Origin of the sequence: Streptomyces viridochromogenes (assembly GCF_001270495.1) — a bacterium.
Lineage (GTDB): Bacteria > Actinomycetota > Actinomycetes > Streptomycetales > Streptomycetaceae > Streptomyces > Streptomyces viridochromogenes_A.
In genome coordinates this window covers 167,933-210,730 of record NZ_LGUR01000106.1, presented here as the reverse complement: position 1 = coordinate 210,730, position 42,798 = coordinate 167,933, and the positions used below count along the sequence as shown (strand labels likewise).

The following is a 42,798-nucleotide window of genomic DNA, read 5'->3' as shown; positions in this document are numbered from 1 at the left end:
GTGGCGGCTTCCAAGGTCTCGTGCAGTGCCTCGGGCGGGGCCACGGTCACCGGGCCGGTGACGAAGGGGCCGAGGGCCTCCAGCACATCCTCTCTGCGGTCGTCGGAGAGCAGGTTGATCCTGGCCGCCTCACGGTCGTACCAGGCGATGTTCCGCCCGTCCGCGGCGCAGACGTAGAGCCGTTCCTGGCCGTGCCGCCAGGTCGGTATGACGCGCAGTCCGCTCATGCACCATCACCCCACTGACCATGGGAACAGGCGGGGTGCTGCGGGGGCAAGAACCCGGTTACCTTTGAGAGGAGTTGGGCAGACCGCCCTGGGGGTGGTTGGGGAGGCGCCGTTGCGTACCCGCAGGAAGCAACCCGACGTACCGGCTCCGGACAGCCCGTGGAGCGAGATCGTGCCCGGCCTGTGGATGGGCGGGCACGAGTTCCGGGGGCAGTCGGGGCAACTGGAGTTCGCGGTCGTACGGGACGAGTTCGATCTCGTACAGACGCTGCTGCGGCTGCCCGGACACGGGCCGGATCCCGGTGTCCGGCACCATGTGTGGCCGATCCCCGACGGGCCGCTGGACGGGACCCAGCTGGCCGGGGTGATACGGCTGGCGGACGCCGCGTGCGAGGCGCTGGACGAGGGCCGCAGGGTCCTCGTCCGCTGTTATCACGGGTACAACCGCTCGGGACTCGTCATCGCCCACGCCCTGATCCGCCGGAACCACTCCGCCGAACAGGCGATCCGGCTGATACGCTCCCGCCGCTCTCCGTGGGCCCTGCACAACGAGCTGTTCGTCGACTACCTCCGAGCCGGCCTGTCGACCGCCCGGCTCCTTGAGGAACTCGCCGAGTAACCGGTTCGCCCGTCCGCCCACCGGGTGCGCAAAAAGGACTTCCGTCCGAATAGTGTGTACGGGCCGACACCCACCCCGAGCCCAGCCCCAGCCCCAGCCCCAGCCCCAGGAGAACCGTGCCCCGCAGCCGCCCCGCGCGCATCGTCGCGCTCGTCGCCCTGCTGCTGGCGGCCGCCACGGCCTGCGGTGACGCCGGGGACCTCAAGGGCGCGGGCCCGACCGAGACCGCGGTCAGCCCGGACAAGCTCTGGCCGAACCTGACGCCGGCGTCCCGCCCCGCCTATGAGATCGGCGAGGTGAACCGCGAGGTCGTGAAGGGCGTCACCGTCCCCGGGAGCGACCTCCGCAACGTGAACCCGGTGGCGGTCGTGGGCAAGGAGATCGCCAAGAGCCCGGGGGACTACGAGGGCGACGACGCCCCGTACCGCGACACCGGCCGGCTGATGGCCGACTGCGGCAAGGGTGCCGGGCACGGGAAGTGCCCGGTGCTGCGGCCCTACCTGCGGGACCTGACCGGCGACGGACAGCCCGAGCTGACCCTGGGCTTCCGGCTGATGCCCGGCAAGACGACCGCCGTGCGCGTCTACACCGTCGAGAAGCACCGGCTCGTACAGGTGATGAGCTGGGACGACGCCGTCAGCAGCGTCGAGCTGGCCGGGCGGTCGGTGATCATACGCTCACCCTCCGAGGTGGCCGGCTACGAGTACCGGCTCCAGTGGACCTGGGACGCGGACCAGAAGGCGATGCTGCTCACGCACGACGAGATGCTGCGCACCGGGCCGCACAAGAAGGAGACGCCCCACCCCACCCCCTCGCCTTCGGCCTCGCACTCAGCATCCCGTTCGGCCTCCCCCTCGGCGAGCACGCCATGAGGCCCTGGCTCCCCCGGTGGGCCGGCACGCTCGCCGTGAAGGCCGCCGTCTTCATCACGGTGATGTGCTGTGCGCTCGCCGTGATGCTCGGCATCCTGGTGCACGTCTCGGTGACCAACCAGACCGTCGGCCAGGCCCGCGACCTCGCGCTGTCCCGGCTGGAGGACGCGACGGCGGCGTTCGAGGCCGGGGACGCCCTCCAGCACGGCGTCGCCCTCGACCCACCGGAGCTGCCCGAGTCCCTGCGGGAACTGGCCGTCGCCGGGGAGCGGGGCACGATGGTCGCCGAGTACCGGGGGCGCCCCACGATGTGGGCGGCGGGCCCCGCCGACGGCGAGCGAGCCCTGGCGGTCGAGGTCGACTACTCGCAGCAGGCCCGCACCATCGAGGGGCTCGACCGGGCGATCGTGTGGTCGTCGGCGCTGGCGATCGGGGCGACGGTCCTGGTGGGCGCGTTCGCGGTGACCCGGGTGACGCGCCGGCTGCACGCCACGGCCCGGGTGGCCCGGCGGATCAGCGGGGGCGACCTGGACGCGCGGGTCGACGATCCCCGTACGAAGGATCCGACCCGGCCGCAGGACGAGGTGGCCGCGGTGGCCGCCGCCCTCGACTCCATGGCGTCGTCGTTGCAGAGCAAGCTGCTCGCCGAGCAGCGCTTCACGGCGGACGTCGCGCACGAGCTGCGTACGCCGTTGACCGGGCTGCACGCGGCGGCCGAGTTGCTGCCGCCGGGGCGGCCCACGGAGTTGGTGCAGGACCGGGTGGCCGCGTTGCGCACGCTGACCGAGGACCTGCTGGAGATCTCGCGGCTGGACAGCGGGCGGGAGCGCTCGGAGGTGGCCAGCGAGCCGCTGGGGGCGTTGGCCGAGCGGGTGGTGCGGGCGTCCGGGACGCAGACCGAGGTCGTCGTCGTGCGGGACGCGGTGGTGGACACCGACCGGCGGCGGCTGGAACGGGTGCTGGGGAACCTCGTGGCGAACGCGCACAAGCACGGGCGGGGGCCGGTGTCTCTGACGGTGGACGGGCCGGTGGTCACCGTGCGGGATCACGGCGTGGGCTATCCGGAGTATCTGGTCGCCCATGGGCCGCAGCGGTTCCGTACGGAGGGTGGGGCCAAGGGGCACGGGCTGGGGCTGACCATCGCGCTGGGGCAGGCGGAGGTGTTGGGGGCTCGGCTGACGTTCGACAACGCGGCGGACGGCGGTGCCGTCGCCACGCTGACGCTCCGCTAGGGAGAACGAGGACCAGGAGCTCGGGGCGGCCGGTTGTTAGTCGGCTGCAAAACCGTGGGGCGCACTACATCAAGGTCTTCGGGCACAAGCCACGCTGACGCTGAGCCATAAGGCACACAAGACGGACTAATTGGGTAAGTTCCGGACATGACCAAGGCCGGAACCACCCTGGTGGCAGCGGACACCCCCGCTCCCGCCGTACGTCTCCCCCGGCGCCGTGGCATCGAACTGGCCCTCATCGTCGTGGCCGTCCTGCTCTCCGTGTACGGCTACTGCGCGGTCGGCCTCGCCAAGCACGGCACCGTCCCGCCCGGCGCCGCCGGCTACGGCGCCGGGCTCGGCGTACTCGCGTTGGTCGCCCATCTGGCGGTGCGCCTGCGCGCCCCCTGCGCGGACCCGCTGCTGCTGCCGATCGGGGTGCTGCTCAACGGCCTCGGCCTGGTCCTGATCTACCGGCTCGACCTGGAGACACCCAACGACCTGGCGGCACCCGCCCAACTCGTCTGGTCCACGCTGGGCGTGGCGCTGTTCATCCTGGTCGTCCTCCTGCTGCGCGACCATCGCGTCCTCCAGCGCTACTCCTACGTCTGTGTCGTCGCCGCGCTCGCCCTCCTCACCCTGCCGATCTTCTTCCCTTCCGTGAACGGCGCCCGCATCTGGATCCGGATCGCCGGATTCTCCATCCAGCCCGGCGAGTTCGCGAAGGTGCTGCTCGCGGTGTTCTTCGCGGCGTATCTGGCCGCCAACCGCAGTGCGCTGGCGTACACGGGCCGTCGTGTCCTCGGGATCGAGCGACTGCAACTGCCCACCGGCCGCGTCCTCGGCCCGATCGTCGCCATCTGGCTGCTGAGCGTGGGCGTCCTGATCCTCGAACGCGACCTCGGCACCTCCCTCCTGTTCTTCGGCCTGTTCGTGGTCCTTCTCTACGTCGCCACCGGCCGCACCGGCTGGATCGCGCTCGGCCTGCTGCTCGCCGCGCTCGGCGCGGTGGCCGTCGGGCAGTTGGAGCCGCATGTGCACGGCAGGGTCGAGGACTGGCAGCACCCGTTCGCGTCGATCGAGGCGGGCGAGGGCCCCAACCAGCTGTCCCAGTCGCTGTTCGCCTTCGCGGCGGGCGGCATGCTCGGCACGGGACTGGGCCGCGGCCACTCGATCCTGATCGGCTTCGCCGCCAAGTCGGACTTCATCCTGGCGACGGCCGGGGAGGAGCTGGGCCTGGCCGGCCTGTCCGCGATCTTCCTGCTCTACGGCCTGCTGGTGGAGCGCGGCTACCGGGCCGGGCTCGCCCTGCGCGACCCCTTCGGCCGACTGCTCGCCGTCGGGCTCGCCTCGATCGTGGCGCTCCAGGTGTTCGTGATCGCGGGCGGGGTGACCGGCCTGATCCCGCTGACCGGCATGGCGATGCCGTTCCTGGCACAAGGAGGCTCGTCGGTGGTCACCAACTGGGCGATCGTTGCGCTGCTGATCCGGGTGAGCGACAAGGCGCGCAGCAGACTCGGCGTACCCAAGGGCGAGGAGGCGGCCCGATGACCCGGCACATCCGGCACGCCGCCTTCTTCTGCGCCCTGCTGCTGGTCGCGCTGCTCGTGAACGCCACCCGCATCCAGGTCTTCGAGGCCCCGTCCTACGACGACAACATCGCCAACCGGCGCACCACGATCTCCCGTTACGGACAGCCGCGCGGCGACATCCTGGTCGACGGCGCCCCGGTCACCGGATCCCGCGACACCCGAGAGCCCCTCCGCTACGAACGGACGTACACCAACGGCCCGATGTACGCCCCCGTCACCGGCTTCGCCTCGCAGGTGTACGGCACGACCCTCCTGGAGCACACGGAGGACGGTGTCCTGTCGGGCACGGACCCCCTGCTCTCGCCCTTCCCCCTCTGGAACGGCAGCGTCCGCGACCGGTATCCCAGCGGCGACGTGGCCACCACCCTCCGCGCGGCCGCGCAGCGGGCGGCGTACGAGGGCCTCGCGGGCCGCAAGGGCGCGGTGGCGGCCGTCGAGCCGGCGACGGGCCGGATCCTGGCCCTGGTGTCCGCCCCGTCGTACGACCCGTCCGTCCTGTCCGGGAACCGCTCGGCGGTGGCCCGGTCCTGGGCGACGCTGAACCGCGACCCGGACAAGCCGATGCTCAACCGGGCGGTGCGCAAGACGTATCCGCCTGGTTCGACCTTCAAGGTGCTGACGGCGGCCGCGGCCCTGGACTCGGGCGTGGTCGAGGACCTGGACAAGCCGACCGACTCCCCCGCCCCCTACACCCTGCCGGGCACGAGGACCTCCCTCACGAACGAGTCCGAGGGCTGCAAGGACGCCCCGCTGCGGAAAGCGTTCGAGTGGTCGTGCAACACGGTGTTCGCCAAGCTGGGGGTCAAGGTCGGCGTGGACCGGATGGCGGCGACAGCGGAAGCCTTCGGCTTCAACGACGCGAACCTCAAGATCCCGTACTCGGTCGCCGAGAGCACCTTCGACACCACGGTGGACAAGGCACAGCTCGCCCTGTCGTCGATCGGCCAGTACAACACCCGCGCCACACCGCTCCAGATGGCGATGGTCGCGGCGGCCGTGGCGAACGGCGGCCAGGTGCGCTCGCCGTACCTGGTGGAGCGCACGACCCGGGCGGGCGGCTCCACGGTGTCGACGGGCGGTTCACGCCCGGCACGGCAGGCCATGCGCCCGTCGACCGCCGTACTCCTCAAGGAACTCATGGCGGACGTGGTGCGGGAGGGGACCGGCACGAACGCCTGGATTCCCGGCGCGACGGTCGGCGGCAAGACCGGCACGGCCCAGCACGGCCTCGGCAACTCCGGGACGCCGTACGCCTGGTTCGTCTCCTGGGCGAAGGGCGACACCGATCTGGAGCCCAAGGTCGCCGTCGCCGTGGTGGTGGAGGACGCGGACGCGGACCGGGGCGAGATCAGCGGCGGCGGGGACGCGGCCCCGATCGCGCGGGCGGTCATGGAAGCGGTGCTGAACTCCCCCTCGAAGAACAGCCGTTGAAGCGCCACAGGGGCCCAAGCGCTGAGATACCCCTTGGGCCTCTCGTCCGTCCCGACCTGTCGTTCGGTCCATGACGACGACATCAGCCGCCGCGGAAGCCGCCTACGAACTCGCCCAGGTCAACATCGCCCGCCTCAAGGCCCCCTTGGACTCCCCGTAGTTGAAGGACTTCGTCGACAACCTCGACCCGGTGAACGCCGACGCCGAGGCCGCCGACGGCTTCGTCTGGCGCCTGAAGGGCGACTCCGGCGACGCGACCGACGTGAGCGTCTTCGGTGACGAGTGGCTGATCATCAACATGACGGTATGGCGCGACACCGACACGCTGACCGCGTGCATGTACCAGGGCCGCCACCGCGAGATGCTGGCCCGCCGCCGGGTGGGGGTCCCCCCACGCCCTTAAGGCAGTGGGGGAGGTTCGAGCGGGTGCAGGAGGCGATGACGACCCTGTGGTGGGTCCCCAAGGGCCACCGCCCGACGGTCGCGGAGGCCGAGTCCCGCCTTCTCCACCTCCGCACGAACGGCCCGACCCCGTACGCCTTCACCCTGCGCACGTCGTTCCCGCCGCAGGGGGCGGAGCCGGTGCTCGGCGAGGTCCCGGACGGGCTGGGCTGCTCGGCCTAGGGCTCGTCCGCCCCCGCCGCGATCGCCTCCCCCACCTCGGCGACCCGTTCCCGCTCCTCCGCCGCGAACCGCTCCGCGTCCAGCTTCTCGGCGATCTCCTCGTCCTGCGCCATCAGCAAATCCAGATTGGAGTCCCCCATCTCGAAAACACCCATGTCCACATAGGCCCGCTGAAGGCGCGTGCCCCACAGCCCGATGTCCTTCACGCAGGGGACGATGCGGGAAAAGAGCAGCCGCCGGAACAACTGCAAGAACTCCGACCGCTCACTGATCTGCTCCGCCTCGGCCTTCGGAATGCCGAAGTTCTCCAGAACCTCGACACCCCGCAGCCGGTCCCGCATCAGATAGCAGCCCTCGATGACGAACTCCTCACGCTCGCGGAGTTCGGCGTCGCTCAACTGCTTGTAGTAATCCCTCAGCGCCATACGCCCGAAGGCCACATGCCGCGCCTCGTCCTGCATCACATATGCCAGGATCTGCTTGGGCAGGGGCTTGTCGGTGGTGTCCCGGATCATGCCGAAGGCGGCCAGCGCGAGCCCTTCGATCAGCACCTGCATACCGAGATACGGCATGTCCCACCGGCTGTCCCGCAGGGTGTCCCCCAACAGGGACTGGAGATTGTCGTTGATCGGATAGACCATCCCGATCTTCTCGTGCAGAAAGCGGCCATAGATCTCGGCGTGCCGCGCCTCGTCCATCGTCTGGGTCGCCGAATAGAACTTCGCGTCCATGTCGGGCACCGACTCCACGATCCGCGCCGCGCAGATCATCGCGCCCTGCTCACCGTGCAGAAACTGGCTGAACTGCCAGGAGGCGTAGTGCTTCCGCAGCTCGCCCTTCTCCCGCTCGCTCATCTTCGCCCAGTAGGACGTCCCGTACAGGGCCATCGCCTCTTCCGGCGTACCGAGCGCGTCGTACGGATCGACCTCCACGTCCCAGTCGATCCGCAGCTGCCCGTCCCACTGCTTGTCCTTGCCCTTCTGGTACAGGGCCAGAAGCCGCTCGCGGCCGTCGTGGTACTCCCAGCTGAAACGGGCCGCGCCGGCCGCCGGCACCTGCCACTGAGGGTCTCCGGGGTCCTTGGCGTACAGGTCGTATGTCGGCATGCCCCGCAGGCTCACACGCGGTAGACGAGGGGTCAACAAGTCCTGCGCGAGGGATTGACGGGCTTGCTGACAAGCAGTCTCATAAGACCCCGGAAGACGTACCCCCGGTAACAGAGGTGAGGACCGATGACGACCCTGACGGAAGCCGACGCGCTCGACGGGCTGCGTGACGCACTCGGCCTGCTCAAGGACCGCGAACAGGTGGCAGAACGCCTCCTCGCCTCTTCCGCCAAGCACTCCTTCGACCCCGACAGGGAACTGGACTGGGACGCGCCCTTCGAGGAGGGCAAGTGGTTCTGGCCCCCGGAGCTGGTCTCGCTCTACGACACGCCCCTCTGGAAGCGCATGAGCGAGGAACAGCGCATCCTGCTCTCCCAGCACGAGGCCGCCGCGCTCGCCTCCCTGGGCATCTGGTTCGAGATCATCCTCATGCAGCTCCTGGTCCGCCACATCTACGACAAGTCAGCGACCAGCGCCCACGTCCGCTACGCCCTCACCGAGATCGAGGACGAGTGCCGCCACTCCAAGATGTTCGCCCGCCTGATCTCCCACGGTGACACCCCCTGGTACCCCGTGAGCCGCGCACACCAGAACCTCGGCCGCCTCTTCAAGACGATCTCCACGACCCCCGGCTCCTTCACCGCCACCCTCCTCGGCGAGGAGATCCTCGACTGGATGCAGCGCCTGACCTTCCCGGACGAGCGAATACAGCCCCTGATCCGCGGCGTCACCCGCATCCACGTCGTCGAGGAGGCCCGCCACGTCCGGTACGCCCGCGAGGAGCTGCGCCGCCAGATGGTGACGGCCCCGAAGTGGTCCCAGGAGTTCACCCGGGTCACGTCGGGCGAGTTCGCCCGCGTCTTCTCCGTGGCCTTCGTGAACCCCGAGGTCTACACGAACGTCGGCCTCGACAAGCGGGAGGCCATGGCCCAGGTGAAGGCGAGCGGGCATCGACGGGAGGTCATGCAGACCGGGGCGAAGAAGCTGACGGACTTCCTGGACGACATCGGCGTACTGCGCGGGGTGGGCCGGCGCCTGTGGAGGTCGTCGGGTCTGTTGGCGTGAGTGGGGCCGCGCCCCGCGCCTGACAGCCGACGGCACCGCAGCTCCCCAAGGGGCGCGGGGAAGTGCGCGACCAGCCACGTCGGATCCGCAACCGCCGATCACCAGCACCCCTCACGGCGACTAGGCTTCATCCCATGACCGCCGCTCCGGCCTACCGCCGCCTCAGCGTCGAGGAGCGTCGCAGTCAGCTCCTCGACGCCGCGCTGAGACTGTTCGCACACCGCGCCCCCGAGGACGTGTCCCTGGACGACGTGGCAGAGGCAGCCGGAGTCTCCCGCCCCCTGGTGTACCGCTACTTCCCCGGCGGCAAGCAACAGCTCTACGAGGCCGCCCTCCGCTCGGCCGCCGAAGAGCTCCAGCACTGCTTCGACGAACCCCGCGAGGGCCCCCTCCTCCCCCGCCTCTCCCGCGCCCTCGACCGCTACCTCACCTTCGTCGGTGAACACGACACCGGCTTCAGCGCCCTCCTCCAGGGCGGCAGCGTCGTGGAGACGTCCCGCACCACCGCCATAGTGGACGGCGTACGCCGAGCCGCGGCCGAGCACATCCTCAGTCACCTGCGGGTCACCGATCCCGGCCTCCACCTCCGTATGACCGTGCGCATGTGGATCACCGCGGTCGAGGCGGCCTCCCTCATCTGGCTCGACGAGGGCAAGCAGCCGCCCGTGGAGGAACTACGGGACTGGCTGGTCGACCAGTTCGCAGCCGCACTCGCCGTCACCGCGAAGCGGGATCCCCAGACCGCCGCCCTGTCCGAGCAGCTCGCGGCGGATGACTGACACTGGTGCCGTGAAGAGCGAAGACACCCCTTTCGAGGGCGGCCCCATGGACGGCCGCGTCCTGCCCGTGCTCCTGGGCATGACAGGCCACCCGCCCAAGACGTACCGCATCCCCGTGCCCGACCCGCACGGCGGGCCGCCCACGGTCCTCGTCTACCGCCGCGTCCCGCGCACACCGGGCACCCGCGTGGGCCTCTCCCACCGCTGGAAGTACGAGTACGCCCCCGAGGGCGAGCCGAGCCGCCGACTGAACTGGCCGTGGTCCAAGCCAGACACCACGCCGCAGGGCAAGCCACACGACACGAACGAGTGACGGGGCTCCGCCACCCCGCGCACACCTGCCGAGCGAACAGGCCGTCCGCGGCTAAAGCTCGCGGTGCGGAGCAGAAATCCTCTCCGCACCGGAGGTGATGGCATGTCAGGAAGGCTTCTGCGTCTGGCGTCTACGGCTGCGGTCTCGGCCGCCACGGTCCTCGCATCCGTTTCGGTACCGGCACCCGCGATGGCGGCCCCCGACCCGGCCCCCGCCCCCCGGGAGCATTCCGAGCGCTCCACGGCCGCCCTCCTGACGGACCTCCAGCGCCTCTACCGAAAGACCGAACAGGCCACGGAGACCTACAACGCCACCGCGGAGAAGCTGAAGAAACAGCGCACCGAGGTGTCCCGCCTGGACGCCGCCCTGGCCCGCGCCCGCGCCTCCCTGCACGACAGCCGAGGCGCGGCCGGCCGCCTGGCCCGTCAGCAGTACCAGAACACCACCGACATCTCCCCGTACGTACGCCTGCTCCTGGCCCGCGACCCCCAGCACGCCCTGGACCAGGGCCATGTCATCGGCCTGCTGGCACGCGAGCGCGCGGAGGCGGTCGGCCGGCTGACCGGCACGGAACGCAAGGCCGACGAGCTGGCCCACCGGGCCCGCAAGGCCCTCGACACGCAACTCGCCCTGGCCAAACGCCAGAAGAGGGACAGGGACGCCGTGCAGAAGCGCCTCAGGAAGGTCGAGGAACTCCTGGCATCCCTGACCGCCGCCCAGCTCAAGGCCCTGGCCGAATTCGAGAAGACCGACATCGCCAAGGCCCAGCGGGCCTTCATGGCATCCGGCGCCCTGGCCAAGGACGACCACAAGCCCTCCTCCAGGGCGAACCGAGCGATCCGCTACGCCAGGAAGCAGCTGGGAAAGCCGTACAAGTGGGGCGCGGAGGGCCCGAAGTCGTACGACTGCTCAGGGCTGACGTCCGAGGCATGGGCCCACGCCGGCACCCCGATCCCCCGTACGAGCCAGGAGCAGTGGGCGCGGCTCGACCGCATCCCGCTGCCGAAACTGCGCCCGGGAGACCTCGTCGTCTACTTCCCCGACGCCACGCACGTGGCCCTGTACATCGGCAAGGGCAAGGTGATCCAGGCCCCGCGCCCCGGGGAGAAGATCAAGGTCTCCCCGATCGCGTCGAACCCGGTCCTGGGAGCCGTACGCCCGGAGGCACGCGGAAAGGCCGGCCGCTAGGGCCTGTCCGGCGGCCAGCCACCCATCACCCGCGTGAACAACCCTGCGGGTCAATACACCTAGGTGCCGGAGACCTCGGCGAGATACGCACCGGTCTTCTCCGGCTCGTACAAGAAGTTCTCGAAGTCGGCCGGGTCGTTGAACCCGTTGGCGAACCGGTCGGCGACCGGCGGCAGCTGGCCCGCCGCGCCGATGAGGTTGAGGATGTGCTCCGGCGGCGGCGCCAGCATGGCGTTCGTCCACTTGGTCACGTGCTGAGCGGTGGCCCAGTACCGGTCGAACGTGGCGCGCATCCACGCCTCGTCGAACTCCTTGTCCCCGTGCTCGACGATCGAGGCGAGATACGCGGCCGCGCACTTGGACGCCGAGTTGGACCCCTGCCCGGTGATCGGGTCGTTCGCCACGACGACGTCCGCGACGCCCAGCACGAGCCCGCCGCCGGGCAGCCGCCCGACCGGATTGCGCACGGTCGGCGCATACCGCCCGCTGAGGACGCCCCCCGCGTCCGTGAGTTCGGCCTTGGTGGCCCGCGCGTACTCCCACGGGACGTACTTCTCCATGAGTTCCAGGGTCAGGGAGAGGTGTTCCGCCGGGTCCTTCACGCCGTCGAAGACGTCGAGCGGGCCGCCGGGTATGCCCTCCCAGAACAGGATGTCCGCGCGCCCGGAGGTCGTCAGGGTGGGCATGACGAACAGCTCGCCGACACCGGGGACGAGGTTGCAGCGGACGGCCTCCTGGTCCGGGTGCTCCGGACGCGGGCCCAGGCCGTGGACGTACGACACGGCCAGCGCGCGCTGCGGCTCGCTGTACGGGGACCGCTCCGCGTCCCGCCCGAACATCTGGACGAGCTCGCCCTTGCCCGCCGACACCAGCACCAGGTCGTACGTACGGGAGAAGTAGTCGAGGTCGCCGACCGCCGCGCCATGGATGACCAGCTGGCCGCCGCGCTGCGCGAACGTCTCCATCCAGCCGGCCATCTTCACCCGCTGGTCGACCGACTGCGCGAACCCGTCGAGGTGTCCGACCCAGTCGATCGCCCGCGCCGCGGGGCCCTCGCTCCACGAGCCGGGGGCCGCCACCGAGACGCCGAGTCCTTCGATCTTCGGGGCCTGGGACTCCCAGAAGTTCAGCTGGAGATCGCGCTCGTGCTGCAGTGCCGTGTGGAACATGCACTGCGTGGACATGACCCGGCCGGAGCGGATCTCGTCCGCCGTCCGGTTGGACATCAGGGTGACCTCGTACCCGTGCGACTGGAGTCCGAGGGCGATCTGGAGTCCGGACTGGCCGGCTCCGACGACGAGTATCTTCCGCATCCGGGGCTGTTCTCCTACTCGGGGATCTACTCGGGCGTTTCGTCGAGCGCGTGACTGACGAGGCTCAGGAGGGTCTCGATCACCGTGATCCGACGGCGCGCATCCATGATCATTACAGGTATGCGCGCCGGGATCGTCAATGCCTCCCGCACGTCCTCCGGCTCGAAGACCTCACTGTCGTCGAAGTGGTTGACCGCGACGACGTACGGCAGTCCGCAGCTCTCGAAGTAGTCCAGCGCGGGGAAGCAGTCCTTCAGCCGCCGGGTGTCGGCCAGGACGACCGCGCCGATCGCGCCGCGCACCAGGTCGTCCCACATGAACCAGAAGCGCTGCTGGCCCGGCGTACCGAACAGGTACAGCACCAGGTCGTTGTCGAGCGTGATGCGGCCGTAGTCCATGGCCACGGTGGTGGTCAGCTTGCCGGGCGTCGAGGTGAGGTCGTCGGTCCCCTCGCTCGCCTCGGTCATCAGCGCCTCGGTCTGGAGCGGCGTGATCTCCGAGACGGCGGTGACCAGCGTGGTCTTGCCGACGCCGAAGCCACCCGCCACGACTATCTTCGTGGCGATGGGAGCCCGGGTACGGTCCGTCTGCCAGGGCTGTTCGGGCCCCTCGTCGGCGAGGAACGAGTCGGGGCGGGGGGAGACACCGCGAGCGGCGTCAGAGACGACGGAGTCCACTCAGCACCCTTTCCAGCAGCGCGCGTTCCGGCCGGCCCGTGCCGTGGCCGGTTCCGGTGCCGTACACACGGATCCTTCCCTGGTCCGCGAGATCGCTGAGGAGCACGCGGACCACGCCGAGCGGCATCTTCAGCAGCGCGGCGATCTCGGCCACCGTGCGCATACGGCGGCACAGTTCGACGATGGCCCGCATCTCCGGCATCACCCGGGTGGTGAGGGAACCATTCGTCAGTTCCCGGCGCTCCTCGGCGGCCTCCAGCGCCGCCGTGCTGCCGACGAACGTCTCGACGAGGAGGACGTGGCCGAAGCGGGTACGGCCGCCGGTGAGCGAGTAGGGGCGCACGCGGGCGGGCTTGCGGCCGCCGCCGCGGACGGGGAGCTGGGGCCTGTGCTGCGGGGCGTTGCTCATCGGGTACTCCCTGCCGACGCGGCTTCCAGCGACTTCCGTAGCTCGCTGCGGAGTTCGGGGGTGAGGACGTGGCCGGCGCGGCCGACGAAGAGCGCCATGTGGTAGGCCACCACGCTCATGTCGCAGTCCGCGGAGCCGTGCACGCCGAGCAGCGAGCCGTCGCTGATGGACATCACGAACAGGCTGCCCTCCTCCATCGCGATCATCGTGTGCTTCACCCCGCCGAACTGCATCAGCTTGGCGGCGCCGATGGTGAGGCTGCCGATGCCGGAGACGATGGTGGCCAGGTCGGCGGAGGAGCCGCGCGGGCCGGTGGGCTTGCCGGTCCTCGCCTCCCGGGCCTCCGCGTTGCGGGCGTGGTCCGAGGAGAGCAGGAGCAATCCGTCGGAGGAGACCACCGCGACTGACTGGATGCCCGGCACCTCCTCGACCAGATTCGTCAACAACCAGTGCAGGTTGCGGGCTTCACTGCTCAGTCCGAAGGTACTGGGCGCGGTCAACTGCTTGCCTCCTCGACTGTGCCCCCCGTGGCTGCTTCGGATTCTGCTGTCGGGGCCGTGTGCTGGCCCGTGTGTTCGGCGATCTCCGCCTGTACGTCGCGGTGTCCCGCCTCCGCTCCCCTGCGGAAGCCGCCGAGTCTCCTGCGGAGGGCTTCGGCGTCGACGGTGCCGGTCCGCTGGCGCGGGGCCTGGGCGGGGGCGGTGATCTTCGGGGTGCGTTTGGGGAGGCCCTTGTCGGTGAGCGGGTCCTCGTCCGGGGTGCGGGTGTGTTCCGCCTCGGCTGCGCCTTCGGCGGGGTTTTCGTACCCACTCGCACCACCCGTGCGGGCATCGTCGTCGGATGCGGGTGGCCCAGGTGGGGCGCCCTCGCCGTCGGCGGCCGCGGGCTCATGGATTCCCGGTTCACCACTCCCCGGTTCGCCGAGCGCGGGCTCGGCAGCCTCCGACTCGCCGGGCGCCGGCTGTACCGGGATCAGGAGTTCCATCGTGGTCTCGGCCGGGTGCTCGCGCTCCTGCTCGGCCTCGGGTGCGGACGGCCGGCTGTCCTCCGCCGTCTCCCGTACGGCCTTCTCCGCCAGGGCCACCAGGGGGTCGCCGGACTTCGCGCGGCCGTGCAGGACGTTGGAGTTGGCCTCCGCGTCGGCTCCGGGGAGGGAGAAGGCGTGGGTGCCGGTGGAGTGCGGTGAGTCCGACGGGACCGCGGCCGCGGGGGCGGCGGCCAGGAGGCCCTTGGGCAGGACCGCGACCGCCGCGATGCCGCCCTGCTTGTGCTCGCGGAGCTGCACGCGGACGCCGTGGCGGTGGGCGAGGCGGGCCACGACGTACAGGCCGAGGCCCAGGCCGTCGTCGCCCTCCTGGTCGTAGGAGTTCTCGGGGTCGAACTCGGCGAGGCGGGAGTTGAGGCGGGTCAGGCGCTCGCCCGTCATCGCGATGCCCTCGTCCTGGACGGAGAGCATGACCTCGCCGCTCTCCAGCAGCCAGCCGGAGACCTCGACGGGCAGGTCGGGCGGGGAGAACGAGGTCGCGTTCTCCATCAGCTCGGCCAGGAGGTGGGAGAGGTCGTCGGCCGCGAAGCCCGCGACGTGCGCGTGGGGCGGGAGCGCGGCGATGCGGACCCGCTCGTACCGCTCGATCTCGCTGACCGCCGCGCGGACGACGTCGACGAGCGGGACCGGTCCCGCGTGCTGCTGGACATGCTCGGTGCCCGCCAGGACGAGGAGGTTCTCGCTGTGCCGGCGCATGACCGTGGCGAAGTGGTCGAGCTTGAAGAGCGTGGAGAGGCGCTCGGGGTCCTGCTCGCGCTCCTCCAGGCCCTCGATGACGGCGAGCTGGCGTTCGACGAGGCCGAGGGTGCGCAGGGCGAGGTTGACGAAGGTGCTGCCGATGCTGTCCCGCAGGCGGTCCAACTGGGCTGCGGACTCGGCGAGTTCGGCGCGCAGCCCCTCACGGGCGTCGGCCATCTTCTGCCGCTGGCCGACGAGGTGCTTGCGGTCGGACTCCAGGGTGGTGATGCGCTCGTGGAGGGCGACGGTGTGGGCGTGCAGGGCGTTGACGGAGTTGACGACCTGGGCGAACTCGTCCTTGCGGCCGTTGAACTTGACGGGTTCCTCGGCCGCCGGGTCCTCGGCCTCGGCGAGCCGGGCGGAGCCTAGGCGCAGGACGGCGAGGGGCCGGGTGAGGCTGCGGGCCATGCCCGTGGCGACGCCCACGGCGAGCAGCATCAGGGCGCCGAGGATGGCGATACGGATCTCCAGCGCGGTGACGTCGTCGTCGCGCAGCTGCTCCAGGGCCTTGGTGCGGCGGTCGTAGAGGGCGGACTCCACACCGCGCATCAGGTCGACGCGGGCGGAGAGGGCCGCCTCGGCACGCTTGGTGTCGGTGGCCAGATCCCGGTCGGAGAGCGTGGCCTGGTCGGTGAGGGCGGCCAGATAGCGGTCGGCGGTGTTGACCTCGTGTCCGGTGACCGTGGAGTCGTACGAGGTGCGGGCGGTCTTCGGCGCGGTGTCGTGGAAGTCGGCGAGGGCGGCGTCGGAGCGCAGCCGGGCCTGCTGGGCGGCGGCGCTGAGGGCGGCGCGCTGCTTGGCGTCGGCGTCCGAGGAGGTCTCTCGGGTGCTCGCGATGCCGGTGACCGGGTCGACGACGGTCTCGGTGGTGGTCGGCACGCTGAGGGCGGCGAGCACCAGCCCGCGGGCGGCGGCGGCCTGCTGTACGGCGGAGTCCAGCTCGGCGAGCGCGTAGGCGCCGGCGCCCGCGCGGGGCGGCGTCTGTGCGGCCAGGCGCTCGGCGAGCCGGTGGAGTTCGGTGATGGTGGCCGAGTAGGCGGTGTGCGCTTCCAGCGCGCTGCTCTGGCCGGTGAGCGCGGCCCTGCGCAGGGCCGCGATGCCGTCGAGGTCGTCGCGCAGCGAGGCGGGCGCGTCGGTGTCGGCGCGCAGTTCCTCGACCTGCCGGTCGACGCGGACGCTGCGCTGCTCGCTGGGCGCCTTGGACTTGGGGCGGCCGGCGGCGATGTACGAGGTGACCTCGTCGCGCTCGTCGGCGAGGGAGTGGGCGAGGGTGAGCGCGTTCTCGGTCTGCTCGGCGAGCGTCACCAGTTCCTGGGAGTCGTGCAGTTGCCCGGAGGCGGCGACGACGGAGGGGACGCCGGCGCCGGCGATGGCGGCGGCCACGACGGCCACGGCGACGATCAGCCGGTTCCGTACGTGTGTCGGACGCCCCTTGCCGGCGGGTGCGGCGTCGCCGGTGGTGCCGGTCGTGGCAGCGGGAGCGGGCTGCGCGCCCCCCGTGGAGGGCGTCTGCTTGCCTGAGCGACGTGGCCGCATCTTCTGCACCGGTGCTCGCATTCCTGACTCGTGATACCCATGGGTCCGGATGACGCTCCGTCAACTACCGCCGACCTTGCGTACACCCCTCCCCCAAGCTCTCGACTTCGCTCGAGCAGGGGGTGTCCTCACCGGTCCCCGACCCTCCCAGTGCCGGTGGGCAACGGCCGCGCATCACCTGACCCGCCACCCGAAGGAGTGAACCCCGGAGGGGAGTTGGCGGGCAAGTTCCTCCGGCGCGTGCACGCCCCTTGCCCGGCGGGCCGGTTGGACGTCTGCGGCGGGCGGTGGCAGGATTCGCCGCCACGCGTTCCCGGAGTGCTTCATTCCACCCCAAATCAGACGCCTGACCTGCGCGGCCGCGCCCATACGGCAGCCGATGCGACCCGTTCGTGAACCTTGTGAAGGGCTCGTGCAGACTGGCTGGATGCGAACAGAGCTTGTTTCGGAGCCCGGTGACCCGGCCCGCCCCAACGAGGACTTCGCGAGTGTCGGCCTTCCCGCCTCGGGACAGGGCGGCGTACTGGTGGTCCTGGACGGAGTGACCCCACCGAGGGGTGAGACGGGCTGTCTGCATTCGGTCCCCTGGTTCACCGCACGGCTCGGCGGAGCCCTGACCGAACTGACCGTTTCACTCCCCGATGTTCCCCTCGCCGACGCGCTGAGTGACGCTCTCACGCGTACCGCCGAGGCCCATGCACAAACCTGTGACCTTTCTCACCCACGCACCCCACAGGCAACGGTGGTTCTGGCCCGCTGGTCGGCGGCGACGGTGGAGTACCTGATCCTCTCCGACTCGGCCCTTCTGCTGGAGTCGCCCGACGGCACGATCACTCCGCTCCTGGACGACCGGCTGGCCCGCCTCCCGCGTGCGTCGCTGGCCACGGACGCCCTGATCGACGCCCACATCCGCAACAAGGAGGGCGGCTTCTTCACGGCCGCCGCGGATCCGTCGGTGGCGGCGCGGGCGGTGACGGGGGTGCTGCCGCGCGGGGAGGTCCGGGCGCTGGCGGCGCTGACGGACGGGGCGACGCGGTGGGTGGAGAAGTTCCGGGAGGGGGACTGGGGGGACTGCTTCACCTTCGTACGGAAGGAGGGGGCGCGGGGGCTGGTGGACCGGGTACGGACGCTGGAGCGGGCCGACGCGGAGGATCGGACGTATCTGGGGCGGAGCAAGACGCACGACGACGCGACGGTGGTGTACGTGGAGTGCTGAGCGGCGGGGTCGCGGACGACGACCGGCGCGGCGCGGTCGCCCCCACGCTCCGGGCGCTCCGCGGACCTGCGCCTTCGGCTTCTCCCTACTTCTCCATCCCGCGGTTCAGCTGGTTCAGCAGCCGGGCCAGCTCCGCGACCTCGCGCGGGTCCCAGTGGGAGAGCTGCTCGACATAGCGCGCCCGCCGCGCCTCGCGCACCTTGGCGACCCGGCCCCGTCCCTCCTCCGTGAGGTGCACCAGCCACGCCCGTCCGTCGGCGGGGTCGGGCTCGCGGGCGACCAGGCCCAGATCCTCCAGGGCGCGCAGCTGGCGGGACATCGTGGCCTTGCCGACGCCGATGTAGGCCGCGAGTTCGGTGGCCCGCAGCCGCGTGGACTCATCCAGGCGGACCAGCAGGCCGTACGCCGCCGACTCCAGGTCCGGATGGACCTGGCGGGCCATCTCGCCCTGCTTGGCCCGGGCGCGCCGGAACAGGACCGTCAACTCGCGCTCCAGATCGAGGAACTCGGGCCGGCCCAGTCCGCCACCTGACGCTCCCTCGGAGGGGGCACCCCCGGACCCGACTCCCCGTCCGTCCCCGTTTCCGTCTTCCCGCACGTCAGCCCCTGCCTCGAATTTCCCGGTCCGGAAAGTTTCCGCCGACCGCCGTCATTGCCGCAGCTCCGTCAGTATTTCGCAGGCTCAGACCAACGGCAGCCTCCGGACCCCCTTCCACCTGCCCTTCTGTGTGCCTAGGTTCTGTGACCGGACGCGCCTGTGGCATGCCCACGCCATCACTACGGCTGTCGCGGCGCGCGTTTCCCCAACGAGCGTCACCGAGCCCGCGGAGGCACGCTATGCCCGTGCACAGATCCGAACCGCCCCGCCCCCGGCGCCCGCACCTCGCCGGGCTCCTGCTCACCGCCGTCCTCTCTCTCCTGCTCGCCACCCACCCCTCCCCCGCCTTCGCCGACGACCCCCCGCCGGTCGGCGAAACCCCGCCCCGGGGCTCCGCCCACATGGGCATGGGCGTCCTGGCCCATGACGGCACGGACGGCGTCCCCGACGCCGACCTGGCCGCCGAGACGGAAGGCGTCGACGTCTCCAGCCACCAGGGGGACGTCGCCTGGCCGACCCTGTGGGACAGCGGAGTGAAGTGGGCCTACGTGAAGGCCACCGAGGGGACCTACTACACCAACCCCTACTTCACCCAGCAGTACAACGGCTCCTACGACGCCGGCATGATCCGCGGCGCCTACCACTTCGCCACCCCGGACACCACCAATGGCGCAACCCAGGCCGACTACTTCGTCGACCACGGCGGCGGCTGGTCCCGCGACGGCAAGACCCTGCCGGGCGCCCTCGACATCGAGTGGAACCCGTACGGGGACGCCTGTTACGGCAAGACGCCGAGTGCGATGGTCACCTGGATCCGCGACTTCCTGACCCGGTACAAGGCCCGTACCGGCCGCGACGCCGTCATCTACACGGCCACCAGCTGGTGGAAGCAGTGCACGGGCAACCACAGCGGCTTCGCCTCCGCCAACCCGCTGTGGATCGCCCGGTACGCCTCGGCCGTGGGCGAGCTACCGGCGGGCTGGAGTTACTACACCGCCTGGCAGTACACCTCCTCCGGCCCGACCGTCGGCGACCACAACCGCTTCAACGGGGCGCTCGACAGGGTCGTGGCGCTCGCCAACGGCTGATGCGGCGAAGGCCCGGGCCTCCCTCACGGGACCCGGGCCTTGCCCCTCCGGACCCCGTGGGCGGAGCCCGCTGAGGACCACGTCGTCACGCCGCGACCGGAACCTCCGGCGCCGCGTCGGCGGTGGCCGGCGACAGGGCCAGTTCCAGGACCTGGCGGACATCCGTCACGGCGTGGACGTCGAGCTTGTCCAGCACCTCGGCGGGGACGTCGTCCAGGTCGGGCTCGTTGCGCTTGGGGATGACGACGGTCGTGACGCCCGCCCGGTGGGCCGCCAGCAGCTTCTGCTTCACGCCGCCGATGGGCAGGACCCGGCCGGTCAGGGAGACCTCGCCCGTCATCGCCACGTCCGTGCGGACCAGACGGCCCGACAGCAGCGAGGCCAGCGCGGTCGTCATCGTGACGCCCGCGCTCGGACCGTCCTTCGGCACCGCACCCGCCGGGAAGTGGATGTGCACGCCCCGGTCCTTCAGGTCGGCGACGGGCAGCTCCAGCTCGGCGCCGTGCGAGCGGAGGAAGGACAGGGCGATCTGTGCGCTCTCCTTCATCACGTCACCCAGTTGGCCGGTCAGGGTCAGACCTGCCGCGCCCGTCTCCGGGTCGGCCAGCGACGCCTCCACGAACAGCACGTCGCCACCCGCGCCGGTCACCGCGAGGCCCGTCGCCACGCCCGGCACGGCCGTACGGCGCTCCGCCGGGTCCTGGGCGGACTCGGGCACATGGTGCGGTCGGCCGATCAGGCCGCGCAGGTCGCCGTCCGTGATGGTGAACGGCAGCTCCCGCTCGCCCAGTTCATGCTGGGCCGCGACCTTGCGCAGGAGCCGCCCGATCGACCGCTCCAGCGTGCGGACACCCGCCTCGCGCGTGTACTCGCCGGCGAGCTTGCGCAGCGCGCTCTCGTCGAGCGTCACCTCGTCCTTCGCCAGCCCCGCCCGCTCCAGCTGACGCGGGAGCAGGTGGTCGCGGGCGATGACGACCTTCTCGTCCTCGGTGTAGCCGTCGAGGCGGACCAGCTCCATACGGTCGAGGAGGGCCTCCGGGATGGCTTCCAGGACGTTGGCGGTGGCGAGGAAGACGACGTCCGACAGGTCCAGTTCCACTTCCAGGTAGTGGTCGCGGAAGGTGTGGTTCTGGGCCGGGTCCAGGACCTCCAGCAGGGCCGCCGCCGGGTCGCCCCGGAAATCGGACCCCACCTTGTCGATCTCGTCGAGGAGGACGACCGGGTTCATCGAACCGGCCTCCTTGATCGCGCGCACGATCCGGCCGGGCAGCGCGCCGACGTACGTACGGCGGTGGCCGCGGATCTCGGCCTCGTCGCGGACGCCGCCGAGGGCGACCCGGACGAACTTCCGGCCCATGGCGTGCGCCACCGACTCGCCGAGTGAGGTCTTGCCGACGCCGGGCGGGCCGACGAGCGCGAGCACGGCACCGCCGCGCCGCCCGCCGACGACACCGAGGCCCCGGTCCGTACGACGCTTGCGCACCGCCAGGTACTCGGTGATGCGCTCCTTCACGTCCTCCAGGCCCGCGTGCTCGGCGTCCAGCACGCCCTTGGCGCCCTGGATGTCGTACGCGTCCTCGGTCCGCTCGTTCCAGGGGAGTTCGAGGACGGTGTCGAGCCACGTCCGGATCCACGATCCCTCGGGCGACTGGTCGCTGGACCGCTCCAGCTTGTCGACCTCCTTGAGCGCCGCTTCCCGCACCTTCTCGGGCAGGTCGGCGGCCTCCACGCGGGCGCGGTAGTCGTCGGACTCCTCGCCGTCCTGCTCGCCGTTCAGCTCGCGCAGCTCCTTGCGGACGGCCTCCAGCTGACGGCGCAGCAGGAACTCGCGCTGCTGCTTGTCGACGCCTTCCTGGACGTCCTTGGCGATGGTCTCGGCGACGTCCTGCTCGGCGAGGTGGTCGCGCAGTTGCTGGGTGGCGAGCTTGAGGCGGGTGACCGGGTCGGCGGTCTCCAGGAGCTCCACCTTCTGCTCGGTGCTCAGGAAGGGCGAGTAACCGGAGTTGTCGGCGAGGGCGGACACGTCGTCGATGGCCTGGACGCGGTCGACGACCTGCCAGGCGCCGCGCTTGCGCAGCCAGGCGGTGGCGAGGGCCTTGTACTCCTTCACCAGTTCGGCGACCTGTCCGGGCAGCGGCTCGGGCACGCTCTCGTCGACCCGGGCGCCCTCGACCCAGAGTGCGGCACCCGGTCCGGTCGTCCCGGCGCCGATCCGCACACGGCCGCGACCGCGGATCAGGGCGCCCGGGTCGCCGTCGGCCAGCCGGCCGACCTGCTCGACGGTGCCGAGCACACCGGTGCTCGCGTACGTCCCGTCGATGCGCGGCACCAGGAGCACCTTGGGCTTTCCGGGTTGCGAACGGGCGGCCGCCTGGGCGGCCTCCACCGCGGCGCGTACGTCGGCGTCGTTCAAGTCCAGCGGGACCACCATCCCGGGCAGCACGACCTCGTCGTCGAGGGGCAGCACGGGAAGGGTGAGCGGTGTGGACGTCGAAGCCATGATCTCCCCTTAGGCAGTCAAGTTGAGTTATGCCGACTCAATGCACGGGGGAGCCCGAATGTTCCCGGGGCCTCGTTCGCTGTGAGCGATCAGCTGCCGCACACACGGTGACCTCGCCTTTCGTGAATAAACGGTTGCCGGGCCCCGATCCTTCCCGCACCGTCTCCCCGTGACAGAGACCGAGACAGAGACAGAGAGCCTCCTCGCGGCCTACGACGACCAGATGCGCGGCGCGCCCCCGACTCCGCCCGCCGGCGTGACGTACGAAAAGGACGGCCCGCTGCTGCGGATCGTCGGCGGGTTCCGGGGCCTCGTCAGCGGCCCGCGCTCCCTCGGTGTGCGCGGCGCCGAGCTGGACCGGCTCATCGCGCGGCAGCGCGACTTCTTCGCGGCGCGCGGCGAGGCGGTGGAGTGGAAGACCCGCTCCCACGACGACCCGGCCGACCTCACCGACCGGCTGCGCGAGGCGGGCTTCGTGCCCGAGGACCGGGAGACGGTCCTGGTCGGACGCGCCGCCGACATGGCCGTACGGCAGCCGCTCCTTCCCGAGGGCGTGACGCTGCGCCGCGTCACGGCGGACGCGGACATGCGCCGGATCGCCGCGATGGAGTCGGTCGTGTGGGGCCAGGACTGGAGTTGGCTCGCCGACGACCTGATCGGCCGGGTCGCCTCGGCCCCGGACGAGATCTCCGTCCATGTCGCCGAGGCGGACGGCGAGGTCGTCTCGGCCGCGTGGCTGGTGTTCCGGGCGGGGACCGCGTTCGCGAGCCTGTGGGGCGGGTCAACTCTGGCCGAATGGCGGGGCCGTGGCATCTATCGCGCGCTGGTCGCCACCCGCGCCGCCCTCGCCACAGCCCGCGGCGTCACCTACCTCCACGTCGACGCGTCCGACGACAGCGCGCCCATCCTGCGGCGGCTGGGCTTCGAGGCGGTGACGACGACCACCCCGTACGTGTGGTCACCCCGGGCCGACTGAGCCCTGCCGCGTGTGCGCGGCGCGCCACCGCCGTACCAGCGGCCACATCGCGATCCCGATGACCAGGGAGATCAGATGCCCCCAATTGGTCAGCGGGTCCGCGAAGTTCAGCAGGTCCACGACCAGCATCCCGCCGAACAGGACCAGCAACGGCCACCGCAGCCACGGCCGCAGCAGCCCGGCCAGCGCACCGGTACCGGCGGCGACGCCGAAGCTGATGCCGTAGTCGAGGCGGTGCAGGGAACTGTCGGGGAGGTGTCCGACCAGCACCGCGAGACCCACCGGGACCTCGGTCGCGAGGGTGGCCAGGACGTGTCCGCCCAGGAAGACAACGGCCGTGCGCGCGCCGCCGATCCGCCGCTCGAGGGCGGTGAGCACGAGCAGGAAGCCGAGCGTGTACGACCCCAGGAATTCGCCCGCGACCCACAACGCGCTGGCGAGCAGCACCAGCACGGGCGTCCGCACGAGGTGCGCGACATCGGTGCTGGAGCCCTGGTGCAGGGCGTGGACGAGGTCGGGGTCCGCGTACGTGGTGATGAGCGAGGTGACGACCAGTACGGCGGCGTAGCCGAAGGTGAACGGCGTACCGGTGGGGGTGGGGAGCAGGCGCCAGGGACGGAAGGCACGGGTTCCGGACGCGGCGGCCCGGCTCGTCGCGGCCTCGGTGAGGACCGGGGGCAAGGGCCGCGGCGCGAGCACCGTGGCGGCGCCCAGCGGTCCGCGCTGCCGCGGCATCCCGTCCAGCAGCTCGGCCACCTCGGGCGCCGGAGTCGAGCCCTTCACACCACCGACCGCGGTCCGTTCCAAGGTGAGGCGCTCCTTCCGTTTCCCCCACCCTCGGACCGCCACCCCGCCGCGTCTGTGATGAGCGCCACACTGGAGCCGATTCTCAGCAACCTCTCAAGAACTTCTCGCGTCTTCACAGGGTTTCGTCTGGCGTAAATCCCTCGGCCGCCCCGGCCCGGACCTGCCAGGATGGCCGGATGCCCACTTCGTACGACATCCCCGAAGTCCTGGACCGTCGTGAGGGCCCGCACGGCGAGATCGTGCTGCGGCGGCACGGAGAGCTGCTCCAGATCATCGCGAACGGCTGCTTCCTGATGGACACCTCCGACGGGCGCTCGGAGCGGCTGCTGGTCGACGCGGCGCTCGGCGCGCTGGACGGGCGGCCTGCGCCGAAGGTGCTGATCGGCGGGCTCGGCGTCGGGTTCTCGCTCGCACACGCCGCCGCCGATCCGCGCCCGGGACGGATCGCCGTCGTGGAGCGTGAACGCGCGATTATCGACTGGCATCTCGACGGCCCGTTGTCCGACTTCTCCGCCTCGGCCCTCGCCGATCCGCGCACCGAGATTCTGGAAACGGATCTGGTGGCGTACGTACATGAGACATCCGCCACGTATGACGCCCTGTGCCTCGACATCGACAACGGCCCCGGCTGGACGGTCACCGAGGGCAACGACAGCCTGTACTCACCGGCCGGACTGGCGGGCTGCGCAAGGGTGTTGAGGCCCGGTGGGGTGCTTGCCGTATGGTCCGCCCAGCCGTCTCCGGAATTCGAAGAAACCTTGTGTAATGCCGGATTCCAACAGGTGCGTACCGAAGAGATCCCCGTTGCCCGGGGCGTTCCGGACGTCGTACACCTCGCCGTACGACCTGGATAGCCGTGGCACGGTGACTCCCCGTACTCTGCTCACCTGACGCGGATCATTCAAGCGTCAATCGCAAGCATGCGCAGGCACAGCCAGTTAGCGGGATCACCCCCACGGATTCCGGAAAGCAACTTTGGGGCGGGCGATGGAGCAGACACACACCTCCCACAACGGCACGGCGGCGACCCCTGGTGCACAGCGCCGGGTCCTCGTGGTCGAGGACGATCCGACCATCGTGGACGCCATCGCGGCCCGTCTGCGCGCCGAGGGCTTCCTCGTGCAGACCGCGGGCGACGGTCCGGCGGCGGTCGACACGGCGGAAGCCTGGCAGCCCGACCTGCTGATCCTCGACATCATGCTGCCGGGCTTCGACGGCCTGGAGGTATGCCGCCGGGTGCAGGCCCAGCGGCCGGTACCGGTGCTGATGCTGACCGCGCGCGACGACGAGACCGACATGCTGGTCGGGCTCGGGGTCGGCGCCGACGACTACATGACCAAGCCGTTCTCGATGCGGGAGCTGGCGGCGCGCGTGCACGTCCTGCTGCGCCGCGTCGAGCGGGCCGCGCTGGCCGCCACGACTCCGAGGTCGGGCATCCTGCGCCTCGGCGAGCTGGAGATCGACCACGCGCAGCGGCGGGTGCGGGTGCGCAGTGAGGACGTTCACCTCACCCCCACCGAGTTCGACCTCCTGGTGTGCCTGGCGAACACCCCGCGCGCGGTGCTCTCGCGTGAGCAGCTCCTCGCCGAGGTGTGGGACTGGGCCGACGCCTCCGGCACCCGGACCGTCGACAGCCACATCAAGGCGCTGCGCCGGAAGATCGGCGCCGAGCGGATCCGCACGGTGCACGGCGTGGGCTACGCCCTGGAGACCCCGACGCCATGAGCGACGGGCCGGCGCGGAGAGGCCCCGGGGAGCCCTGGGGCGGCCTGAGTCCGTTCTCGATCAAGACCAAGCTGGGCGCGCTGGTCATCATCGCGGTGCTGATCACCACCGGCCTGTCGATGATCGCCGTGCGCACCCAGACGGAGCTGCGCTTCATCACGGTCTTCTCGATGATCGCCACACTGCTCATTACGCAGTTCGTCGCCCATTCGCTCACCGCGCCACTGGACGAGATGAACGCGGTGGCCCGCTCCATCTCCCACGGCGACTACACGCGCCGGGTGCGCGACAACCGCCGCGACGAGCTGGGCGACCTGGCCGGGACGATCAACCTCATGGCCGACGAGCTGGAGGCCCAGGACCAGCAGCGCAAAGAGCTGGTGGCGAACGTCTCGCACGAGCTGCGCACGCCGATCGCGGGCCTGCGGGCGGTCCTGGAGAACGTCGTCGACGGCATCGCCGAGGCCGACCCCGAGACGATGCGCACGGCACTGAAGCAGACCGAGCGCCTCGGCCGGCTCGTGGAGACCCTCCTCGACCTGTCCCGGCTGGACAACGGCGTCGTACCGCTGCGGCTGCGGCGCTTCGAGGTGTGGCCGTACCTGTCCGGGGTGCTGAAGGAGGCCAACATGGTCTCCACCGCGCGCGGTGGCATGGCCTCGGGCTCCGGCAGCCACACCCGTACGGACGTCCATCTGCACCTCGACGTCTCCCCGCCGGAGCTGACCGCGCACGCCGACCCCGAGCGCATCCACCAGGTCGTCGCCAACCTCATCGACAACGCGATCAAGCACAGCCCGCCGCACGGCCGCGTGACGGTCAAGGCGCGGCGTGGCGCTCACCCGGAGTCGCTGGTGCTGGAGGTCCTGGACGAGGGGCCGGGCATTCCGCGGTCGGACTGGCACCGGGTCTTCGAGCGGTTCAACCGGGGCGCCGTGAGCCGGCCGCACGGACCGGGCAGCGACGGCGGTACGGGGCTGGGGCTGGCGATCGCGCGCTGGGCCGTCGATCTGCACGGCGGCCGGATCGGAGTGGCCGAATCCGAGCGGGGTTGCCGGATTCTTGTCACACTCCCAGGGCAGCCATCCGTACCAAGTTGACGTAAAGTTCGAAGCGGAGCACCAAGATCCACGTCTGTCCTGGCTGACGGACACGTGTGATCAGGTAGAGCCCCGCGCCGTCGGCGCGCCGGGCGCCGGTCGGGCCTTCCCAGATGAAGCGGAACCACGCTTGTTTCCCGCCATTTCCAGGCCCGAAACACGCTTTCCGATGTGACTTACGCGACGATGACCTTGCTCAGCCTGACCTTCCCGGCCATGGGGGCGTAGCCTTAATTCCCGCTGTCCATCACCTTGTGAAGCGGAAGAGGGCGGTTGCCGCCGTGTCGCCACAGTCCCCCAGTAACTCGAGCATCTCGACCGACGACCAAGCGGGCAAGAACCCCGCTGCCGCGTTCGGTCCGAACGAGTGGCTCGTCGACGAGATCTATCAGCAGTACCTCCAGGACCCCAATTCGGTAGACCGAGCCTGGTGGGACTTCTTCGCCGACTACAAGCCGGGAGCGCCCGCCGCCTCGGCTCCGGCGGGTACCGCGGCCGCGGGGGCCGCGGGGACCACCACCACTGCTCCGGCCGCACCGGCCGCTCCGGCCACCCCGTCGGTCCCCGCGCCGGCCCCGGCGGCTCCGAAGCCCGCGGCCGCCGCGCCCGCGGCTCCGGCCGCTCCGGCTCCGGCCGCGGCGAAGCCCGCCGCGCCCGCGCCGGCCGCGAAGCCCGCTCAGCCGAAGAAGGCCGAGCCCGCCACCGCGACCGCCGACGGTCCCGAGCTGGTGACGCTGCGCGGCCCCGCCGCCGCGGTCGCGAAGAACATGAACGCCTCGCTGGAGGTGCCCACGGCCACGTCCGTGCGCGCGGTCCCGGTGAAGCTGCTCTTCGACAACCGCATCGTCATCAACAACCACCTGAAGCGCGCCCGGGGCGGGAAGATCTCCTTCACGCACCTGATCGGCTACGCGATGGTGCAGGCCATCAAGGCCATGCCGTCGATGAACTACTCCTTCGCGGAGAAGGACGGCAAGCCGACCCTGGTCAAGCCGGAGCACATCAACTTCGGCCTCGCCATCGACCTGGTCAAGCCCAACGGCGACCGCCAGCTCGTGGTCGCGGGCATCAAGAAGGCCGAGACCCTGAACTTCTTCGAGTTCTGGCAGGCCTACGAGGACATCGTCCGCCGCGCCCGCGACGGCAAGCTGGGCATGGACGACTTCACCGGCGTGACGGTCTCCCTGACCAACCCCGGCGGCCTCGGCACCGTCCACTCCGTGCCGCGTCTGATGCCCGGCCAGTCGGTGATCATGGGCGTCGGCTCCATGGACTACCCGGCGGAGTTCCAGGGCACGTCCCAGGACACCCTGAACAAGCTCGGCATCTCGAAGGTCATGACGCTCACGTCGACCTACGACCACCGGGTCATCCAGGGCGCCGCCTCCGGCGAGTTCCTGCGGATCGTCGCGAACCTCCTCCTCGGCGAGAACGGCTTCTACGACGACATCTTCGAGGCGCTGCGCATCCCCTACGAGCCGGTCCGCTGGCTCAAGGACATCGACGCCTCGCACGACGACGACGTCACCAAGGCCGCCCGTGTCTTCGAGCTGATCCACTCCTACCGCGTCCGCGGCCACGTCATGGCCGACACCGACCCGCTGGAGTACCAGCAGCGCAAGCACCCCGACCTGGACATCACCGAGCACGGCCTCACCCTGTGGGACCTGGAGCGCGAGTTCGCCGTCGGCGGCTTCGCCGGCAAGTCCCTGATGAAGCTGCGGGACATCCTCGGTGTGCTGCGCGACTCGTACTGCCGCACCACCGGCGTCGAGTTCATGCACATCCAGGACCCCAAGCAGCGCCGGTGGATCCAGGACCGCATCGAGCGCGCGCACACCAAGCCGGAGCGCGAGGAGCAGCTGCGCATCCTGCGCCGGCTGAACGCGGCGGAGGCCTTCGAGACCTTCCTGCAGACGAAGTACGTCGGCCAGAAGCGCTTCTCCCTGGAGGGCGGCGAGTCCGTCATCCCGCTGCTGGACGCGGTCATCGACAGCGCCGCCGAGTCCCGCCTGGACGAGGTCGTCATCGGCATGGCCCACCGCGGCCGCCTGAACGTCCTCGCCAACATCGTCGGCAAGTCGTACGCCCAGATCTTCCGCGAGTTCGAGGGCAACCTCGACCCGAAGTCGATGCACGGCTCCGGTGACGTGAAGTACCACCTGGGCGCCGAGGGCACCTTCACCGGTCTCGACGGCGAGCAGATCAAGGTCTCCCTGGTCGCGAACCCCTCGCACCTGGAGGCGGTGGACCCGGTCCTGGAGGGCGTCGCCCGCGCCAAGCAGGACATCATCAACAAGGGCGGCACGGACTTCACGGTCCTGCCGGTGGCGATCCACGGCGACGCGGCCTTCGCGGGCCAGGGCGTGGTGGCCGAGACCTTGAACATGTCGCAGCTGCGCGGCTACCGCACCGGCGGCACGGTCCACATCGTCATCAACAACCAGGTCGGCTTCACGGCGGCTCCCGAGTCGTCGCGCTCCTCCATGTACGCCACCGACGTGGCCCGCATGATCGAGGCGCCGATCTTCCACGTGAACGGCGACGACCCCGAGGCGGTCGTCCGCGTTGCCCGTCTGGCCTTCGAGTTCCGCCAGGCGTTCAACAAGGACGTCGTGATCGACCTCATCTGCTACCGCCGCCGCGGTCACAACGAGACCGACAACCCGGCCTTCACCCAGCCGCTGATGTACGACCTGATCGACCGCAAGCGCTCGGTGCGCAAGCTGTACACCGAGTCCCTCATCGGTCGCGGCGACATCACCCTGGAAGAGGCCGAGCAGGCGCTGCAGGACTACCAGGGCCAGTTGGAGAAGGTCTTCACGGAGGTCCGTGAGGCCATCTCGCAGCCGGCCGCGGCCGAGCCGGCGGAGCCGCAGGCCGAGTTCCCGGTGGCCGTCAACACCGCGGTCACCTCGGAGGTCGTCAAGCGGATCGCCGAGTCCCAGGTCAACATCCCCGACCACATCACCGTTCACCCGCGTCTGCTGCCGCAGCTCCAGCGCCGGGCGTCCATGGTCGAGGACGGCACCATCGACTGGGGCATGGGCGAGACGCTCGCCGTCGGCTCCCTCCTCCTGGAAGGCGTGCCGATCCGCCTCGCGGGCCAGGACTCGCAGCGCGGTACGTTCGGCCAGCGTCACGCGGTGCTGATCGACCGCGAGACGGGCGAGGAGTTCACGCCGCTGATGTACCTCGGCGAGGACCAGGCGCGTTACAACGTCTACAACTCCCTCCTCTCCGAGTACGCCGCGATGGGCTTCGAGTACGGCTACTCGCTGGCGCGTCCCGACGCCCTGGTGATGTGGGAGGCCCAGTTCGGCGACTTCGTCAACGGCGCCCAGACGGTCGTGGACGAGTTCATCTCGTCGGCCGAGCAGAAGTGGGCGCAGACCTCCGGCGTCGTCCTGCTGCTGCCGCACGGCTACGAGGGCCAGGGCCCGGACCACTCGTCCGCCCGCCCGGAGCGTTTCCTCCAGCTGTGCGCGCAGAACAACATGACGGTCGCCATGCCGACCCTGCCGTCGAACTACTTCCACCTCCTGCGGTGGCAGGTGCACAACCCGCACCACAAGCCGCTGGTCGTCTTCACCCCGAAGTCGATGCTGCGCCTGAAGGCCGCTGCCTCGAAGGCGGAGGAGTTCACGACGGGCCAGTTCCAGCCGGTCATCGGCGACGCGTCGGTCGACCCGGCCGCCGTCAAGAAGGTCGTCTTCTGCGCCGGCAAGGTCTACTACGACCTGGACGCCGAGCGGAAGAAGCGCGGCGTCACGGACACGGCGATCATCCGCATCGAGCGCCTGTACCCGCTGCCGGGTGCCGAGCTCCAGGCCGAGATCGCCAAGTACCCGAACGCCGAGAAGTACCTGTGGGCCCAGGAGGAGCCGGCGAACCAGGGTGCGTGGCCGTTCATCGCGCTCAACCTGATCGACCACCTGGACCTGGCGGTCGGCGCCGAGGTCCCGCACGGCGAGCGCCTGCGCCGGATCTCCCGTCCGCACGGCTCGTCCCCGGCGGTGGGTTCGGCCAAGCGCCACCAGGCCGAGCAGGAGCAGCTGGTGCGTGAGGTGTTCGAGGCGTAAGCCTCCGGCGGTTCAGCCGAATCTCAGGGCCCGGTGCCGAGTTCTTGCTCGGTGCCGGGCCCTTTCGCCTGCCCAGGGGGGTGGTTGGGGGGCGTACGCGACTGCAGGTTCGTCGTGGCTGGTCGCGCGCACGCGGCGGAGCCGCAAATCGACACAGCCCCGCGCCCCTTGGGGAACTGCGGTGCCGTTAGCTGATCAGAGCCCCGGATCACCTTCGACCTGGCCAATCGGTTCGCCTTCCACCTCCGGTCAGATCGGTTGAGGCTCGAAGTCCCAGTACGGGCGCTGCCGTTCGAGGATGTGGCGGGTCTGCGGGTGGTCGGCGCCGAGCCGTGACGTCAGACGGGCCACGGTGTCCCGGTGCAGCGCCTCGGACTCCTCCCGCTCGCCCAGTTCGGCCAGGTCCAGTGCGAGCCCGGCCCGCAGGCTGATGGTGAGCACATGCGCGTCGCCCAGGACGCGCGCGGAACGGTCGGCGGTCTCCCGGCCCAGCGCTGCCGCCGCCTCGATCTCTCCTACGCCGGCCAGCGCGGCGACCTCGTTCTTGGCGCAGCCGATGGCCCACGGGTGGTCCCGGCCCACCGCCCGCCGCATCTGCGGCGCGGTCTGCCGGGACAGCGCCAGCGCGGCCCGGTGCTCGCCCATGTCCCGCATGACGGTGGCGACGTTGTCCCGCGCGCCGATCGCGTACGGGTGGCGGTCGCCGAGCTGGGCGGCGTACTGGGTGGCGGTGGCCTCGGCCAGGCCCCTGGCCTCCTCCGTGAGCTCCAGGTCGCGCAGCAGCATCGCGTAGTCGCAGGACGCCATCAGCGTCTCGGGGTGCGTCGGGCCACGGCGGCGGATCAGCTTCTCGCGGACGCCGCGCAGCATGGCGTGCGCGAACTGGAGGTCTCCGACCCGGCGGGCGCACAGCGCGAGGTTGTGCTCGGCGAGCAGGGTCTGGCTGTGGGTGCGGTCCAGGACCTGGCCGTGGACACGGGAGTTGTGGCCCTGGATGGTCAGCGCCTCGCGGTAGCTGCCGAGCAGGCGCAGCATCCAGGCGGTGCGCAGCGAGGAGTTGAGGGTGAGGGCGTCGCGTTCGCCGAGTAACTCCAGGCGGGCCTCGTAGATCCTGCGGTGCAGGGCGAGCGACTCGGTGTAGTGGCCCTGGAGGCCGAGGGCGACGGCGAGGTTGCTGCGGATGGCGAGGGTGCGCGGCACCTGTGCGCCGCCGAGTTCCGCGGCGGCGGTCGCGGCGGCCTCGTCGAACAGGGCGCGGGCCTCCGGGTACCGGCCGAGCGCCATGAGGGTGCCGCCGAGGCCGTCCTTGGCGCGGATCACCTCGATCGGCCGGACGTCGTCGGCGCGTTCGAGCCGCCCGAGGATCTCCCGGCCGACTGTCTCGGCCTCCGCGTACTTTCCCGCTCTGCGCAGCATGTTGGCCAGCTGGTGGACGGCCACGAGCACCGAGCGGTCGGTGTCGCCCGAGGTGGCCCGCCAGTGCTCCACGGCCTTGCGGCTGAGCAGCCAGCCGTCGTGGTACTCGCCCCGCATCCGCAGGTACTCGATGCAGTTGAGGACCAGTTCACGCGCGTCGTCGTCGTCCGACTCCAGGGCCCCGGAGGGTTCGAGGTGCGGGATGAGGGCGGCGTACCGGGCCCAGTTGCCGGCCGAGGAGGAGTCGCGCGGGTCGGCGGAGACGAGGACCTTGCGGGCGGCGGCCGAGTAGCGCTCGGCGTCGGCGGGCGACTGGATGGACCGTACGAAGCGGTGGAAGAGGCGGTGCATGCGCAGGGTGCCGACGGTCTGGGTGTCCATCCGCGGCCCGGGTTCGTACTCGATCCGCATGGAGGTGATCTCGGACAGCCGGCGCAGGGCGGTGTTCCAGCTGCTGGGCTCGGCGATCAGTTCGTCCAGTTCGGCGGGCAGGTCGCCGTGCCGGGCGGTCTGCAGCAGCCGTACCGGCACCACGTCGTGCGAGAAGCAGACGAGCAGGTTGAGCAGTTGCCAGGCGGACTCCGAGCCCTCGCGCAGGGTGTTGACGAGCTTCGCCCAGGCGACCTCGAAGCTCTCCGGGTACTGGCCGGAGGCCATGACACCGAAGCGGTGCGGGCGGCCGTCGCGGATGTCCCGGATGTAGTCGTCGACCGGCACGGTGGGGTTGATGTCCAGCCAGGCGGACGTCTGGTCGAGCAGCAGGGGCATGTCCTCCACGGCCTCGGCGAGGCGCTCGGCCTGGGTGTCGCTGAGGCGTTCCGTGCGGCGCGCGGCGAAGGCGACGCTCTCGCGGCGTTCGAAGACGGGTACGGCGATGTTCTCCGCGTGGGCGCCCCACTCGCTGCGGTGGGTGGTGACGAGGATGTGGCCGCGTCCTTCGGGCACCAGGTCGATCAGCCGCTCCGGGTCGCCGGCGCCGTCCAGGACGAGCAGCCAGGGCCGGGCGGTGCCGTCGAGTTCCCGGCGGACGGCGGTGATGGTGTTCGCGAGGTCGCCGGAGTCGCGCAGGTCCAGGGCGGCGGCGAGGTCGGCGAACTGCTGGCGGGCGGTGACGCGTTGGGCGGCGTTGATCCACCAGACGATGTCGTACTCACCGGCGAACCGGTGGACGTACTCCAGGGCCAGCTGGGTCTTGCCGAAGCCGCCGGGGCCGAGCAGCGCCACGGCGGCGCCGTCGGGTCCGGCGGCGGAGAAGGCGCCGTAGACCTTCTCCAGCAGTTCGGTGCGGCCGATGAAGCGGCGGTTGCGGCGCGGGACCTGCCAGACGTCCGGCGGATCGTCGGGGAAGCGGGGACCGCGGCGCAGGTCGATCAGGACGCCCGGGGCGGGTATGCCCGCGCACTCCAGGACCCGGCTGCGCGCGACCTCGGGCCGCAGGCCGCGCAGTTCGACGGGGGCCAGGGCGATGACGGCCTCGGGCATGGGCCGGGCGGTGATGCTCACGGCGGCGATGCGGTCCTGGTAGGTCGGCAGCACCTGCCGCAGGGCCTCGGCCCAGGCGTCGAACCGCTCGTCTCCCAGCCGCTCGTGCCAGTCGTCGATCACGAGCAGGACGCGTCCCGGCGCGCTGAGCAGGCTGGTGAACGCCTCGGCGGTCGGCGGTCGGCGCAACGGGTTCCACCTGATCAGCGTGGTGCCCCGTCCCGCGGCCCGGATCTGGTGGTCGATCCACTTGGCCCAGGACTCGCTCTGTCCGGCGAAGACCACCGTGACGTGTCCGAGTTCCGCCGCCATCTCGCCGTATCCCCTCGACTGAACCTGGTCACGTCTGTGCACAGGCTATTCAATTGTGCGTCAAATCGGTTCCAGAGGTAATGAGTTGAGCATTGTTCCAGTCACCGGGCCGCGCGAGACGTCCGCTCCAGCCGGTGCGCGATGTGCCGGACGAGCCGCTCCAGGTCGGCACAGTAGACACTGGGATGCCGGAACCCGGTCCCGGGAGCGTACCGGTGCACGTAGTTCCCGCCCCCGCACACCTTCCCCACGGGGCAGCCCAGGCACTCGTCGGCGAGCCCTCGCTCCCCCAGCTGGCGTGCGGCGACGCCGGGATGGCGCAGGGCCTGGTCGAACGAGTGCCGGAAGACGTCCAGGCCGGTCTCCGAGGCGCCCTCGTACGCCGACCTGAGCGAGTCGACCTGCTCGATGGCGCCGTCCGTCTCGACCACGACGGCCGCCATCGGCGACAGCCCCACGGCCTCGGCGCGGCTGGGGGAGCCGAGCAGCAGTCCGGTGATCTCCTGGAACAGCCGTACGCGCGTGCCGAGCCGCCCCTCGTCCCACCAGGCGTCGAAGACGGTGGCGAGCCAGTCACCGTAGGGCGTGGGCTGGGGGCGGTGCCTGCCCGGGGGCCGGCTCGGCATGCCCGGGGGTGGCCGGTCCCAGTTGGCGTGCGGGAGGAGGAAGTCGACCCCGGGTGGGCGCAGCGCGAGGAGCGAGCGGTAGACGTCCAGGGGATCGGCCGCCAGGTCGATCGTGCAGAGGATTCCGGCGTACGACTCCGGGCGCGCCGCGAGCCGCTGTGCCGCCGCGTGCGCGGCGGGCCAGGCGGGGCGTCCGGCGTGGTCGGTCCGGCGGGCGTTGTGCGCGGCGCGCCCGCCGTCGAGGCTGAGGCCGACCCGGATGTCCGCGCCGGCGAGGCGGTCGAGGGCCCTGGCCGTCAGGCGGGTGCCGTTGGTCTGGACGGTGGCGGTGACGTGGCAGTCGACGGCCTCCCGTACCGCGGCGGCGTAGGCGAGGACGGGGTCGGGGCCGGTGAGGAGGGGTTCGCCGCCGTGGAGTTCGATACGGACGGTGTCGAGGCGGTGGGTGCGGACGTGCTCGGCGATCCGGTCCGCCGCGCGGCGCATGGTGCGGTCGGGGGTACGGGCGGGGCGGTCACGCCAGCCGTGGTCGGGGCCCTGGTAGAGGTAGCAGTAGGTGCAGTCGAGGTTGCACCGGCCGTGCACCTTCAGCACGAACTGCCGGAAGGGCACGGGCCGATGGGCCGTGGTGTCGAGGAGGGCGTGCGGCCACGTCGGGTGGGGGTGGGTCGTCATGGGGCGTCTTCGTAGTGGGCGACGACGGTGTTCTCCCCCTCACGGGTGCGGAGTTCGGCGAGGATCGCGGCCAAAACCGGGTGGTCGGTGTGGTCGGGTGGCGCGATCTCCGGGAGGGGTATGTGGGTGTCGTCGGTGGGGAGGGTCACTCGTCGGCCGTTTCGGGGGACAGGCGGGAGATGAGCGAGCGGAGGAGGCGCACGCGGTCGCGGTCGTCCGTCAGGCGGAGGGCACGGTCGTAGTCGATGCGGGCCTCGTAGGCCCTGCCCATCGCCTTGCGTGCCCGACCCCGTTCGGTGAGGGCGGCGGCCGCCAGCTCCACCTCACCCGCCTCCTCGGCGATCCGGACGGCCTGGCTGAAGAAGTCGACCGCCTTGTGCAGGTCGGCGATGGCCGCAGTGCGCTCGTACAGCAGCCGGGCCACGTTGCCCCGGCTGATCCGGCACTGGGCGAGCAGCCATGGGTGCTCGGAACCGCGGACGGCCTCCGCGAACAGCCAGTCCGCCTCGTACAGGTCGGTCAGCACGCCGGCCAGGAGGTAACGGCGGTAGTAGGCGCGTCCCAGGTTCAGGCGCAGCCACGGTAGCTGGGGGTCGTCGGGCAGGCACTCGTCGACCGCTTGACGCAGATGGTCGACGCTCCTCGCGATGTCCTCGGCCTCTCCTCTGAGGCCGAACCGGACATACAGTGCCCGGCCGAGGTCGGCCAGCACGCGGGGCCGTCGCTGGTCGTCCTCACCGAGCAATCGCACCGCCTGCTCCCATGCCTCGACGGCGCGGTTCAGCTCGGTCAGCTCTCCGGTCTGGTCGTGGCGGCCGCGGTATATCCCCCCGGCCCGCACCAGGCACTCGAACCCGAGCTCCGGGTCGTCGCCCGCGGCCCGCTGGGCCTGCTCCACCGCGTACAGCAGCAGCCCCTCCTGACGCTCGGTCTGCGGGATCTCGACAGCGACCGCCACGTCCAGCCAGATCCGGCAGCGCTCGGCGGCCGGCAGGGCGGTCTCGTCCCGGACCGCCTCCATGAGGTCCTCGGCGGCACTCGCGGCGGCGTCGGCGGCGACCACGTCGTGGCCCTCGCGCTCCCGGGCCAGTTCGAGCCACAGCCGTCCCCGGGCCACGAGGGTGTGCACGGAGCCGGACAGCCGCAGCCACGCGCTCGCCGCGTCGACGGCCCGACGCAGCTGGAGCACGCGCCAGTCCGGGCCGTGGGGCCCGACGTCCGCCAGGGTCCGCCGCACGACGGTCAGCGCCTCCGCTGCGGTCCTCCTGCGGGCCCGTGCCGCCGGCTCCGACTCCTCCTCCGCCAGGACCGCGCCGAGGTTGAGGTCGGCCAGGTACAGCAGCACGTCCCGCGCCCGCTCCGTCGCCTGCCCCGGCTCGGCCCCGGCCCAGTCCCGCAGGCTCTGCGGAATCCCGTCGAAGTCGACCCCGCTCCCCGCCACCTCTTGTGCCTGAGCCCAGCACACCAGCCCGAGTACGAGCCGTCCGCGCACCGTGACGGCCTGCCCGTCGAGCGCCTCCCACGCCTCCCGCAGGTCCTCGCCCACTCGGCGCACCCGCCACCGGGCGAGCAGCGCGTTGGCCAGCTCCTCGCCGGCGGGGATCCGCTGACCGCCCGATCCCGCGACCGCGACCGCCTGCCGTGAGTACTCCACCGCGGCGTCGAGTTCCCGGACGAGTCCCTCGCCGTCGAACCGCGCGAGCGCCTGCCGGCCCAGATCGAGCAGTTCCGTCGCGCTCTGCCCCGCGGCCATGGCCCCTGCCGCCATGGTCCCCGCCACCGCGGGCAGCCGCGCCCCCAGGTCCCTCAGCACGTCGGCCGACACCTCGGCGAACGCCCGCAGCCCGGCCGGTTCCCGCTCCGCCGGACCGGTCAGCCGTTCCCGGTGCGCGCCCGGCGGCACGGCGCCCCGCAGAAACGCCCCGGCCAGCGCAGGGAAGTTCCGTGCGCTGCGCCCGAACTTCCGCTCCACGTACTCGGAGCAGTGCTTGAACAGCAGCTCCACCTCGCCGACCGTCAGCCGGGACCGCAGCTCGGTCGCCACCCCCGGCAGGAAGTCGTAGCGGACGGCCCGTGGGTCGTCCGTGTCCTCCCGCCGCCGTAGCAGCCCGCTGAGCAGCACTTCGGACAGTACGTCCGGCCCGCTCCCGGCCAGCATGGCGTGCTGGACGAGCTGCATCACCGGCAGGTACAGCGGCACCGCGGACAGATACACGGCCAGTCGGCGCGCCTCGGACGACGCCGGACGCCAGAAGGCGCGGACGCGCTCGGCACCGCTGCGTTCCTGCGCGGCCCGCACCGGTGCCGCGGACGCGGGATGGTCGGCCCGCACCCAGGCGGCCGCGGCGGACAGCGACTGTCCCGTGGCGCCGGACACCAGCCGCGCCCAGCCCTCCACCGACCCCCGCCGCAGCGCGAGCACGGGTACGGGCAGCGCGCCGAAGACGACCGGCTCCTTGTCGGGCCGGAACAGCAGCGACCCGGCGGGCCCTTCGCGCCGGTGCAACATCCCGCGCCGGGCGGGCAGATGGGTGCGCAGCCACATCCGCTGCGGCAGCGGCTGTACGACGGCCACGGGCGCGGTACCGGCCCAGCGGTGCAGCAGCCGCTGCACCTGCCCGCTGCGCCACATGGGCCCGGCGCAGTCGCTGAGGAGCAGCGTGACGCGCCGTCCGGTCGGATCGCTGAGCTGCTCCGGTGCGTGGAGGGCGGCACCCGGCTCCGGGGTGGCCGCGCAGCCGGGCAGTCCGCCGGGCACCTCGTGCAGATAGCGCACCTGCACCTCGCGGAAGGCGCCGGCGCGGGCGCACACCTGGCGCAGTTCGTCGAGGGCCTGCTGCCATACGACCGTGGAGGTGGAGACGTCCATCAGGAGCAGCAGGCGGGCCTCGCGGCGCCGGTCGGTGCGCAGGACGGGCAGGACGAGACCGGACTCGGCGGCGCGTTCGGCGGTGGCGTGCTCGTCGAGGGTGCGCGGGACGGGGCGTACGGGGGCGCGGTAGCGCTGGAGGGGCCGTAATCCCCGTTGCAGGGCGAGGGGTTCGGGCAGGGCGGGTGCGGCGGGGACACGGACCGGGGTCATCCGGGCGTCGGTGTCGTCGCCGCCCGGGCCGGGTGCGAACAGGCGGGCGCTGTCGGGCTCCGGCTGCTCGTCGTCCTCGGCGGGCGGGCGCGGGGCCTGGCGCGTGCGCGGGGACGGTGTTCCGGTGCCGGCGGCCGGTTCCGGACCGGAGGAGGGAGCCGCCCCCACCCTGCCGGCCTGTTCCGGGGAGGGCGGCAGCCGGCGGGCCAGCCACAGGGCGTCCGCCAGCTCCTCGACGCCGGGCGGGATGCCCGCGTCCCGCATACGCGCGACCAGCGCCGTGAGCCACGGGCTCACGCCGCTGGCCGGGATGCCGGGAGCGGGGGGCGTCATCGGCTACCGGGGCCCTCGGTCGAGGGGCTGCATCAGCAGTTCCGAGATCTCCTCGCGCCGTCGGTCGGCCTCCCGGGCGGCGTGCTGGGCGAGGAAGATGGCGTTGAGCAGCTGGTCGGTGGGGCGCAGCGCGCCGTCCGTCTCGGACTGGGTGAACTGGTCGACGAAGTCGCGGTTGGCGTCGTAGGAACCCTGCCCGAAGTGGGCCTGGACGAGGGCGGCGAGCCTTTCGTCGCGCGGGGCCTTGAGATCGAGCGGGATGCAGCGGCGCAGCAGGGCGGCGGGGAACTCGCGCTCGCGGTTGCTGGTCATGATGACGAACGGGAAGGCGTGACACTGGACCTGACCGCCGGTCACCGTCACCCGGCGCCCGTCGTCGGTGAGGACCCGAACCTCCGGGGCGCGGTCGGCGATGCGCTCCAGCTCGGGGATGGCGAAGCGGCCTTCCTCCAGGACGTTCAGCAGGTCGTTCGGCAGGTCGATGTCGCTCTTGTCCAGCTCGTCGATGAGCAGCACCCGGGGCTTGTCGGCGCCGAGCAGGGCGGTGCCGAGCGGGCCGAGCTTGATGTACCGGCCGATGTCCCGGGCGCCTTCCTCACCGGGCAGCTGGGCGTCCTGGAGGCGGCCGATGGCGTCGTAGGTGTAGAGGCCGTCGCGCAGTTCGCTGCGGCTCACGATCGGCCACTCCAGGACGCGGCCGAGGTCGAGCTCGTAGGCGACGGAGTGGGCGAGCGTCGACTTGCCGACGCCTGGTTCGCCGGTGACGAGGAGCGGGCGCCTCAGGTACAGCGCGGCGTTGACGAGTTCGAGGGCGTCGGGGTCCTGGACGGGCAGCGGGACGGTCCGCTCGCCGAGCCTGCGGTGGGTGGCGGAGTCGAGTTGCGGGACTTCGTAGTCGACGGTCGCGCCGTCGAACTTCCGCCAGGGCGGTGGTTCCGGCAGCGCGTCGATCCTGGCCGGATCCGGCTGCCCGACGCCCCGGTAGATGAACCACTCGCTCATGGTGCGCTCCTCGTCGACGGTCGGCGGTAGTCCACGTCCTGGCCGACGGGAGCGTCGTGCGCCCGCAGCGGGCCCCTGAAAACATACCCGCAACTGCCTTGGTACACCGGAGATTTCGGCCAGCCTTCGACGCGGTTCACAGGGGCGCGTCCACCGTTTCCGTCTCCTCGGCCGGCAGGGGCCGGCGCGGATCGTCGTAGAGCAGGGCGAGCGGTTCGGCCCAGGTGCTGCCGGGGCGCTGCTCGCTGATGTCCTGCCGTACGTGCCGCAGCCGGTCGGGGAGTTCGGCCAGCGAGCCGAGCGTTTCGAGGAACTTCTCCACGCGCGCGTGGAGCGTGTCGCACTCCGGCAGACAGGCGCCGCGCTCCGGGTGCGGGCCGATGTGCCAGAGCGCCACGGCGTGGCCGCTGTTCAGCGCGTGCTTCATGGCGACGTTCCCGGTGCCGTGTCCGGCCGGGCGGCACATCACGGGGATGCGGTGGCGCTCGGCGGTGCGGTATCCCGTGGGGTCCACGGCGCCCGGCGGGGGCATGCGCCAGCCCTCGAAACGCCGCCCGGCCGTCATGCCCTGCCAGCGGTCGAGCCAGCGGTTGTCCGGATATCCCCGGCGCTCAAGAGCGCGCAGCACGAGGCGACGGCGTGCGCCCAGGTGACCGGGGTCGTTCAGCGCGGCGATGTCCGCGAACCGCCACCGGTGCACGGCGGTGTCGAAGTGCTCGGCGGGCAGGCCGACTTCGAGCGGTACGGGGTCGCCCTCCCGGTCCTTGGACTCCAGCAGTCCGCCCAGCGGGACGCGCAGCGCCTGGACGAGTTCGTCGGGCCGGCAGCCGTGCACGGAGGGGTCCGTCTCGTGGACCTCGGGCAGGCCGTCGCCGTCGTCGTACCAGATCTGCCAGAAGAACCGGACGGGCTGCGCACCGATCACCGGGTCCAGCAGCAGGGCCACGACGGGCCCCTCACCGGGGCCGGGATAGGAGATCACCACGCGCTCCGGGCCGGTGCCCTCGGGGGGCGGCCGGAGTTCGTCGGGCAGGGTGACGTCCTGGGCCAGGGCGTGCAGTGGGCGGCGGGGGTCCTTGCGCAGCCGTTTGGTGATCCAGTCGCCGAGGAGCGCGCTGCCCGCGCCCCGCGCGCGGGCATGGGCCTCGACGAGCCGGAGGTAGCGCAGGAAGATGAGCGGGTCGGCGCCCTCGTAGAGCAGGCCGTGGCCGTCGCGCCAGGTCCGCAGCTCGGGTGTGGCGCCGGGCCACTGGCTGCCGCTGCGCGCCTTCTTGGCGATGAGGTTGACGGTGGGCTCGTCGGGCGGCGGCGGCAGCTCGGCGAGCAGGGCGAGCGCCTCGCGGCGGTCGCGGGGCGTCCAGACCGCGCCCTGGTCGGCCGTCGGTCCGCCCTGGAGGTCGATCCAGTTGTCCCCGCTCTCCGACACCGGCTCCTCGCCGTGCCAGCGGTCGTGGGCGGCCATGACCGTGCGGTACGTCTCCCCGAACCGGCGCAGCGCGGCGATGGCCACCGCCTTGCCGCCGTCCTTCTCCTTGCGCCGCGACTTGATCAGCCCTACGACGGCTCCGGTCGCCGGGTCGAACAACGGGCCGCCCGACATCCCGCTCTGGAGGTCGATGTCGGGCTTGATGATCAGCCCGTGGGTGTCCTCCTGGCCGTTGATCACGGCGTCCACCATGCGGAAGTGGGCCTCGGGCGGGCCGGGGTAGTAGCCGCAGGCCTTCAGGGCGCCGGAGTGGCGGGCGGCGCGGTCGGTGAGCCACACGCACTCGTGAGGGTGCTCACCGACCAGCCGGACCAGGGCCAGGTCCTCGGCCAGCGGGACCTTGGGGCCGCGCGGGTCGGTGATCAGCCACTCCGCGAGCCGGGCCTCGGCGTCGACGCCCTCGCCGCGTACCCGGAACAGGACCGTGCGGTCCGCCGCGAGGTACGGGCGCAGCACATGGGCGGCGGTCAGCACCCAGCCGGGCGCGACGAAGAATCCGCTGCCCCACAAGGGGCTGTCCTTGCCTCCGGCGGGGAGCAGATGGACGGTGGCGGCCCGGACCAGATCGAAGAGACGGTCGCCGCGCTCGCTCATGCGCCGACCGCTCTCTCGTCGCCCTCCCCCGCGCCCCCACGGTCGAACTGCCAGGTGAGGGTGACCTCCAGGGACGCCTTGGCCTCCCCGCGCGCGAGCACCGCGACCGCCAGGCCCTCCTTGGCGGTCAGCTCCACGCCGAAGGTGATGGAGGCCTCGTCCGGCCTGGCCGACCGGGCCGCGTCGAGAACGGTGCCGCCGACGGCCTTGATCAGGTCCTGGAGCTGCTCGACCTTGGCGACGGCGGCCTCGGTGAAGCCGACGTCCTCCTGGTCGTCATAAGGGTCGGCCGCGCCGATCCGGGCGGTGATCACCGTGCCGTTCGGCAGTTCGATGTCCTGGATGTGACTCATAACATTCCCCCGAAGAGCCCGAGCCGTCAGGTCAACCGGTCCTGGACGGCGCCCACTTGAACAGCGACGAGGCTCATACCCAGGTTGGTTGCAGGAATATGCGGGACGGGCCCGGCCGGCCCGCGACGCCGGGATGATCCGCCGGAGAGACGACCCCGGGCCGTGCGGACACGGCCTAGTCGTCGTCCTCGTCGTCCAGGCGGGCCAGCCACGTCGCCAGCCGCTCCACCGGCACTTCGAAGTCCGGGTTGAGATCGACGAACGTCCGCAGCTGCTCGGCGAGCCACTCGAAGGTGACCTCCTCCTCGCCGCGCCGCTTCTCCAGTTCTTCGATGCCACGGTCGGTGAAGTACAACTCTTGCTCCTGATACTGACGGGACAAGCCCTCGGGACACTGACGGACCGGCCCTCGGGACCTACAGCCTCAGGGTATGCCGCCCCGAGCCGGCCCTGGCAGGTCCCCGGTGTCAGTCGGGTACGTGCGTGAGGTCGTACGCCAGCGCCAGCGCGCCGTGCGCCAGCAGCACCGCGCCCGCCGCGATCCAGCCACCGCTGTGCCGCCGCAGGCCCCAGACCGTGACGGGCAGGCCGACCGCGACC

At 71.4% G+C, this 42,798-nt stretch carries 35 protein-coding genes and 2 pseudogenes (1 of these 37 running past the window's edge); 18 read left to right on the top strand and 19 right to left on the bottom strand.

Annotation, left to right across the window (positions count from 1 at the left end; translation table 11 throughout):
• Window positions 1-227, bottom strand: a pseudogene (locus ADK36_RS11805) (hypothetical protein); the annotation flags it as partial.
• A gap of 112 nt (window positions 228-339) precedes the next feature.
• On the opposite strand from ADK36_RS11805, the gene ADK36_RS11800 reads away from it, so the two are divergent.
• The 7 genes and pseudogenes from ADK36_RS11800 to ADK36_RS11775 all read left to right on the top strand — a co-directional run bounded on the left by ADK36_RS11800 (window position 340) and on the right by ADK36_RS11775 (window position 6,576).
• Window positions 340-846 carry a protein-tyrosine phosphatase family protein gene (locus tag ADK36_RS11800; RefSeq protein ID WP_048586106.1) on the top strand — a complete coding sequence of 169 codons (507 nt, stop codon included), beginning with the start codon at window positions 340-342 and terminating at the stop codon, window positions 844-846.
• A 116-nt stretch (window positions 847-962) separates the two neighbouring features.
• Window positions 963-1,718: a hypothetical protein gene (locus ADK36_RS11795; protein ID WP_048586105.1), complete on the top strand. Its 756-nt coding sequence runs from the start codon at window positions 963-965 to the stop codon at window positions 1,716-1,718.
• Window positions 1,715-2,950 carry a sensor histidine kinase gene (locus ADK36_RS11790; protein WP_053197239.1) on the top strand — a complete coding sequence of 412 codons (1,236 nt, stop codon included), beginning with the start codon at window positions 1,715-1,717 and terminating at the stop codon, window positions 2,948-2,950. Before ADK36_RS11795 ends, ADK36_RS11790 begins: the two co-directional genes overlap by 4 nt.
• 147 nt (window positions 2,951-3,097) lie before the next feature.
• A complete protein-coding gene (locus tag ADK36_RS11785) occupies window positions 3,098-4,480 on the top strand; it encodes an FtsW/RodA/SpoVE family cell cycle protein (protein WP_048586103.1) in 1,383 nt (460 codons plus the stop codon).
• Window positions 4,477-5,952 (top strand): penicillin-binding transpeptidase domain-containing protein, encoded by a 1,476-nt coding sequence (locus tag ADK36_RS11780; RefSeq protein WP_048586102.1) that lies wholly within the window; start codon window positions 4,477-4,479, stop codon window positions 5,950-5,952. The genes ADK36_RS11785 and ADK36_RS11780 overlap by 4 nt, the downstream gene beginning before the upstream one ends.
• Window positions 5,953-6,022: 70 nt before the next feature.
• Complete coding sequence (locus ADK36_RS50080) at window positions 6,023-6,112, top strand: DUF3291 domain-containing protein (protein WP_234329740.1); 90 nt, start codon at window positions 6,023-6,025, stop codon at window positions 6,110-6,112.
• A pseudogene (locus ADK36_RS11775) lies at window positions 6,113-6,576 on the top strand (DUF3291 domain-containing protein).
• On the opposite strand, the gene ADK36_RS11770 reads toward ADK36_RS11775, so the two are convergent.
• The gene (locus ADK36_RS11770; protein ID WP_053197258.1) at window positions 6,573-7,682 is read right to left on the bottom strand and encodes a ferritin-like domain-containing protein; all 1,110 of its coding nucleotides are present in this window, start codon (window positions 7,680-7,682) and stop codon (window positions 6,573-6,575) included. The pseudogene ADK36_RS11775 and the gene ADK36_RS11770 sit on opposite strands and share 4 nt — an antisense overlap.
• A 126-nt stretch (window positions 7,683-7,808) precedes the next feature.
• Here ADK36_RS11770 and ADK36_RS11765 point away from each other — a divergent pair, with 126 nt between their 5' ends.
• The 4 genes from ADK36_RS11765 (at window position 7,809) to ADK36_RS11750 (ending at window position 11,027) form a co-directional block, all read left to right on the top strand.
• A complete protein-coding gene (locus tag ADK36_RS11765; RefSeq protein WP_048586101.1) occupies window positions 7,809-8,747 on the top strand; it encodes an AurF N-oxygenase family protein in 939 nt (312 codons plus the stop codon).
• Window positions 8,748-8,881: 134 nt separating this feature from the next.
• Window positions 8,882-9,526 (top strand): TetR/AcrR family transcriptional regulator, encoded by a 645-nt coding sequence (locus ADK36_RS11760; RefSeq protein WP_048586100.1) that lies wholly within the window; start codon window positions 8,882-8,884, stop codon window positions 9,524-9,526.
• The gene (locus ADK36_RS11755) at window positions 9,519-9,839 is read left to right on the top strand and encodes a hypothetical protein (RefSeq protein WP_199830152.1); all 321 of its coding nucleotides are present in this window, start codon (window positions 9,519-9,521) and stop codon (window positions 9,837-9,839) included. Before ADK36_RS11760 ends, ADK36_RS11755 begins: the two co-directional genes overlap by 8 nt.
• A 102-nt stretch (window positions 9,840-9,941) precedes the next feature.
• Window positions 9,942-11,027: a C40 family peptidase gene (locus ADK36_RS11750; RefSeq protein ID WP_048586098.1), complete on the top strand. Its 1,086-nt coding sequence runs from the start codon at window positions 9,942-9,944 to the stop codon at window positions 11,025-11,027.
• Window positions 11,028-11,086: 59 nt separating this feature from the next.
• Here ADK36_RS11750 and ADK36_RS11745 read toward each other — a convergent pair whose 3' ends face one another.
• Genes ADK36_RS11745 through ADK36_RS11725 form a run of 5 tightly spaced genes read right to left on the bottom strand, consistent with a single transcriptional unit; the run spans window position 11,087 to window position 16,754 of the window.
• Window positions 11,087-12,340, bottom strand: coding sequence for a styrene monooxygenase/indole monooxygenase family protein (locus tag ADK36_RS11745; RefSeq protein ID WP_048586097.1), 1,254 nt, complete (start codon window positions 12,338-12,340; stop codon window positions 11,087-11,089).
• Between the two features lie 26 nt (window positions 12,341-12,366).
• Window positions 12,367-13,017, bottom strand: coding sequence for a GTP-binding protein (locus ADK36_RS11740; protein ID WP_048586096.1), 651 nt, complete (start codon window positions 13,015-13,017; stop codon window positions 12,367-12,369).
• On the bottom strand, window positions 12,998-13,426 hold the full coding sequence (locus ADK36_RS11735) for a DUF742 domain-containing protein (RefSeq protein ID WP_048586095.1): 429 nt from the start codon (window positions 13,424-13,426) through the stop codon (window positions 12,998-13,000). Before ADK36_RS11735 ends, ADK36_RS11740 begins: the two co-directional genes overlap by 20 nt.
• On the bottom strand, window positions 13,423-13,926 hold the full coding sequence (locus tag ADK36_RS11730) for a roadblock/LC7 domain-containing protein (RefSeq protein ID WP_048586094.1): 504 nt from the start codon (window positions 13,924-13,926) through the stop codon (window positions 13,423-13,425). The genes ADK36_RS11735 and ADK36_RS11730 overlap by 4 nt, the downstream gene beginning before the upstream one ends.
• Window positions 13,923-16,754, bottom strand: coding sequence for a sensor histidine kinase (locus tag ADK36_RS11725; RefSeq protein WP_053197237.1), 2,832 nt, complete (start codon window positions 16,752-16,754; stop codon window positions 13,923-13,925). Before ADK36_RS11725 ends, ADK36_RS11730 begins: the two co-directional genes overlap by 4 nt.
• 418 nt (window positions 16,755-17,172) lie before the next feature.
• Here ADK36_RS11725 and ADK36_RS11720 point away from each other — a divergent pair, with 418 nt between their 5' ends.
• Entirely contained in the window at window positions 17,173-17,961 is a 789-nt protein-coding gene (locus tag ADK36_RS11720) for a protein phosphatase 2C domain-containing protein (protein ID WP_048586092.1), read from the top strand.
• An 85-nt stretch (window positions 17,962-18,046) separates the two neighbouring features.
• Here the strand turns inward: ADK36_RS11720 and ADK36_RS11715 are convergent, their stop codons facing one another.
• Window positions 18,047-18,559 (bottom strand): MarR family winged helix-turn-helix transcriptional regulator, encoded by a 513-nt coding sequence (locus ADK36_RS11715; RefSeq protein ID WP_078916651.1) that lies wholly within the window; start codon window positions 18,557-18,559, stop codon window positions 18,047-18,049.
• A gap of 239 nt (window positions 18,560-18,798) precedes the next feature.
• Between ADK36_RS11715 and ADK36_RS11710 the strand changes: the two genes are divergently transcribed.
• Window positions 18,799-19,647, top strand: coding sequence for a lysozyme (locus tag ADK36_RS11710; RefSeq protein WP_048586091.1), 849 nt, complete (start codon window positions 18,799-18,801; stop codon window positions 19,645-19,647).
• 85 nt (window positions 19,648-19,732) lie between these two features.
• Here ADK36_RS11710 and lon read toward each other — a convergent pair whose 3' ends face one another.
• Window positions 19,733-22,147, bottom strand: a complete 2,415-nt coding sequence (lon, locus tag ADK36_RS11705) for an endopeptidase La (protein WP_048586090.1) — start codon at window positions 22,145-22,147, stop codon at window positions 19,733-19,735.
• Between the two features lie 223 nt (window positions 22,148-22,370).
• Between lon and ADK36_RS11700 the strand changes: the two genes are divergently transcribed.
• On the top strand, window positions 22,371-23,123 hold the full coding sequence (locus tag ADK36_RS11700) for a GNAT family N-acetyltransferase (RefSeq protein ID WP_053197256.1): 753 nt from the start codon (window positions 22,371-22,373) through the stop codon (window positions 23,121-23,123).
• Here the strand turns inward: ADK36_RS11700 and ADK36_RS11695 are convergent.
• The gene (locus ADK36_RS11695) at window positions 23,106-23,930 is read right to left on the bottom strand and encodes a rhomboid-like protein (protein WP_053197230.1); all 825 of its coding nucleotides are present in this window, start codon (window positions 23,928-23,930) and stop codon (window positions 23,106-23,108) included. The genes ADK36_RS11700 and ADK36_RS11695 overlap by 18 nt on opposite strands.
• 176 nt (window positions 23,931-24,106) lie before the next feature.
• On the opposite strand from ADK36_RS11695, the gene ADK36_RS11690 reads away from it, so the two are divergent.
• The 4 genes from ADK36_RS11690 (at window position 24,107) to ADK36_RS11675 (ending at window position 30,837) form a co-directional block, all read left to right on the top strand.
• Window positions 24,107-24,784 carry a spermidine synthase gene (locus tag ADK36_RS11690; RefSeq protein WP_048586088.1) on the top strand — a complete coding sequence of 226 codons (678 nt, stop codon included), beginning with the start codon at window positions 24,107-24,109 and terminating at the stop codon, window positions 24,782-24,784.
• Between the two features lie 133 nt (window positions 24,785-24,917).
• Entirely contained in the window at window positions 24,918-25,655 is a 738-nt protein-coding gene (locus ADK36_RS11685; protein WP_003997964.1) for a response regulator transcription factor, read from the top strand.
• Complete coding sequence (locus ADK36_RS11680) at window positions 25,652-26,755, top strand: sensor histidine kinase (RefSeq protein WP_048586087.1); 1,104 nt, start codon at window positions 25,652-25,654, stop codon at window positions 26,753-26,755. Before ADK36_RS11685 ends, ADK36_RS11680 begins: the two co-directional genes overlap by 4 nt.
• 281 nt (window positions 26,756-27,036) lie before the next feature.
• A complete protein-coding gene (locus ADK36_RS11675; protein ID WP_048586086.1) occupies window positions 27,037-30,837 on the top strand; it encodes a multifunctional oxoglutarate decarboxylase/oxoglutarate dehydrogenase thiamine pyrophosphate-binding subunit/dihydrolipoyllysine-residue succinyltransferase subunit in 3,801 nt (1,266 codons plus the stop codon).
• Window positions 30,838-31,086: 249 nt separating this feature from the next.
• Here the strand turns inward: ADK36_RS11675 and fxsT are convergent, their stop codons facing one another.
• The 9 genes from fxsT to ADK36_RS11635 form a co-directional block, all read right to left on the bottom strand.
• Window positions 31,087-34,089 (bottom strand): FxSxx-COOH system tetratricopeptide repeat protein, encoded by a 3,003-nt coding sequence (gene fxsT, locus ADK36_RS11670; RefSeq protein WP_159391799.1) that lies wholly within the window; start codon window positions 34,087-34,089, stop codon window positions 31,087-31,089.
• Window positions 34,090-34,148: 59 nt separating this feature from the next.
• Window positions 34,149-35,348, bottom strand: coding sequence for an FxsB family cyclophane-forming radical SAM/SPASM peptide maturase (locus ADK36_RS11665; RefSeq protein WP_078942571.1), 1,200 nt, complete (start codon window positions 35,346-35,348; stop codon window positions 34,149-34,151).
• Window positions 35,345-35,497, bottom strand: coding sequence for a hypothetical protein (locus ADK36_RS48740; RefSeq protein WP_159029307.1), 153 nt, complete (start codon window positions 35,495-35,497; stop codon window positions 35,345-35,347). Before ADK36_RS48740 ends, ADK36_RS11665 begins: the two co-directional genes overlap by 4 nt.
• Window positions 35,494-38,763: a tetratricopeptide repeat protein gene (locus ADK36_RS11660; protein WP_048586084.1), complete on the bottom strand. Its 3,270-nt coding sequence runs from the start codon at window positions 38,761-38,763 to the stop codon at window positions 35,494-35,496. Before ADK36_RS11660 ends, ADK36_RS48740 begins: the two co-directional genes overlap by 4 nt.
• Window positions 38,764-38,766: 3 nt before the next feature.
• Entirely contained in the window at window positions 38,767-39,765 is a 999-nt protein-coding gene (locus ADK36_RS11655; RefSeq protein ID WP_048586083.1) for an AAA family ATPase, read from the bottom strand.
• A gap of 136 nt (window positions 39,766-39,901) precedes the next feature.
• Window positions 39,902-41,845 (bottom strand): trypsin-like peptidase domain-containing protein, encoded by a 1,944-nt coding sequence (locus tag ADK36_RS11650; protein ID WP_048586082.1) that lies wholly within the window; start codon window positions 41,843-41,845, stop codon window positions 39,902-39,904.
• Window positions 41,842-42,198: a CU044_2847 family protein gene (locus ADK36_RS11645; RefSeq protein ID WP_048586081.1), complete on the bottom strand. Its 357-nt coding sequence runs from the start codon at window positions 42,196-42,198 to the stop codon at window positions 41,842-41,844. Before ADK36_RS11645 ends, ADK36_RS11650 begins: the two co-directional genes overlap by 4 nt.
• A 175-nt stretch (window positions 42,199-42,373) precedes the next feature.
• Window positions 42,374-42,553: a DUF6104 family protein gene (locus ADK36_RS11640; protein WP_030049542.1), complete on the bottom strand. Its 180-nt coding sequence runs from the start codon at window positions 42,551-42,553 to the stop codon at window positions 42,374-42,376.
• A gap of 112 nt (window positions 42,554-42,665) precedes the next feature.
• Window positions 42,666-42,798: the 3' end of a hypothetical protein gene (locus ADK36_RS11635; protein ID WP_048586080.1), read on the bottom strand. Its footprint extends 713 nt past the window's final position; the window shows 133 of its 846 coding nt (coding positions 714-846); its start codon lies beyond the right edge, outside the window; it ends in the stop codon at window positions 42,666-42,668.

What these genes read in the sequence shown, in the direction of transcription:
- ADK36_RS11700 (WP_053197256.1), top strand. Translation starts at nt 22,371, where the DNA reads ATGCGCGGCGCGCCCCCGACTCCGCCCGCCGGCGTGACGTACGAAAAG.
- ADK36_RS11665 (WP_078942571.1), bottom strand. Translation starts at nt 35,348, where the DNA reads ATGACGACCCACCCCCACCCGACGTGGCCGCACGCCCTCCTCGACACC.
- ADK36_RS11750 (WP_048586098.1), top strand. Translation starts at nt 9,942, where the DNA reads ATGTCAGGAAGGCTTCTGCGTCTGGCGTCTACGGCTGCGGTCTCGGCC.
- ADK36_RS11660 (WP_048586084.1), bottom strand. Translation starts at nt 38,763, where the DNA reads ATGACGCCCCCCGCTCCCGGCATCCCGGCCAGCGGCGTGAGCCCGTGG.
- ADK36_RS11780 (WP_048586102.1), top strand. Translation starts at nt 4,477, where the DNA reads ATGACCCGGCACATCCGGCACGCCGCCTTCTTCTGCGCCCTGCTGCTG.
- ADK36_RS11790 (WP_053197239.1), top strand. Translation starts at nt 1,715, where the DNA reads ATGAGGCCCTGGCTCCCCCGGTGGGCCGGCACGCTCGCCGTGAAGGCC.
- ADK36_RS11680 (WP_048586087.1), top strand. Translation starts at nt 25,652, where the DNA reads ATGAGCGACGGGCCGGCGCGGAGAGGCCCCGGGGAGCCCTGGGGCGGC.
- ADK36_RS11720 (WP_048586092.1), top strand. Translation starts at nt 17,173, where the DNA reads ATGCGAACAGAGCTTGTTTCGGAGCCCGGTGACCCGGCCCGCCCCAAC.
- ADK36_RS11655 (WP_048586083.1), bottom strand. Translation starts at nt 39,765, where the DNA reads ATGAGCGAGTGGTTCATCTACCGGGGCGTCGGGCAGCCGGATCCGGCC.
- ADK36_RS11685 (WP_003997964.1), top strand. Translation starts at nt 24,918, where the DNA reads ATGGAGCAGACACACACCTCCCACAACGGCACGGCGGCGACCCCTGGT.
- ADK36_RS11645 (WP_048586081.1), bottom strand. Translation starts at nt 42,198, where the DNA reads ATGAGTCACATCCAGGACATCGAACTGCCGAACGGCACGGTGATCACC.
- ADK36_RS11745 (WP_048586097.1), bottom strand. Translation starts at nt 12,340, where the DNA reads ATGCGGAAGATACTCGTCGTCGGAGCCGGCCAGTCCGGACTCCAGATC.
- ADK36_RS11690 (WP_048586088.1), top strand. Translation starts at nt 24,107, where the DNA reads ATGCCCACTTCGTACGACATCCCCGAAGTCCTGGACCGTCGTGAGGGC.
- ADK36_RS11785 (WP_048586103.1), top strand. Translation starts at nt 3,098, where the DNA reads ATGACCAAGGCCGGAACCACCCTGGTGGCAGCGGACACCCCCGCTCCC.
- ADK36_RS11760 (WP_048586100.1), top strand. Translation starts at nt 8,882, where the DNA reads ATGACCGCCGCTCCGGCCTACCGCCGCCTCAGCGTCGAGGAGCGTCGC.
- ADK36_RS11770 (WP_053197258.1), bottom strand. Translation starts at nt 7,682, where the DNA reads ATGCCGACATACGACCTGTACGCCAAGGACCCCGGAGACCCTCAGTGG.
- ADK36_RS11765 (WP_048586101.1), top strand. Translation starts at nt 7,809, where the DNA reads ATGACGACCCTGACGGAAGCCGACGCGCTCGACGGGCTGCGTGACGCA.
- lon (WP_048586090.1), bottom strand. Translation starts at nt 22,147, where the DNA reads ATGGCTTCGACGTCCACACCGCTCACCCTTCCCGTGCTGCCCCTCGAC.
- ADK36_RS50080 (WP_234329740.1), top strand. Translation starts at nt 6,023, where the DNA reads ATGACGACGACATCAGCCGCCGCGGAAGCCGCCTACGAACTCGCCCAG.
- ADK36_RS11650 (WP_048586082.1), bottom strand. Translation starts at nt 41,845, where the DNA reads ATGAGCGAGCGCGGCGACCGTCTCTTCGATCTGGTCCGGGCCGCCACC.
- ADK36_RS11755 (WP_199830152.1), top strand. Translation starts at nt 9,519, where the DNA reads ATGACTGACACTGGTGCCGTGAAGAGCGAAGACACCCCTTTCGAGGGC.
- ADK36_RS11735 (WP_048586095.1), bottom strand. Translation starts at nt 13,426, where the DNA reads ATGAGCAACGCCCCGCAGCACAGGCCCCAGCTCCCCGTCCGCGGCGGC.
- ADK36_RS11710 (WP_048586091.1), top strand. Translation starts at nt 18,799, where the DNA reads ATGCCCGTGCACAGATCCGAACCGCCCCGCCCCCGGCGCCCGCACCTC.